The sequence below is a fragment of the Bacillus siamensis KCTC 13613 genome (genome assembly GCF_000262045.1).
Taxonomy (GTDB): domain Bacteria; phylum Bacillota; class Bacilli; order Bacillales; family Bacillaceae; genus Bacillus; species Bacillus siamensis.
On sequence record NZ_AJVF01000040.1, the window covers coordinates 168,886 to 226,432 of the forward strand.

Here is a 57,547-nt window from a genome sequence, read left to right on the forward strand (position 1 = left end):
CGGTGGCTTGAAAAAACGATGGAAACGCCGCTGTTTTTCAAAGAAATAACCGCTTCTTTCAGCAGCTCGACATTCACCGGATCAAGACCGCTGAAAGGCTCATCGAGAATCAGCAGTTCAGGCTTATGCAGGACGGCGGAAATGAACTGGATTTTTTGCTGGTTTCCTTTTGACAGCTCTTCGACTTTCTTATTCTTGTAATCTGTAATGCCGAACCGCTCGAGCCATGTCATGAGCTCTTTTTCCGCCTCTTTTTTGCTCATTCCTTTTAATCTCGCAAGATAGACAAGCTGGTCACTGACCTTCACTTTCGGATACAGCCCCCGCTCTTCCGGGAGATAGCCGATTTTTTCGCTGATAGAATAATTGACCGGCTTCCCTTTCCAGCTGATCTGCCCGTCAGTCAGGCTTAAAAGCCCCAAAATCATCCGAAAGGTCGTCGTTTTTCCCGCGCCGTTTGCGCCGAGGAGCCCGAACATTTCCCTTTCAGGTATTTGCAGGTTCAAATTGTCAACAGCGGTAAAGCTGCCGAATGTTTTCGTTACGTTTTCAATTGTAAGCACGAATCCAACTCCTTTCCCGATCCATTATATACTAATAATGGGTAAAAATTAATGGAGGATTTTAAATTCTTTATGAGAATATCATTCTATAAAGGAGGTGACGTGATGGGACAATATGTATTGACCGCATTCCATGCGTCGGGAGAAAAACTGCTGGATGAACGGATCGAAGCAGGTAACGTGGCGGAAGCAAAGGCTGCCGGAGAGGCTTTGTTAAAGGAAAAAAAGCTTGAGAACACTGCTCATCGCTTAGTAAATGAAGCCGGAAAGCTGATTTTATTCCACAGATAACAGAAGCTTTCCGGCTTCTGTATTTTACCGGTTAAATTGCGGCGTCCGTTTTTCTAAAAAGGCGCGGATGCCCTCTTTATGATCATCCGTTTTTCTCATATTTTCCTGGGCCTTTCGTTCAAGAGACAAAACGTCTTTTAAACGGCTGATATGGAGGCTTTGATAAATAGCCTTCGTTTCAATCATTGCTGCCAGCGGCGCATGTAACAACCGGTCGATATACGGTTTTGCCCCTGCCGCAGGGTCGCCGCTGAACAGCCCGTCGGCAAGCTTGAGCTCCACCGCTTTTTCAGCCGGCAATTTTTCGCCGCTCCAAATCAGTTTTTTCGCTTCAATCTCACCGACGCGTTTCATTAATAAATAATGGCCTCCTCCGTCGGGAACCAGTCCGATGCCGATGAAATTCATCGCGAGGCGGGCATTTTCTTCGGCGAGAACCACGTCGGCACATAGCGCGAAACTCAGTCCGAGCCCCGCCGCGGCTCCGTGGATGGCGGCTATCACAATTTTTTTCATATCATAGAGCGTCAGTGTAATGGATTCGATCATTTTCATGAGCCGTTCATATTCTCCTGAATCATGATCCGATGTCATCATCTGAATATCACCGCCCGCGGAAAATCCCCTGCCTTCCCCCCGCAAAAGGACGATAAGCGCCTCACTGTCAGCTGCCATGACGCATGCATTCTCCAATTCCCGGAGCATTTGTTCATTGAGCGCGTTGTAACTGTCAGGCCGGTTCAGCACAATCTCTGCAATCTTTCCCTTTTCTTCATATCGAATATACTGCATGTTTACACCCTCCTTGTATCCGCTTACATATTTTGTTCAAATGATATATTCTTTCCGCCGAAGCGAAACCCCTTTATTTTTCAAGGTCAACAGATACCGAAAAATGCATATCATTTGAAACTCAACATACATTTTTATATAGTGAAATTGACATACAAAACAAAAAGGGGGGAGTAACGCCGATCATGAAATATGTGATACTGAGTTTTTTATTGAGCTTTTTTATGGTGCTGTTCCCCCCTTCGGATGTCGCCCTTCCTTCCCAATTGGTGACAGAAACAGACAGCCACGTTCAAATTTCGGTTTACCCGCAGGAAACGGACTCGGCAAAGACGCCGGCCCCTGCCAAAACCGCTCCGCACGGCCTGTCAAAAGGGTACGATGCGTTATCCCGAATGGTCACCCTGTTATCTGTCAAACCTCTTGATCAATTCATTGATTCCACACTGGAAAGGACATGCGCCATTCCGATACAATACCAGTCAAATTACCTCCGGCATCAGAGCCTTTCTCATTGCCAATCTGTATTTACGGTGTAAAAACAGTCTATTCCGGAGGGATTTTTTATGAATATTAAGGAAAACGATCTGCCCGGCATCGGGAAAAAATTCGAAATCGAAACGAGAAACCATGAAAAAATGACGATCATCATTCATGACGACGGCAGGCGGGAAATTTACAGATTTGATGACCGCGACCCTGATGAGCTTCTGGCAAGCATTTCTCTTGATGATGCGGAAGCAAGACAGATCGCCGCGATTATCGGCGGGATGGTGTACAAACCGCAGGCGCTTGAATCGATTGAAATGGCGTTCAGCGATCTGATTATCGAATGGTTTAAAGTTGAAAAAGGGGCTAAAGCGGCAGGCCGGACGCTCGGCGAACTGGATGTGCGCCAAAACTACGACGTGACGGTCATCGCCATCATTAAGCATAACCAGAAAAAGTTTTTAAACCCGGGCGCTGATTCGCTCCTTGAAGCAAACGATACACTCGTCCTTTCAGGCGAAAGAAAGCATTTGAAGAAACTGATCCAAGACTTTCTCTCCAGAGACGGAGTGTGATCTGTTTATGGATCATCTCGTATTTGAAGTCGGTACGGCGCTAGTTCTCGTGGCCATTGCAAGTGTCATCGCCAATAAAATTAAATTCTCGATTATTCCCTTCCTGATTATTTTAGGAATGCTTGTCGGGCCGCACGCGCCCCAAGCGGGCATCATTGACCTGACATTTATCGAAAGCCGGGAAGTGATTGAATTTTTCGGACGGATGGGCGTCCTGTTCCTCCTCTTTTACCTCGGGCTTGAATTCTCGGTCGGAAAATTAGTGAAATCCGGACGTTCCATTGCCGCCGGCGGAACGATTTATATTCTGATTAATTTCAGCTTAGGACTGATATACGGCTTCATTACGGGCTTTTCCTTTTTGGAAGTGCTTGTATTGGCCGGTGTCATCACGATATCATCAAGCGCCATTGTCGCAAAAGTGCTTGTCGACTTAAAGCGCACGGCCAATCCGGAAACGGAGCTGATTCTCGGCATCATTATGTTTGAGGATATCTTTCTGGCGGTTTACTTGTCCGTTGTTTCCGGGCTTGTATTGGGAGACGCGACGTCTGTCGGAGGCGCGCTGATGTCGATCGTGATCGCTTTCGGATACATGCTGCTGTTTTTCATTGCCGCTCGAAAATTGCCGCCTCTTCTGAACAAGCTGCTTGATATCCGTTCAAACGAGGTGTTTGTCATTGTCATTTTTGCAGCGCTCTTTTTCATTGCCGGCTTTTCCGAAACGATTCATGTCGCTGAAGCGATCGGTGCGCTTTTACTCGGACTCGTCTTTTCGGAGACGGCCCATTCTGACAGGATTGAGCATCTTGTCGTGCCGTTCCGTGACTTTTTCGGGGCCATGTTTTTCTTCAGCTTCGGGCTGAGCATTGATCCGTTTTCACTCGGAGATGCGGTCTGGCTTGCCCTCGGCGCCGTTTTGCTGACGATTGCCGGAAACTTTATCGCCGGCATGATTGCCGGGCGCCGGGCAGGACTTTCTCATAAAGCATCGTCCAATATCGGGCTGACCATCGTCTCCCGCGGCGAATTCTCCATCATCGTTGCGAATCTCGGCATCGCCGGCGGTCTGTCCGCCTCACTAAAACCCTTCGCCGCCTTGTATGTTTTGATACTGGCCATCTTCGGCCCTTTGCTCACGAAAGAATCGAAGCGGATATATCTCCTGTTGAACAGCGTTTTCAAATGGAAAAAGCCTGAAAAGACGCCGCAGAAATCATAAAAAAACTGACCCCTTACTAAAGGGGTCAGTTTTTTCGCGCGGGAAGAAATTGCTGAAAAGCCGTTTTTTTGTTAATGGAGAAATGCTCTTTTCCCAGAATGGTATTAATGATTTTTTGATTTCTGTAAACAGACAGCTTCAAATTCGTAGCCCCTGTTCCGTGGGCATGGTCAAGATTCGTTAATGTGAAGAAATGATGCCGCCTATTGTCCTTAAAGACGAGGCGGGAATCGGCCGTCACTTTAAACCGTTTCTCATCCTCCCATTCGATATCGGGAGAAATGGCCGAAAACCAATCCGGAATATGCGGCTTGAAGCCGGTCGCCAATATCACTTTTTCTGAATCGGCCGTAAAGGTTTCATCCATCTGCCATTGATGAAAGCTCAGTGCGCAGCGGCCGTTTTTCTTTTCAATTTTTTTAAGTTCCGCCATCGGCTGAATATAGACATCAGGCGAGCCTCCGCTGATCGACCTGTGGTACAGGGCATCGTAAATGTCAGCAAGTGTGTCAGAATCAATGCCGTGGCGCAGTCCTTCCAGCTCAGGCAGTGTATTCAGCCGTTCCTGAAAAGGCAGGCGGTTAAAATACTCCACATAATCGGGTGTAAACATTTCCTGTCCGAGCTTGGCGGTTTCCAACTCTCGAAATCCGGCGGAGCGTGTCACCCATTGCAGCCGGCAGCGGCGGTATTGTTCATCATGCAATAAATCAGAAAAGATCTCCGCTGCGCTCTGTCCGGAGCCGACTACTGTAATTGATTCGGCACCGGCGAGTTCATCTTTCCGGAACAAATATTCCGTGCTGACCATCGTGTCCTGACGCGCCCCGTCATCAATCTCTGCCGGAATAAGAGGCTCAGAACCCGTTCCCATGACGAAATGCTTCGTTTGATACACGCTGATGCTTCCGTCCTCAATGTTCTTGACGCTGACTTCATAATGGCCGCCGGCATTTTTCACGCCGATTACCTCTGAGCCGAAACGGCATGATTTGATTTCTGAAGCCGCCCAGCTCAAATAGTCGTTAAACTCCCGCCTTGGAATATCAAATTCATTAAACGTATAAAACCGGTACAGCCGGTCATGTTCATGGAGAAAGTTCAAAAATGTGTAGCGGCTTTTCGGATTGGCAAGCGTGACGAGATCAGCCAGAAACGCCACCTGTAAATCCGTTCCTTTAATTAACAGGCCCGGATGCCACGCAAATTCTGTCTTTTTATCGAAAAAAAGAGCGTCTGTTTCGGGTATATCCTCTAACAAAGCGGCAAGCCCTAAATTAAACGGCCCGATTCCCGCTCCTATGACATCATACATAATTACACCTCTTACGAATTACAGTCTGATGATCTTTTTCCCGTTTTCACATACAGATAAACATAAAAAAACGGCACGCTGATTCCGTGCCGTTTTTCATATTACAAAGCGGATTTGACGAACATCTCATCTAAGTATTTGATTTTCTCTTCTGTATAATGCTCGAATCGGTCATTATATGATTTCGGGTCTTTTGGATTGGCGAAGTGCGTGATTTTTCCGGTTTCCGGATGAATGAATTTGCTTGCCGCGCCGCAGCCGATACCGATAATCGTCTGCACTTCTTCCATAATCATAATGTTGTAGATGCTCTCCTGACCCGGGAAGGAGTAGCCGACATTTTCAAGATTTCCGAGAATGTTTTTCTGCCGGTACAGGTAGTACGGTTTATAGCCGTGCTCTTTTGTCCAGCGGACGGCGTCATCCATCATGCGGGATACTTCCTGCCTGTCGGCAACTTTATACTTATGCTTGTTTCTCGTCATTTCTGACGCCCGTTTGAAAGAAAGCGTGTGAACGGTCAAAGATTCAGGCATCAGCTTTTCCGTTTCATCAAGACTGTGCCTGAACTCACCCGTCCCTTCTCCCGGCAGGCCGATGATCAGGTCCATGTTGATGTTATTCATGCCGTGTTTGCGGGAAAGGCGGTACTTTTCAATGGTTTCTTCGACTGTATGATGTCTGCCGATGGCCTTAAGCGTTTCGTTTTCATAAGACTGCGGGTTGATGCTGATTCTGTCAATCTTATACTTATTTAAAACGGCAAGCTTTTCCTCCGTAATCGTGTCAGGACGGCCCGCTTCAACGGTAATCTCCCTGATATTTGCGACATCTGGGAAAGAACGGACCATTTCTTCATATAAAAGGTCCATTTCTTCAGCGGTAATGCTTGTCGGCGTACCGCCTCCGAAATAAATGGTCGTCACTTTGATATCATGCTGTTTCAGCCATTCGCCGATTTTTTGCATTTCATAGTGAAGCCCCCATAAAAAGGAGCCGACTCTGCCTGCCTGTCCTTGGATGGCATAGGCCGGAAACGTGCAGTAGGCGCACTTCGTCGGGCAGAACGGAATGCCGATATAAATGCTGACTTCATCTTTGACCCGGTACAGATCGGGAACCGCGGCGAGCTGGCGGTCGACAATCTCCTGCATCAGATTGATTTTTTCATCATGGATCAGATAATCTTTTTTCAGATCGGCATGCGCCTCTTCTTTTGTCAGGCCGCTTTGCAGCTTTTTATGAAGAAGTTTAGTAGGCCTGATTCCGGTCAGGATTCCCCATTTTTGCGTCATGCCCGTATGCGATTGAAGAAGATTTAAATAGACGTATGACAGCGTGTTTTTCACCTGTTTAAATACTTCTTTGTCGCTCCATCCGGCAAGAATCGGTTTCGTGTGATGCTCCCTTACGCCGGTTCCTTTGATTTCTCCCGATACTGACACGCTGTCTGCATCTTGAGAAATGGCAAGTGAGATGACGAGATCAGAGGGTTCCTCCGTTTCGGCGTATGCAAGAACACACTCCTCAAAAAATAAATTCGCGATGTTTTGCAGCGGACGATGCAGCCTGTCATCCGTTATGCCGTCTATTTTGATTTGCAATGTGATCACCTTATTTTTCAGATTCAAAACTTTCTTTAGTGTACAGAAAGAACAGGCTAAAATCAATCCGCGAAAAAGCCGCAGACCGGTGTTTCGCGTCTGCGGCTCTTTATTACGGCCGTTTCATGTGGAACTTATCGAGAAAGCCTTTGCGGTGCTGCATGCGGAAGTATTCCTTGATCATATAGGCGACGCCCTGTTCATCATTTGACCTTGTCACCCAATCCGCTTTTCTTTTTAATTCATTAGAGGAATTCCCCATCGCGACACCGAGGCCTGCCAGCTCGATCATCGGCAGATCATCTTCCTGATGGCCGATAGCCACGACCTCTTCCATTGAAAGCCCGAGTTCAGCTGCGACCATCGAAAGTCCGCTTTCTTTTGAAACCCCTTTAGGCACGATGTTCAGCTTTTCTTCGTTAACGCGGATCACGTCCACGGCCGGGAATGCTTTCACGATCGTATCTGTTATGTCAGCCTGCAATCCGTTTTCAGCATACACCTCAATGACGGGCGCGGAAACCGGTTCATCAAGGAGCAAATCACTTAATGATTCGACAAACTGAACCGGGTAAAAAATCGGGTCAGACGGATGAATCATCGTTTTCCCGACCAGATTGGAGTTCACTTTCTTCTTGTTTCCGATCGAATATTTTTCGTGCAGAAGCCGGATATTGCATTGATAGCTTTCCAGCACCTGGACAATATTAAACGTGTGATCTTCCGATATTTTCTTTTCGAAAAACGGCTCATCTATTTTTTCGGAAATGTATGCGCCGCTGTGGGTAACCAATTTTGCATTCAGTTTTAATATTTTCGCTACTTTTTGAGCGGAGCGAAAATGGCGGTTTGTGACCAGTGTGACGTAAATCCCTTTTTTCTTGACGTATTCGATGGCATCCTTTGTCGTCTGATGCAGTTTGCCGTTGGAGCGAAGAAGCGCTCCGTCTATATTTAACGCCAGCATTTGTTTTGACACAGAGAAGTCCCCCTCCTTGATGACTGTACTTGTCATTAGGATATGACCCTGTCTCTTTGTTTAGAACAACCTTTTCTCAGCAGCAAAAAAGCCTGCCTCAAGCAGACTTTGAACTGTCATTTGTGGGATACGATCGATTTGCTGCCTTCTCCCCAATGTGTATTTCTATATCAGGAACCCCTTATTTGACCGTTGATGCGCTCGTTTCACTTACTCTCTGTTGCTACCCCTTAACATAACAGGCAGTATAGGCGACCGTATCCTTGGACCTTCTGTAAGTGTAGGCGCTTTCAGGGTTATTATCACACGTTTACTGTTAAAAGACAAGGGTTTTTTTAACTAAAAAAATCAGAGGGCCATCTATGCTGAATGTATGATAAAGTTGAAAGAGAACATATATTCGCATATAATAAAAGAAAAAAAGCGGTGACTGTCATGTCTCTATTAAAAGATATTTATAACGAAGAATTTGCAGAAGCACTTCTGAACAGAATCAAATCGGCGCATCCGGCTTTTGAGCGGGACATGTGCCGGGCGCTGATGTTTCAGGAAGATTGGCCCGAACTGGCATTAAAACAGCGGATGCGCCGGATCACAGACTCTTTATATGAAACACTGCCGAAGGATTACATACGGGCGCTTGACGTCTTATATGAGACAGCTCCCCATTTCACAGGGCTCGCCGGGATTATTTTTCCCGATTATGTCCAACAGTACGGAACGGATCACTGGGAAGAATCAATGAAGGCGCTTCAGTTTTTCACTCGTTTTTCCACTTCCGAATTTGCGGTCCGCCCGTATATCAAGCTTGACCGGGAGCGGATGTTCAAAGAGTTCCTTTCCTGGACGGAGCATCCGGACGAACATGTCAGAAGGCTTGCCAGCGAAGGCTCAAGACCGCGCCTGCCGTGGGGAATCTCCATTCCGGCTCTTCTTGACGACCCTTCTCCGATTCTCCCTGTTCTGGACCGCTTGATGCAGGATGACTCGTTATATGTCAGAAAAAGCGTGGCAAATAACCTGAATGACATCTCCAAAACACATCCGGATCTTCTGGCACAGATCGCAGCCGATCGGTTCGGAAGCTGTCCGCACACGGATTGGATTTTGAAGCACGCCTGCAGGACACTGTTAAAAAGAGGAGACAAACAGGCGCTTGCGATTTTCGGGTTTGAAGACGCCTCCCGGATTTCATTGGAACGTTTTACACTGAATTCGGAAACGGCCGCCATCGGAACAAGCATATATTTTTCTTTTCAGATCCGCTCATCCGCCCGGCAAAAAGTCAGGGTTGAATACGCGATTGATTTTGTAAAGAAAAGGGGGCACCGCAGCCGCAAGGTGTTTAAGATGTCGGAGTCCGCCATGGATAACGGAGACGTAAAAGCCTTCAGCAAACATCATTCCCTTAAAGATTTAACCACCCGCAAGCATTATCGGGGAATTCACACTCTGTCTGTCATCATTAACGGAACGGTAAAAGGTTCGCTTGATTTTTCTGTTGAATAAAAAACCCCCTCCATTTCATAGATGGAGGGGGTGGAGCTTATTGCGGGTTTCCGTAAAGCTCTTCAAGAGGTTTCATGATAATTTTGTTTAACTCGCCGATCAGCATGCTCATGCGCTGTTCCGCCTCCATCAGCTGAGAAATCAAATCATGCTGCTGGACAAGAGCAACCGTTTTTTGCGCCTGCTCTACCTCTTCCTGAGTGATTTCTTCACCTGACATCTGTTTCTGCTGCAGCTGCAGCTGTACATTGCGGAAATTATCAAACATGCGTTTTGCGGATTCATCTGCGTTTACTTGATCATAAAGCCCTCTTAAACGGCTGTATTCATCACTGTTACGCAAAGCTTTTTCAAGATCATATGCTGCATCATAAAAATGAACTGCCATAGTAACCGCTCCTTTCTTCCTTTCAGACATACCACTCCACTATAACAGACTGCGGAGCGACTTTCATCCTCGGCCGATGTTTTCCTTAGAAAAGAATGACAAACAAAGCTTGGATTGCTCCGATGATCCCGCCGAGCAGACCGCCTAAATACGTAATCATCTTAAATTCTCTCTTGGAAATCGACAGCACCATTTCCTCGAGCCGCTCAACCGGAAACTGATCAACCTGCTCTTTGACCACTTCCTCAAGACGAAGGCGTTTAAGCACATCTTCCAAATGAGCGGCAATACTGCCGAGCGCTGCATCAAGCAGCTTCGGCGCATACGTTCCCGTAATCTCCCCTTCATAGCGGGAGATGATGTCACCGAGCCGGCCCTCAAAAAAGGGTGCGGTTTGAAGCGCGGCCAAAGCCCGTTTTTTCAGGCTGAACAGCAGATCTTTCGCATTCCACTTTTCGTCGGCCTCATAAAGTGTATAAGATTTGAGCTTGCCCCATTCTTGAGAAAGCAGATCAGTCAGAAGCTTTTTTGTTTCATCGTTGTGCAAAAACTTTAACAGCTCAGGCAGCACACGGTCTGCCAGACTTGAATTACCGAGGAACATCTGCACCATGCTGCCGAGCATCCCCCGTGCATTCAAAAAGTCGTCGATCATATTGCCGAGTCTGTCTTTGCCTTCTTCACTTTCAAAATAATCAATGCTCCGCTTCAGGATATAATCGGCGGCCATCGGAACTTTTTCATCCAGCTGTTTCTGCAGCTCATCAGGAAGCCAGTCCTTTATGGCGCGGTGTTCATATTTCCGGTACAGTTCCGAAAGCTTTTCATCTGTAAAACGGTCAATCCAGGCATCCGTTTTTTCCTGAGGATTCCGGATGCCTGCGGCGGCCAGAGCTTCCTGCACCGTCATATCGGAAGCGGCCATTTTTTGCGTGAATTGTTCGGCGAACACAAGCGCCTGGTTTTTAACGGTATCTGACAAAAGCCGCTTTTTTATGCCTTCCGGAGTTAACAGATGGTTCGTCACCATGAGCCCCATCTGTTTTGCCAATTCGTCCCGTCTTTTCGGGATCAGCCCCGGGGTAAACGGAATCCGTTTTCCGAACAGGTAATACGGACGGTACGGACGAAATAACATCTGAATGGCAAGGTGATTTGTCACCGCACCGATCGCGGCTCCGATCACAATCATAAATATAAACGTTCCTGCTATGCCCATTCCTTTTCTTCTGCCTCCATCTTATGTTCTATTTTTCTAGATGATATATCTATTCGTATTATAGAGGCTGGCGTGAATGCGGGCAAATGAAGAACCTGAATTGTTGTTTCTCAGGAATAAGGCAAGATGCTGTTTCGTACTCTTTACAGTAGATCATCTTTTATGCTGCGCTTGACATGTCTATTGGATGGAAGGGCCGTTTCATCAGCGGCTTTTGAATAAAGGGGGAGTAACAACATGACAACACTCGGTTTTATGTCCGTATCCCGCCGGCACGAAGAAGATTTCGCCGGTGAACTGGCTGAAAGAGCGCCAGAGTACAATGTGCGCTTTGCCCGATTTACACCGTTTGATATTTATCCGGATTCTTTACGCGTGAAAGCGCTCGTGTATCATCCGAAAAGCGGAAAATGGAACGAAACGGAAATTGATATTCCCGAATTTATTTACGACCGCTGTTTTTACGGAAAATCTGCTGAAGCTCAAAAAGCCAAACCGATCGTCGAATGGCTGAAAAAATATCCGAAAACGGAATTTATCGGCCGCGGGCTTCCTGATAAATGGACGGTCACGAATGCGCTCCAAGAGCATCACCTGATCAGTCCCTATATTCCTGAAACGGTCGAAGTCAGCCGTTATGAAGAGGTGCAATCATACTTAGCGAAAGAAAAAGCATGTATACTTAAGCCCGCTTTCGGCGCGGGAGGAAGAGGCATCATCCTCCTTAAAGCAGGGAAAAAATCAATTTCAGCCACTTACTATATCGGGAAAAACAAGCAGACAAAAACGTTTTCCAACCACGTGTCTTTTAAGTCCTGGTGCAAAAAAGTGCTGCAGCACCGTTATTTGCTTCAAGCCTACTTAAATATTCAGGATAAGGAACAGCACCCGTGCGACATCCGCATTTTCATGCGCAAAAATGAGTCAGGGGCTTGGGAAACGGTCGGAAAAGCGATTCGAAGAGGTTATCAGAACGGTCTTTTATCTCATTTGCGGGGAGGGTCCGAGCCGCTTAAATTTGACACCTGGTTTGAGGAAATTCCGAAAAAGCAGCAGGCCGTTTTATTGGATGATGTCTTTTCCATCACCCAGTCCGTCCCTTATTTTCTTGATGAACAATTCGGACCGCTGTTTGAGCTGGGGCTCGATATTTGTTATGCCAAAGACGGGCGCATCTGGCTTTTGGATGTCAATTCAAAACCGGGACGGAACGCCATTTTAAGCGTGGCTCCCGAGGCGAAAGAGGATTTGTACACCAGTCCGCTGAAACGCTTCCGCGATCTTCAGTCACAGGAAAACCGGAAAGGAGCACTTCCGCGTGAATCATAAAGGGATGATGGTCGGCATCGATAAAAAAAGCAAAAATACGCTGTATCTCCCCTCCGCCATGAAACGGGAAGGGATTTTATCCGCTGCCTTCGGGACCAAGGTTGTCAAATGCCGTGTGGCCTTTTCTCAATCTCTTGAAAAAAGCGCGCTCCTTTCTGAAGATTTATTTGAGGAGCTGATGATACCGCATAAAAGCCGGGCTGATTTTCTCATCCACGGCCAGACGGTGCATATCGGACCGCTGATCGGCGTTTTTACAGCAGGGTTCACATCATCGGCGCAGCGCCCGTTCAGAGACCGCACCTCCTTCTTTTCCAAGCTGCTCTCCCTTCACGAGCAGGCGAACGGATATTGTTTCGTTTTCGGGGCACATCAGATCAACTGGGAAGAAGGCACAGTCCAGGCGCTGATTTATAAAGAAAACAGCTGGAAACGGGCAGACGTCCCGCTTCCGAATGTTGTATATGACAGGCTCCCGAGCCGAAAAACGGAAAAGGTTCCTCTTTTACAGCAGACAAAATATAGGCTGATGAATGACTATCAGATTCCCTGGTTTAATCCGCAATTCTTTAATAAATGGGACATTCACAAGCTTCTGAAAAAAAACAGTCTCACCGCTTCTCTCCTGCCAAAATCAATCCTGCAGCCGAATGCAGAAGCGATAGAGACGTTATGCAGCACGTTTGACACCGTATTTATCAAGCCTGCAGACGGCACACTCGGAACGGGAATTTACAAGCTGGAAAAAACAGACGCCGGCTTCTCAGTCAAATACACGAATGAGGAAAAAACGGTGGTGACGGCAGATTATGCAGATGCGGCATCCTTCATGAAATCATTTGAAGAAAACAATGACCCGTCCGCTTTTTTATTGCAGCAAGGCATTGACCTGATCCGGCTTGACGGGCGCCCCGTCGATTTCAGAGTGCATACGAACAAAAATGCCGAGGGAAAATGGACAGTGACGGCGATCGCAGCAAAAATTTCCGGCAGAAACAGCATTACAACGCATCTGGCAAACGGCGGGGAAGTCAGAACGTTAGCTGAATTATACGGCGATCCGAAAGAGAGAGTCGGCATGATCCGGAAGCTTTCGAAAGCCGCCTTAGCGGTCAGCCGTGTGTTAAATGAACATATTGAAGGCTTTATCGGCGAAATCGGTTTTGACCTCGGCGTTGATGAGGCGGGGAAAGTTTGGATGTTTGAGGCCAACTCCCGCCCCGGGCGGAGCATTTTCTCGCATCCGAAGCTGAGATCAGTCGATTACCTCACAAAACGGAGAAATTTTGAATACGCGTCATATTTATCAGAACGGTCCATTACCGCCCCGGAAAAACTTTGGCGGTGAGGCCGCCTTTTTTTCGTTGACCCGGGACAGGCACAGAACTTATGAGCTACAATGAACAGGATCAACATTTCCCGATAAGGAGCGTGAACGTCATGATTTCGCACTTCAGCTGGAAACCGTTATTCAAAAAAGAGAAACTGCCCGGATGGCGGATTTCGTTTTACTGGCAGGGTACGCATTACGAAGGAATTTACCACAAGTCCGGAGACATTGAATGGGGACACACACATCCTGGGAAAGAAGAGCCGGCTCTCGTAAAAGAGCTGCATGAATTAATGCTTTATCACATATATGACTGAAAGCTAAAAGCTCAGCCTCAAAAGGCTGGGCTTTTCTTTTTCCTTCCGCTATTTACCACCCGGTTTTCCGAATGAGATGCCTTATGATTCACCATAATACGTAGTACAAAGCGGCAAACACCATTGGGTGAAGCCGAGCTGGCAATGGTTTTCATTCCGGAAACCATCAGCTGGTGCAATTCCAGCAAACCCAACCATACTACTTTATAAAGGAGATCATACAAATGGCAAACAACAACTCTTCAAACCAACTTTTAGTACCTGGCGCTGCTCAAGCAATCGACCAAATGAAATACGAAATTGCTTCTGAGTTCGGCGTAAACCTTGGCGGAGAAACAACTTCCCGTGCAAACGGTTCTGTCGGAGGAGAAATCACTAAACGTTTAGTATCTTTCGCGCAGCAGCACATGGGCGGACAAGGCGTACAATAACTCAATAAATGGCTTACAGAAGGCGCGGGATACCGCGTCTTCTTTTTATTGCCGTCACCCTTTTTCCTATTCCACATACCCTAGGAAAAAAGGAGGGAAAACATGTCATTCATTGCCTCAGTCAATTGGGAGCTGTTTCAGTTCGTAACGGTTTCTTTGGTCAATGAATATGTTGCCCACCATCTCCCCTTTATTCACAGGTATTCTTTTCCCCGCTGCTTTGAATGATATAATGAGCGGCGAGGAGGTTTTTTACATGAATATCGCTTTACTCGGAGCAACAGGAAGAGTCGGACAGGCTTTTATAAAAGAAGCGCAGAAACACGGACACATTGAGATATTCGCTCTTGTCAGATCTGCCGGAACGGCCCTTCCCATTTCTGAAAAACATATCATAACAGGGAATGCCAGACGGCGGGAGGATATCGGCCGATTGATTTCTAAAGCGGACACAGTCGTGAGCTGTCTCGGCACGGACGGTGACGATACCCTTTCAGCAGCTATGATCCATATAATTAACAGCATGAAACAGCATCATGTTCAGCGTCTGATTACGATCGGAACCGCGGGTATCCTTCAATCACGGCTTATGCCTGACAAATACCGTTTTGAATCGTCAGAATCAAAACGAAAATCAACAAGAGCCGCAAAGGAACACGCCCGCGTATACGAGATGCTTCTGGCAGAGGATATTGACTGGACGATCATCTGCCCCACCTATCTTCCTGGCGGAGAAGCTGCCGGAGTTTACCGGTTCGAACAAGATCAGCTTCCTGAAGGCGGGACTGAAATCACCGTCGGAGACACGGCGCATTTTCTTTACCGTGAACTGATGAACCCGCAGTTTGTCAGAAAACGGGTGGGACTGGCTTACTAAATTGAAAAAGGGCGAATCTTTTGATTCACCCTCCTCCTGATTACACCGCGGACTGCGCCGTTCCTTTCTGCAATTCATACATTTGATGGTACTGCCCCTTTTGCGCCATTAATTCGTCATGGCTTCCTTTTTCAATGATGCGCCCCTTTTCCAAAACGAGAATCTGGTCTGCGTGTCTGATCGTGGAAAGCCGGTGGGCGATAATAAATGTCGTGCGCCCTTCTTGCACCACGTGCAGCGCTTTTTGAATGATTGCTTCTGTTTCGGTGTCAATGTGCGCCGTCGCCTCATCCAAAATTAAAATGGCAGGATCGAACGCGAGCGCCCTTGCAAAAGAAATCAGCTGGCGCTGGCCTGAAGACAGTGTTCCGCCTTTTTCCGTGACGGGCTCCATGATGCCCTTCGGCAAGGATTTCAGAAGGCCTGCGGCGCCGACTTGCCGAAGCGCTTCTTCAGCCTGCTGCAGGGAAATACGCTGATCATCGAGGGTCACATTGGAGCCGATCGTTCCAGAGAAAAGATACGGATCTTGAAGCACGATCCCCATATGCGATCTCAGCTCCTGTCTTGACATGCCGTATATGCTTTTTCCGTCCAGCAGGATATCGCCTTTTTCGGCATCATAAAAACGGAACAGAAGATTCAGGATGGAGCTTTTGCCGGAACCCGTATGGCCGACGAGGGCGACCGTCTCGCCTTTTTCAGCTGTAAAGCTGATGTGTTTCAGCACCTCTTCTCCCTTTCGATACCCAAAAGAAACATCGCGGAATTCCACAGTCCCTTCCGCCTTTCTGTCTGCGGGAGCGCCTGTTTCTTCCGTTTCCTCCTCCTGTAAAAGCTCAAATACCCTGCCCGCGGACACACGAGCCAATTCAAGCTTTGAAAATTGGTTAACAATCCCCGTAACCGGCTGGAACAAACGGTTTAAATAATCAACAAACGCATATAAAACGCCGATCGAAACAATTCCGGCCGCACTCAGACTCGCGCCTCCGAAATACCAGATCAGCCCGACAAACGCCACATTGCGCAACACATTGACAAGACTGTGGGACATGAGGGAATTTAAAGACAGCATTTTGTTCTTATAGCGGAAATGAGCTTCATTCAATTCTTCAAATTCCTTCATCGTTTCCTTCTCGCGGCGAAACGCCTGAATAATCGGCATCCCTTGAATGGACTCATTCATTTTTGCATTGATGTCACTGTTAATGGAACGGATTTTTTGGTTGAAGACGGATGCGTATTTGCGGTACACAACCGACCAGATCATTAAGATCGGAATAATCAAAAGGCAGACGGCGGCCAGTCTGACATCAAGCATAAACAGCGCCGTAAAAATACCGAGCATGTAGACGCCGCTTGTGATAAACGTAGACAGCACCGTTACATATAAATCTCTGACCGCTTCTGTGTCATTCGTAATGCGGGCCACGACTTTTCCGGCAGGCAGATTATCAAAGTAGCGGATCGGCATTTTCTGAATGTGTGAAAATACATCCTGCCTCATACGCTGTATGATTCGGTTCGCTCCCATCTGCAGCAGGTAATGCTGGCCGTAATGAAAGCACACGGAAAACATGAGCAGTCCCGCGTAAATGGCGGTCAACGTCAGCAGCCCTTTTATTTCCGGACGGTAAAATTGAAAAATTTCCTGTTTGGATAACGCAATAGCGGGATATGACCTGCTTTCTTTACCGTTTGATATTGTCAGCCGGCCGTCAGTCACCGAACGGTTTCCGTCAAAACTGACGGGACCCTCAACAAAATAGTAGGCCGCACCGACTTGATAAATATGTGCCTCTCCGGTTTTCTCCGCCCCCGGTTTGAGCCGGTCCTCCCTGACATAATCATGCCCTCTGAACCTGACGGCGTCCGGATCGTCCCCAGAGGCTTTAACCCATGTTTTTTCAACGCCGAGAATATGGTCGTCAATCATTTTTTTTCCGATAAACGGTCCGGTCAGCTCAGTGCCGACCGCAATAATGAGCAGAACGACCGCCCATATCAGCAGCTTTTTGTATTGAAGCGCGTAATTCCATAATCTTCTTCCGGTCTTCATGCGCCCGTCCCCCCTTCTTCAAGAGAGGGCAGCTGCTGCCTCTCATATTGTTCGCGATACCAGCCATTCTTCGCCAACAGCTCCTGATGCGTGCCTCTTTCAGACACCCGCCCTTCATCCATGACGAGAATGAGATCTGCGTGTTCAACTGCCGAGAGCCGGTGAGTAGTGATAATCGTTGTTTTATGCCGCCTTTTTTTACGGATGCTGTCAATGATGGCAGCTTCCGTTTTCGCGTCTACCGCAGAAAGCGAATCATCTAATATGAGAATGTCCGGATCTGTCAAAAGCGCTCTCGCAATTGAGATGCGCTGTTTTTGTCCGCCGGAGAGCGCTACCCCCTTCTCGCCGACAAGCGTCTCAAGCCCTTCTGAAAGCATGCCGATATCTTGTTTAAAATGCGCATCCTTCAGCGCGCTGCCGATTTCCTCTTCGGTTGCGTCCTGCCGACCGTAAAGCAGATTTTCCTTCACCGTCTTTGAAAATAAAATATGATCCTGCGGCACATAGCCGATCCACCCTCGGAGCTTCTCAAGCGGAATCTCCTGAATCGGAACGCCTGTAAACGTGATGGCTCCCGCACCGGGCGGATATTCACGCAGCAGCTGCTTAATGATCGTCGTCTTTCCGCTTCCCGTTTTTCCGACAATGCCGAGTGTCTGCCCTTTTTCAACGGAAAATGATACATCGGAAACAGCCGGTCCCGCTCCGCTCGGGTACGTAAAAGTCACTTGTTCAAAAACAAGACGCCCGGGCTCCTTAATATCGGCGGGCTGCTTGGGCCCTGTCACATCAGGCTCATAGGAAAGGGTCTCATTGACACGGTCTAAGGAGGCATTGCCGCGCTGCATGATATTGATTAATTCTCCGATCGCAAACATCGGCCAGATCATCATTCCGAGATACACGTTAAACGATACCAGCTCTCCCAGCGTCAGCCGGTTTTGAAAAACGAGATAGGCGCCGTAGCCGAGACCGATGAGATAGCTGAGTCCGACAAGAAGTTTCACAGTCGGTTCAAAGAGTGAATCGATAAACGCCACCTTCATGTTTTTCTCGTATACATCCGCCGTCATATCACCGAAACGGCTGACATCATTTTTTTCCTGCACAAAAGCCCGAATGACCCGCACGCCGGATACCGACTCCAGCACCTTGTCATTTAATGATCCGAAAGCATCCTGCGCTTCCGTAAACCGCTCATGGATCTTTTTTCCGTACAGACTGACCGCAGCCGCCATAATCGGCAGCGGGATAATCGCGGCAAATGTCAGCTTCCAGCTGATGAGGAGCCCCATTGTCAAAAATATCGTCAGCATATACATCGTCGAATCGACGAGTGTTAGGACCCCGAAGCCCGTCGTCATACTGACGGCCTGCAAATCATTCGTCCCCCGCGCCATTAAATCGCCCGTTCTGTATTTCTCAAAAAACGGCGGTGACATTTGAAGAAGCCTTCCCATCAGTTTTGATCGGAGAATTTTCTCCATGACATTCGCCCCGCCGAAAAGCTGGTACATCCAAAAATAGGACAGCAAATAAACGGCTGCCGTTAAAGCGAGAAACACACATATGTAAAACAGCATCCCGCTTTTCGTAAACACGCCCGCCTTCATATCGTCTATTGCGTTGCCGAGAAGTTTCGGCGGGAACATTTCAATGACATTCACAATCAATAACAGAACAATCGCTGTCGTATAGCGCAGCCAATAGGCTTTAAAAAACCAAGCGAGCTTTTTTAATACAGTAAACAAATACCGTCATCCCCTTTCATGAATCAGCCGCCATCAAGTTTTTCCGGATTGTTTTTCATTGTTTTCGCTAATACCGCCACATGCATCACACCTGTCTTTCCTTCATTTTTTTGTATAAAAAAAGACATGAAGCGTCAGCTCCATGCCTCTTATTATTATAAATAAGGTACAGACCCGCCTGTTATGCGCGACTGCACCGTTTTTAAGCAAATGTTCAGAAAACGGAAGATGTATGGCAGTTACGCCGATATTCAGCTGAAGATGATTTGACAAGCTTTAATGCTGACATGATCCATACCTCCTTTTTTCCTATATTATTCCTTTATCATATAAACGAATCCTTTTTTTGTCAATACAGGTTTTAGATTTCTTCCGTACGGGTATCGTTTTGTAAACCTTTTTTACTGAAAGGATGAGGCCGATGTTTCACGCGGACCGGTTGATTGCAGCTTTTGACGGAAGTCATGATAGCAAGAAAGCGCTTCAAAAAGCGATAGACCTTGCAAAAACATTTCACGCGAATTTAACGGTCGTGCATTCTCACAATGCAAAAGATACCCAGACGATTGTCGATCCCCCGAGGCCGGGAGCCGGCGCCACGTATATCGGCGGCGGGATTGCAAGCGTTCCCGACCCGCTTCAAGCGGAAAGAATCCCCCCTGACCCGATGATTTATGAAGACCGTACGGAAGAAATCATTGCCGAAGCGAGAATGCTGATGAACGACAGCCAGATTGACGGGGATATCGACATTTTAGAAGGTGATCCCGCTGATGCCATTATCGAACATGCCGACCGCATATCGGCGGATCTGATCGTCATGGGGAGCAGGGACCAGAACAGGCTGAAAAAACTTTTATTCGGAAGCGTCAGTGAAAAGCTGTCATCAAAATCCGACATTCCGGTGCTGATCGTAAAATAATCCTTTCTGTACAGCAGCTTAATCAAAAGCTGCTTTTTTTAAAGCTCCCGGCTGTTTCCTCTTTTTTTCGGCATTACAAAAAAACTCGCCATGATCAAAAAATCAATGCACAGCACGACAGACCAGCCCTTCAACAGCCTGCTGAGCGCTTCGGTGCGGGAAGCGTCCTGAATGAGAAATACCGTTCCGGCTAAAAGAACGCCGCCGATGACAAATGCTAATACATGTCTTCCCCATCCTTTTGCATAATGTTTGGCATAATCCAGTCCGTACCGCTTGACCGGTTTTGCCCCTTCCTTTACGACATAATAGCGGAAACGCTCATCCGCCCATTGAATCATGCTTTTTCCGAAGGCGACAGACACTCCGATATAAACGGCCGCCACTGCATGCGCCATAGTCGCTGTCGCCCCTCTGTATAAATCAGCTGCAGCCGCCGCAAACAATACGGCATCAAGTAAAGGAATGAGAGCGAAAAAAAACATTCCGAGCTTTTGCCGCCTGAATAAATACCGCGCCGCCAATCCGAAGATAACAGCCGCCCAAAAAGCAGCCTCACAAATGACAATCAACCAAGCAATCGCGTTCAATCCGGTTCCCCCTTATCGTTTTCTAAAATGCATTGTAACACCTCTTTTTATTTAATACAATTGTATTATAAAATTGCAAGAAATATTTTTTCCTGTTACACTGGAGACATGCCTAAAATCATCGATCATGAAAAAAGAAGAAAACAAATAGCCGAAGCCACTTGGCGGACGATTTTGGAGCGGGGCATGGAAGGAGCGACAGTGAGAAACATCGCCCGGGAAGCGGGTCTTTCTTTAGGCGCGCTGAGGCACTATTTCACCACTCAGGACGAACTTTTAGGGTATGCGATGACCCTCGTAAAAGAAAAAGCGGCCGCCAGAATTAACGAAGTTGCCATGAAAGATCTGCCGCCGAAAGAAAAAGCGGTGCGTCTGATGCTTGAAATCATCCCGACAGATGAAGAAACGATGGCTGAAATGGAGGTATGGTTCGCTTTCACAGCTTATGCCAGACATAAGGGAGAAGAGTTTCATCCCCAGCATGACGGGATCTTGGCATATATACGAGGTCTGATTGACTGGCTGGATGATAATAAGCATCTGAAACCAAATCTTGATAAAGAGACAGAAGCGGAGAAATTGTATGCCATTGCCGACGGATTGGCGCTGCATGCACTGCTTGAACCTGAGCGTCTTTCAAAAGAGAAAATCTCCCGCGTGCTCGTTCAGCATGTCGAGTCTCTTTTTATCTGACAGAAGCAAAAAGGCCGGATTGTTTCCGGCCTTTTTTCGTTTATGACTGAACGCCGATCTCCTGCTGAATGCTCAATTGAAAAGCCTCTTGAATCGTTTTGGCTACAGGACCCGGCACACCGCTGCCGACCGGTTTTCCGTCAAGGGTTACGATCGGGATTAGTTCAGAGGTTGTCGACGAGATGAAAATTTCATCCGCGTTTCTGAGTTCGTCTTCAGTAAGGGGCTTCTCCCGCACCTCAATCCCGTTTTCTTTCATCAGCCCTAAAAGTTTCATCCGCGTAATGCCGTTTAAAATCAGCTCATTTGCAGGATGCGTCCGGACGGTGCCGTTTATGACGGCGTATACATTGGAAGAGGTTCCTTCCGTGACCGCTCCGTCCCTTATCAGCACCGCTTCATAAGCGCCTGCTTCATAGGCTTTTTGTTTTACCATCACATTATACAGTAAATTCAGACTCTTAATGTCACACCTCAGCCAGCGCTTGTCTTCGGCCGTTATGGCCTGCGCCCCTGCTTTTTGTTCATTTTCCGGTTTTTTCACTGAAAAGGTGTATGCTGTTGTCTGCGGCTCCAATCCTTCGTCATACTGGTGCTTCCGGGGCGCCTTCCCTCTCGTCGTCTGAATATAGACCCCGCCGTCAATGAGTTTGTTTTCCTGTACGAGCTTTTGGAGATCCCATTCTATGTCTTCTGCGGAGAACGGCAGGGTGATGCCGATTTCTGCGGCGCTTCTGAAAAGACGGCCGATATGCTCATGCAGACCGAATAAAACGCCGTTGTATACTCTGATGACTTCATACACACCGTCACCGAATTGATATCCGCGATCCTCAATATCAACTGCGGCTTTTTCACGATCAATCAACTGGCCGTTTACCAATGTCTTCATGTAAACCCTCCTCATCGTTATCTGCCGTGATGCGGATTCTCAGCTGTTATTGTCAACTATTCTATCATATTGAACAAGCAGGCAGCGGAGTTTATTTTTTTCTTAAAATCTTATTATTCGACATATTTTCTATGTCTTTTCCAGTTTTGTTCCTGTATACTTGATTCGACATACATATGCTGTTAACTTTTGGCACTATGCAAGCCTCTGCTGTTATCGGCATTATGAAGAAATTTATGCTACTGGAGAGATTGTTATGCGCAAGACAAAAGAAGGTGCTTCCCCTTCTCTGTTTTCATTAGCTTTTAAACTTACGAGTTTAGCAGTTTTGTGCGGACTGCTTCTGGTAATCGTCATAATGGGTTATTCCGCTTCCGCCGCAAAAAATAAACAGGTCACCGTGACTGCAAACGGGCAGCTTCGAGATGAAACAGAAAGCCTGCGGCTGAAAAACGATTCTCCCGACATCCTGCTTAAACATTTGCAGAAAGAGCGGGACACGGGAAAAAAAACGGTATATTTAACCTTTGACGACGGGCCGTCTCCTTATACTGAACAGCTGTTGAATGTATTGAAGGCAAATGGCGCAAAGGCCACTTTTTTTATGCTTGAACCGCGGATGAAAGCCTATAGACATTCCGTGCAAAGAGCGAATCAGGAAGGAATCGCGCTCGGCCTGCATGGCGTGACGCACGATAATCACCTGTTTTATCAAACACCGACATCGCCGCTGAAAGAAATGCAGCAGGGACGTGATACGCTCCAGGCCATCACGGGAGTGAAAACGGATCTTGTCCGCACGCCTTACGGCAGCAAACCGTCATTGACAGACACCCAGATCAAACATCTCGAAAGAGGCGGCTTCGTGTACTGGGACTGGACGATTGACAGTGAGGACTGGAAATACAAAAATGCCCGGTACGTGCCGGAAGTATTGAATCAGCTCGCATATTTGGAAAGCGTCCATACGAGCAGGCCGCATGTCATTTTAATGCACGATCTGCCTGCGACCGTGCATGCTTTGCCGAGCCTGATCCAAAAACTGAAAGCCCAAGGCTACTCCTTTGATATTCTGACGGACCAGATGATTCCCGTCCATGAATAAGAAAAAGCCGGATCTGTATATGATCCGGCTTTTTTTATATCGCGGCGCTGATCCGCTTTGCAAATTCACCGATCTTCTCATGGATGACAAGATCAAATAAATGGTCGCAATATGTCGGCTCAAGATTAATGATCACCTGCTTCAAACCGGGAATCCGGCTCGCATCCTCTGGGACAAACCTTGCCGGCGCCACCTCAAGCGAAGTGCCGATCACAAGAAGGAGATCAGCTTGATCAAGCTTTTCATAAAGGGTTTCAAAATGCTGGACGAGATCGCCGAAAAGTACGACATCCGTCTTTAATACAGTGCCGCAAACCGCATGATCTCCGGTTTCCGCCGTACATTCCGGAACTTCTTCCTTCAGCAGATGAGAAAGCCCGTAGCGCGCTCCGCAGCGGGGGCATGCGGCGGTCTGAATTGAACCGTGAAGCTCATAGACACTGCTGCTTCCCGCTTTCTTATGCAGCCCGTCAATATTCTGCGTGAAAATGTCTACCTGCTTTCCCCGCTTTTCAAGGTCTGCCAAATACTTATGGCCGGCATTCGGTTCATAGCTTCCGCTCATTTTCATCTGAAACAGCTGTTTGAATTTGGGCCAGAAGTCACGCGGACGGCGTTCAAAGTATTCCCTGCTCATCGCTTCCATTCTGGAGGTGTCTTCGGTCCATATACCGCCCGCGGAACGAAAATCTGGAATGCCGGATTCCGTGCTCATTCCCGCTCCCGTCAGCACCGCGATACGTTCAGCCTGATTGATCAATGTCATAAACGCTTCCACTCTTCCACCGCCTTTTCTTTTTATCATATCATGAAAAAAGAACGGCGCCTGTTATGCCCGTTCTTTTTCTCCGGAATGATCCTTCACATGAACCGGATCATCGTGGCTTTTCTGTTTTACGAATACATTCTGGCCCGGATAGGCGAATTCCACGCCTTCCTCCGCAAAAATATCAATAATCCGGCGGTTGATATCCTGCCGCACGTCCAGGCTTTCCGCCCAAACGATGGTCTTAGTGTAAAAGTTGAAAAAAAGATTGTAATAGCTGTCCGCAAACACGTCAAAGTTAACCATAATCGTATCATCATGCACGCCTTCATGTTCACGAAGCATTTCTCTGAGCCTCGTGATGCACCGCTCTAAACGATCAATCGGCGTCGCATAAGAGACACGAACGGAAAACGTGATCTGCCGCTTCGTCATTCTCGTCCAGTTTGTGATGGCTTCCATCGACAGCGTTGAATTGGGCACAGTGACGAGCGCCCCCTGCGCAGTCCGGAACCTTGTGCTTCGGAATGTGATATCTTCTACGCCCCCCGTCACAGATGACGTCTCGACCCAGTCGCCGATCGTAAACGGCTTCTCCGTAATGATGATTATGCCGCCGAAAAAATTGCTGATCGTATCTTTAGCCGCAAGCGCGAACGCCAATCCGCCTAGTCCGAGTCCGGCCACAAACCCATTTACATCATAATTGAATTCCTGTGCGATCACGCTGACGCTGAGTGCGAGAATGACAAAGCGAAGCACCTTGGATAAAAACGGCGCCAAAATGTCATCCATATCAAGCTCAAAGCGCTGATTGACTTTATGAAATAAAAAGGAAGACGCCGATGTCAGATTGCAAAGCCCCCAGGCGATCAGCGCTATGATCAGAGAGCGGTACATTTTTTTGACAATGTCCATCTGCCCGTCTAAAAACGGCGAATACTCAATCGCTAAAAACAGCCCCAGCGCAACGAAAAACCACCTGGCCGGCTTATCAAACGCTACGGCAATCTGTTTGAATATATCGGTTTTCGGTTTGTTCGCCAATTTGTAAACAAGCTGGAAAAAGTATTTGACAAACAGCTTTCTCAAAATGAGAAAAGCCGCTAAAATCCCAATGCTGATACAGATCTGCAAAATATGGTCAAGAGTAAAAAAGCTCTTAAAATGTGTCACCATGGCATATACTCCTTTGTCTTGTCGAAAATCCATTATACTAAAACATTCGGACATCAGCTTCTTTTAATGTCTTTATGAAAGCCTGAAAAACCCCGGCAGCAGAACACAGCCGGGGTTTTTCACAAATTCGTTCATCTTTCAGCCAGATACAACAGGGGCAGGCACTATTTCTTCTTCGATTGTGTCTGATTCAGGAGAGTCGCTTTTTGGATCTCAGCATCGGTTTCGGCTTTAATTCTTTCCTCCACTTTCAATCTCCCTTTTCCCATGATCTCGCCTCCTTTTTGCCATTATAAATCATCACTGCGGAATGTAAACCGAAAAAAGCACTATCTTTTTTCCAAAAAAATACTGTTTCGCACATTCACCAGTTTGAATCGCTGTGCATATATGAATTTGATATAATAACAGAAATGCCCATGAGGGGAGCTGACAAGCTTGTATACCATCGCTCATCGCGGCGCATCCGGTTATGCGCCCGAAAATACATTTGCGGCATTTGATATCGCTGCCGAAATGAATGCTGATTTCATTGAGCTTGACGTCCAGCTCACAAAAGACGGACACATTGTCGTCATACATGATGACAGAGTCGACCGGACGACGGACGGCTCTGGTTTTGTAAAAGATTTCACGCTGAAGCAGCTGCAGTCCCTGGACGCCGGCAGCTGGTACGGGGCTGAGTTTAAAGGGGAACGGATTCCCCTGCTCGAAGAGGTCTTGAAGCGTTACCATTCTAAAATCGGATTTTTAATTGAACTGAAAGGGCACGCTTCTCAAGTCGGTCTTGAAAAAGCAGTCGGCCGGCTGTTAAGCAGGTTTTCCATGCATCATATCGTTCAATCTTTCAGCCTGAAGTCGATTCAGGCCTTTCATGATATGTATCCGTCGGTTCCGACTGCAATTATTGCCAGGCCCAGTTTCGGAAGGTTTTCCAGAAGCCAGCTGAACGCCTACAAATCAGCCGTACATTATGTCAATATTAAATATACCCGCCTGAATCGGTTCTTGATTTCCACCGCTCACAAACACGGTCTGAAAGTATTTGCCTGGACGGTCAGAAATCAAAAGACGGCCGAAAAGCTGCAAATGATGGAAGTTGACGGCATTGTAACTGATTTTCCGGATTTTATTTCTAAGGATGGCTGATATGAAACAATACATCGCAATTTTTATCGGAGGGGCGCTCGGCGCTTTGCTCCGCTTTGAAATGAGCACACACATTCACAGCCGGTCATTCCCGGCGGCTGCTTTCCTCGAAAACGCGGCGGGAAGCCTTTTACTCGGCCTTATCACGGGTTATTTTCTCATTCGGGCTAAACGTCCTCTCCTGACCGCCTTTTTCGGAACCGGTTTTTGCGGAGGTTTCACGACGATGTCCACCTTCGCAAAAGAAACCGTCTTTTTGCTGCAATCGTCTCCATCAGCGGCTTTTTGTTATGCTGCCGCGACTTTATTCGCCGGTCTTGCCCTTGCATACGCCGGCATTTTCTGGGGACGGCGGATTGCTCTTCGCGTCGCGGGAAGGGAGCATGATACGCCATGACGATTGTCTTGATGCTCATTGCAGCGGGAATCGGAGCGGTATTACGGTTTCTGCTGGGGCAAACCGTTTCAGAAAGGACAAAGGGTTTGCCGATTCCGCTTGGAATGGCTGTTGTCAACCTGCTCGGCTCCTTCGGCCTCGGCATGTTCACCGGATTGGGTCTGGATAATCCTTCAGCCGGCATCATCATTGCGACAGGCTTTTTCGGTGCGTTTACGACCTTTTCCACCTTCAGTATTGAAGCCGTGCAGCTGATGATGAACAACCGCATAAAGGAAAGCCTGCTTTACATCGCAGTTTCAGCAGCCGGAAGCCTTTTGGTGTTCTGGTGCGGCTTCATTATCATTTCCATTTAAAAAAACCTTGAGCTTATTTTTCGCTCAAGGTTGCGTTATGAAGCATGACCGTTTCAGGCACGGGCAGCGGGCGGTTTATTGTCCCCTGACCGCCCGGGCGGCCCTGTTCTTCTTTTAATTCAAGCTGCTTAATAAACCGGCCGTCCATTTCTAAGATAAGGGCAGTGTATCCCCCAATCTGTATCGACTCACCCGCACAAATATCAATATTCCGCTTCAGCACAAGGCCGCCGATCGTGTCGACTTCCTCTTCAATCTCTGCGCCGAGCAGAAGATTCACCTGATCGATCCGAACCTTTCCGTCCAGGACATAATGACGTTCGGACAGCTTTTGAATCAGCGGCTGTTCATCTTCATCAAATTCGTCTCTGATATCCCCGACGATTTCTTCAAGGATGTCTTCGGTCGTCACAAGACCGGACGTCCCGCCGTATTCATCAGACAATATCGCCAGATGAATCCGCTCTCTCTGCATTTTTATCAGCAGGTCGTGTATCGGAATCGTCTCAATGACTTCAATGACCGGGCGGACGTAAGACGTGATGGATACTTCCGCTTTTTCATCTTCTGTCATAAACAGCAGATCTGAAAAAAGATGCTTCGTATTGATCATGCCGATGACGCTGTCTTTGTCCCCGTCTGTTACGGGCCATCGCGTATACTTGTCTTTCAGCATCATATCAAGCATTTCCGGTACGGTCATATCAGTGGAAACAGCGGCGATTTCTTTTCTCGGAATCATGATTTCCCTGGCGATCCGATTATCAAATTCAAAAATTTTATTCACAAATGTATATTCGGACGGATTGATTTCTCCGTTTTTTAAACTTTCTGACATCAGGATCCGCAGCTCTTCTTCAGAATGGGAGCCTTCATGCTCAGATGCCGGCTTTAATCCGGCCAGACCGGTTAAAATCCTCGCGGAGCCGTTTAAGACCCAAATAAACGGGAACATGAACACGTAAAATAACCGAAGCGGCCCGGCAATCCATAGCGTCAGCTTTTCCGCTTTTTGAATCGCAACCGTTTTAGGCGCAAGCTCACCGACGACGACATGTAAAAACGTAATCAGCCCGTACGCCGCAGCAAAAGCAATCACATGCTCAGCAGAATCCGGCAGCCCCATACTCTGTAACACAGGATGAAGCATCCGCTCAAATGCAGGCTCTCCCAGTACGCCGAGCCCAATAGAAGTCAGTGTAATGCCGAGCTGCGAGGCGGATAAATACTCATCAAGATCCATAATGATACGCTTTGCGAGCACTGCCCGTCTGTTCCCTTCTGAGATGAGCTGATCGATTCTGGATCTCCTCACTCTGACGATCGCAAATTCACTCGCCACGAAAAACGCCGTTAACGCAATGAGCACACCGATTAAAATCAAACTGTCAATATCGTCCATTTCACCTTATCCCGAATTGAAGGATAAGGACGTCACCTCCTGATTTCATCGTTTTTTCTTAAGCGAGAGGAACGAAATGGGCGATTGACTACACAGAGGGCCCCATCCTGCCACCTCCTAAGTCAAAGCATGATTGTCATTTGTATATTTTATTGTATCATAACTCCATTCTTTCATCATTTTCAGATTTTTTATCATATAAAAAACAGCCTTCAAAAAAGAAGACTGCCGTTATCTGCTTCGGAAATGATTTTCTAAACAAAGCGCCGTATTAATCCCCCCGAATCCCATGCTTAAGCTCAACGCATGATGTACGGTATGGGCGCTCGGCCCGTCGGTCACCCACTGAAACGAATCGTCAATCGGCTCCGTTAAATTGCGGGTCGGATGAAGCTTGGATTCCCGCATCTGCAATAGTGCGGCAATGATTTCCACCGTTCCGGCCGCACTCAGGCCGTGTCCGGTGATCGATTTTGTTGCATTAATCCGCGCGTGGGCCAGACCGCTTTCAGAAAGCGCCCGGCACTCAGTTTTATCTCCGATCGGCGAACCGGTGCCGTGGGGATTGATGTAATCAATTTCTTTTGCTGAAAGACCGGCCCGCTCCAGTGCCTGGCGGATCACCGTCATTTCGCCCTCTGCTGAAGGATTCGGGTTGCGGTTCGCATCAGAAGCCATCCCCCAGCCCTTTAAGCCGGCCCACGAACGCGCGCCCCTCTGTTCGGCAGATTCAGCGCGTTCCAGCACAATCGCCCCGCATGCTTCTCCGAATATAAAACCGTCCGTATGCCGGTCAAACGGGCGGCAGGCGGCTTCAGGATGTTCAGCGAATTGATCAGTGCCCATTGCTCCCAATGAGCGGAGAGCGTGACACTCCATATACGACAGATCGGCCAGCGCCCCGATCACGATACAGCGGTCAAACAGGCCTCCATTGATTCCTTGGACAGCTTGGATAACCGCCGCCTGGCCGCTTGCCGACGCGCCGCCGACCGTAAAGGCCGGCCCTTTTATCCCGAATTGCTCGGTGCAAAGCCCTGATAGATCAGTATCCATAAAAGAAAGCCCGTACACCGGATTTACAAATTGCGGCGTTTCTCCGTTTTTCTCAAAGGTCTGCAGCAGTTCGCGCTGCGTCGTATTCGAGCCGCCGACGATCAGACCGGTGCGGCTGTGATCAGCACCGTCTAATTGAGCGTCATGCCATGCTTCATATAAAGCGATAAGCGCCGCCTTTCCTGATAATGGAGCCCTTCGGTACAATCGTTTCGACAGTGCATCCTGCGGCGTTAATTCGCTAAGCTCCGCGCCGATAAACGAACTGCCCTTCTGCCGGCCGGGGCGTTTCATCACATCAAAGGCGTGCCGCCCTTCCATAAGCGCATCAAGAAACGCCTCTTTGCCCTGTCCGACCGCGGTTAAGACCCCGATTCCTGTAATGCTGATGTCTGACGTGCCAACACTTCTCCTCGACATTTGCCCGTTCTCCCATCTATATGTATTGGAAGCTATGAAGAAAAATCTTGATACAGCGCTTTGAAAATGTCCCGCGACTGTCTGATCTGTTCTATAGGCACGCTGAAAGATAGGCGGAAATAGCCGCTTCTTCCAAATCCGCTGCCGGGTACGATCAATAGTTTGTATTTCTGTGCGGCATGCATGCAGAATGCCACCTCGTCTTCAATCGGTGATTTAGGAAAAACGAAAAAGCCTCCCTTCGGCATTTCAAATTCAAAACCGGCTTCTGTGAGGATGTCCACCATAAGGTCTCTGCGCTTACGGTAAGGTTCAGCGTCAATCGAAAGATCATCCATTTTCGCCACGGCGCGCTGCATCATGACCGGAGCGTTTACAAAACCGAGCGTCCGGTTGCAGAAAACGAACGCATCCGTCAGAAGATCCCCCTCAGGCATTTGGGCGTCAACTGCGATATACCCAAGCCTTTCCCCCGCAATGCCGAGATCTTTACTGAACGAACTGACTAAAATCACGCGGTGATACGCCTGAAACGGATTCGCCTGCTCTTCGCCGTAGATCAGCTGGCTGTATGGTTCGTCAAATAAAATAAAGATGCTTTGTCCGTTCCGTTCCTCGGCTTCTTTTAGTAAGGCGCCCAATTCATTAAGATTTTTCTGGCTCAGCACCGTTCCCGTCGGATTATGCGGCGTATTGACGATCAGCCCTTTCGTACGGGGAGTGATCGCTTCTCTCACCGCTTCAATATCAATCTCAAATGAGTCAGTCAGCGGACAGATGACGGGTCTGCCGCGGTAATTTTCAACATACGCTTTGTATTCCGCAAAATAAGGCGCCAGAAGGATGACTTCTTCCTCCGGGTTCAATATGCTCTTGAGCGCAACATTCAGCGCTCCGCCGGCTCCGACCGTCATCACTGTATGTCTGGCAGAAATTTCAGTCTGGAACCGCTCTGACAAAAAGCCCGCAACCTTCTCTCTCGCCTCAGGAAGCCCTTGGTTTTGTATATATCCGTGCCGTCCTGTTTCAGCCGCTTCGCAAAGCGCCTTTTTAAATGTTTCCGGAGGCTCCGCAACCGGATTTCCTATAGAAAAGTCAAACACCTTATCGGCGCCGAATTCTTTTTTCAGCCGCGCGCCTTCATCAAATAGTTTGCGTATCCATGATCCTTTCTCCAGATTTTCTGTCACTTCCCGTGATAAACCGCTCATTGTCATCTGTCCCTTCTGTCTTTTTCTGCCGTTTCTATTTACAATGATTATGAAAGATTTACATAGCGCAGTCAACGCTTTTTCAGGATCATGCCGCCCGGTTTCAAGAGAAAGACGGAAAACAATAAACTTGTGCAAACTCCCCTTCATATATTAAACTATTCTCATAACTATAACGTGATGGTTGGGGAGGGATTTAGATGGGGCTGAGACTTATCGCATCAGTGAATTAGCAGAGCTTGCCGGTGTAACGAAACGCACGGTGGATTACTACACAAACCTCGGGCTTTTAAAGCCTGGCAGGTCTTGTTCAAACTATCGTTACTACGATACACTTGCACTCAACCGGTTAAAGTTTATAGTCGCTTGTAAAAAGCAGCGATTGGCCCTGTCTGATATAAAAGACCGACTGGAGAACCAGTTTCCCTCTTCAGCCTTGCCTGACGATATTGGAAATCTGGCATCGGAAATTGATCACATGAATCAAAACATCTCCGGGATCTTGCATCGGTTTGAAAAGCTTGAACCAGAGGAGCGCGCACAGCTGAAAAAAAAGCTGGCTCCTGAAAAGCTTGCAGTGCTTCAATCATTTATGCTGCTGTTAAGTTAAACCATTATCTTACTAACAGGAGGTGTTACCTTCATCTTCCCAAAAGGAGTGAAGGTTCTAATTGGACATTGTGAATTTGATTTTAGTCGCGGTTTTAATCGCGCTGACGGCATTTTTCGTAGCATCTGAGTTTGCGATAATCAGAATCAGAGGCTCACGGGTTGACCAGCTTATAGCAGAAGGAAATAAAGCCGCAATCGGTGTCAAAAAAGTGACCACGCATTTAGATGAGTATTTATCAGCGTGCCAGCTCGGCATAACATTGACTTCAATTGGTCTTGGTGTCTTAGGCGAATCAACGATTGAACGCCTGCTTCATCCGCTTTTCACAAAGATAAATGTACCAAGCTCATTATCGCACATTATTTCATTTATTCTCGCCTACGCGGTCATTACGTTTTTACACGTGGTCGTCGGAGAATTAGCGCCGAAAACAGTCGCCATCCAAAAAGCGGAAGCCGTTTCGATGCTGTTTTCAAAACCGCTCATTTGGTTTTACCGCATCATGTTCCCGTTTATCTGGCTTCTGAACAACTCCGCCCGTCTTTTAACGAAGATGTTCGGCCTGGAGCCGGTGTCAGAAAACGAGCTTGCCCACTCTGAAGAAGAGCTGCGCATCATTTTATCGGAAAGCTATAAAAGCGGTGAAATCAACCAGTCTGAATTTAAATACGTGAACAAAATCTTTGAATTTGACGACAGACTTGCAAAAGAAATCATGATTCCGCGTACGGAAATCGTCAGTCTGCCGCATGATATCAAAATTTCTGAAATGATGGACATCATTCAGATTGAAAAATATACCCGTTACCCTGTCGAAGAGGGTGACAAAGATAATATTATCGGCGTCATTAACATTAAAGAAGTGCTGACCGCCTGCATCAGCGGCGAGGTATCAGTCGACTCGCCGATTACTGAATTTGTCAATCCGATCATCCATGTAATTGAGTCGGCACCGATTCACGACCTGCTTGTGAAAATGCAGAAGGAGCGGGTTCATATGGCGATTCTGTCGGACGAATACGGCGGAACCGCGGGACTTGTCACCGTTGAAGACATCATCGAAGAAATCGTCGGGGAAATCCGTGATGAATTTGATATAGATGAAATCAACGAAATCCGCAAACTCGGCGACGGCCATTACATGCTTGACGGTAAGGTTCTGATTGATCAAGTGAACGAACTGCTCGGCATCCATTTGGAAAATGACGAAGTCGACACTATCGGCGGCTGGTTCCTTACACAGAAATACGACGTCGAACAATACGACTCGATTATCGAAGAAGGCTGTGAATTTATTATTAATGAAATTGACGGCCATCACGTCGCATATATCGAAGTGAAAAAACTGGCGTTTGATGAACTGCTGGAAACCGCTGAACAAAAAGAAGCATAACCAAAAAAAGCTTGCGCGTCTGATACAGACGGCAAGCTTTTTTGTTTACATTTGTTCCAATTTTTTCTCAAGGTCTTTAATTCTGGCATTCAGCTCTTCTGTCATGGCCGCAAGCCTCTCCTTCGGCGCAAGGTCGGCAAAGTCCTCCAAAAAAATCGGCTTGCCGATGATAAGCCGCATTTTTCCCTTTTTAAACAGTTCTTTTCCCGCAGACGGTCCGCTGTATGCGGCCGGAACGAGCGGCGCTTTCCCCATTTGGGCGATAGTCACGGCCCCTCTTTTCAGCGGGACGTCTTCAGAAGTTCTCGTGCCGCTTGGAAAAATCCCGACAATCTTCCCTTCCTTCAGAAGCTTAATCGGCGTTTTAATGCTGCTCGGACCAGGATTTTCACGATCAACCGGAAACGCGTGAATCTTCTTCAAAAAACTTCCGACCCACTTTTTCTGAAACAGCTCTTTTTTCGCCATATAATGAATCTGATGAGGCAATATTCCGACTCCGAGCGTAAGGACGTCCACCCAGCCCGCATGCGTGCACGCGATAACGAATCCTTTATCAGACGGAAGATTCTCTTTATTGTATACTTTGACTCCTCCGCGCAGAGAAAGAATGAATTTGATGGCATTTGCACAAAACTTATACATAACGCACTTCCTTTGTTGTAATGATCAAAAGTGTTCTCTCTCTATTATAACAATATTTTTTATTACCTGGTACTAATAAATATATTTTTCCTCCGCCGATCTCTATCTTTTATGACGGATTTTGGGTACTATAGAGAAATGGTGTTTGATGAGGTGAAAATGAAATTAAGCCGTTTGCATGGAACGTGCAACTTTAAACCTTTCTTATGCGTGTATAACATAGAGGGGAGAAAAGGCAGTGACGATCGATGAAATTTACCAAATGTATATGAATGATGTTTACCGGTTCCTGCTCTCCATGACTAAAGACAAGCATCTCGCTGAAGATTTGCTGCAGGAAACCTTTATGAGGGCATACATACACATTCACTCCTACGACCACAGCAAAGTAAAGCCATGGCTTTTTCAAGTGGCGAGAAATGCGTTTATAGATTATGTCAGAAAACATAAGAAGGAAGTGACCATTTCCGATGACTTAATTGGGAGCCTTTTTCAGACGGCTGTGCAAAGCCCGGCTCATCAGATTGAAATCAAGGAAGTGCTGACAGGGTATATGTCCGAACTTCCCGACAATTATCGGGAGGCCTTAACACTGTATTATTTAAAAGAACTGAATTACAAAGAAGCATCCCATATTATGAATATTTCAGAGGCTAATTTTAAAAGTGTTTTATTTCGTGCCAGACAGCGGCTGAAAGCACTTTATAATAGAGGTGTTAATGATGAATGAAGAATTTAAAAAGCGTTTTTACCAATACAAAAATGGAGAAATGAGCGACCGGGAAATGGCCGCCTTTGAAGAAGAGCTGGAAAAGCTGGAAGTCTATCAGGAGCTGATTGAAAGCGAAATGCAGGACGACCGGGAATGGGACGTCGGCATCAGCCCCGAAAAACAGAAAGCCATTTTATCATACGGAAAACGCAAATCGTATTTGCGGATTTCAGTTCTCGCCGTCATCTCCACTTTGATGATTTTGCCGCTTTGCACTTTAGGAAGCTACCTCTATTACGGTTTGGGAGGAAAAGAAAGCACCGGTAATCAATTAATGGAGACCGCGGCCGTGACGGTGGCGACCACAATGCCGAACGTCCTCGTCGATACCTCCGGGCTGAAAAGCCAGGTGAAGCTGTTTGGAATGAATACGGAATTTCCGCTGCAAAAGCAGATCGGCACAAAAACGAAATCCGTCGGCGGAGAACGGATTGAAATGTTTTTAGATACGGTCAAATCGCCTGCCGTGAACTACTATGATTTAGACGCGGCACAGGCAAAGCATTATTTCGCCCATCCTTCCGGCTTAAAGAAACGTACGGTCGACAAAGCCGGACAGACATTAAAAAAATTGCCTGAAGGCAGCGTGGCTGAGGTCTATCTTTCCTATGACCGGGCCTACCCTTCTTCCCAAGTATATTCAGCCTTTAAAAAATACGATGTGAAGTTTTTATGGAACGCGGTTGAAACGGAGAAAAATCTGAAAGACAGTCCTTATGCCGAGCCGTTAGGATTTCCCGGGAAAGATTCTAAGATGGCTTCCTCTTTTGAAGCGCAGGGACAGACAGACCGAGAACAATTCACCAGCGCTCTTGAATTTATGTCCCGCCATAAAAAATGGGCGCATGCGATATCGAAACGCAAAGACATGAACCTGAGCAGCAGAATCGACTATGTCGAACATCACGGAATGAATGTATACGGCTCTGTCGTGACGGGGCCGACAAAAGAAATCGAACGTCTGCTGAAAAACAAAACAGTAAAAGCAGCAAACATCGGTGAGGTGGAATTATGGAATTGGTAAGAATTTTTAAAGAGCATAATGTTTTCGGCTGGATATCAGTCGGTACCGCGATTTTGTCGCTGCTGCTGTTGAACGTGGCAATCATCAGCAATGTAACTTTCTATTCTTATCAGATGCTGCCGTTTGCGATGGCCGCCGTGCCGTTCGGCATCATTGAGCTGTTTATTAAAAAAGGCCGGACGGGCCCGGGGCTGCTCGGCGTCATCCTCAACCTTTTCGTCATTGTCTGTGTATATACGATCGTTGCCGTTGATACGAATCTGCAATTCGGTTTTTAACCATAAAATAAAAACAGGCCCTTTTTACGGGGCCTGTTTTTTTAAAATGAAAGAACGCCGATTAAATGCAGCAATACGACGATGATAGCCAGCGGCACGAGATATTTCAGAAGGAAATACCACAGCTGAAAGAAACGATAGCCGATGGCGGAACCGCTTTTCATCTCGGCGAACAGCTCCCGCTTCGGTATTTTCAGCGGGATGAAGATTGATATTAATAAAGCGCCGAGCGGAATCAGCACATTGCTCACTGTGAAATCCGCCAGATCAAAAAACGTTTTTCCGAACAAATGAACATCACTGAGAACACCGTATGATAAACACGACGGAATTCCGACTAAGAAAATGAGCAGACCGCTTGTCCACGACAGCTTCTTCCTTTTCGTTTCATCACCTTTCCCTACAGTCGCCACGATAATTTCCACCATCGAAAAGGCCGAAGTCAGTGCGGCAAAGAAAAAGACCGCCAGAAAGCTGATAAAAAACAGCGAGCCGAACGGCAGCCGGTCAAACACAGCCGGCAGTACGGTAAACAGCAGTGTAGGCCCTTCATCCGGTTTAAAGCCGAACGAAAAAACCGCCGGAAAAATGGCCAGTCCCGCAAACAGCGTGACGAGCACATTCATGATAACAATGGAACCCGCCGATCCCGGAAGGTTTTGGGTTTTCGGCAGATACGAACTGTACGTCACCATGACCGATACGCCGAGCGTTAATGTAAAAAACGCCTGTCCTAAAGCATAAAGAATGGATTCCGGCGTCAAATCTTCAAAGTGCGGAACCAATAAAAATTTAATTCCCTCAACGGCATGATCAAGCGTGACAGAACGCAGCACAAGCAGCAGAAACAGCACGAATAAAATCGGCATCAGCACCGCACTGACACGTTCAATCCCTTTCTGCACGCCTTTTGCGACGACCGCTACCGTCATGATCATAAATACCAGCTGCGCGGCGAGAGTCTGGAGCGGATTTTCAATGACCGTCCCGAATACCGTGCCGTACTGCTCCTGAGTGAGCCCGGATAAAGAACCGGTAACGGCTTTCAGCACATAGAGCAAAATCCACCCGCCGACAACACTGTAAAAAGACAAAACTAAAAAACAGGCCGCCACACCCACATAACCCGTAAGGTGCCATACCGACTTCGGCGCGGCTTGTTTGTAGGCATCAATCGCATTTGTCTGGCTCCGCCTTCCGAAAATAAATTCACCGAGCAAAAGCGGATAGCCTAAAAGCACGGTAAAGAGGACGAATACAAGAAAAAAAGCGCCTCCCCCGTTCGTACCCGCTACGTAAGGGAACTTCCAAATGGCTCCCAGGCCGATCGCCGAACCGGCGGCGGCCATAATAAATCCTATTTTTGAGGCCCATTGAACCCTTTTTTGGTCAGACACCACTTTCCACTTCCCTTCCGCCCTATATTATCCCTTATTCGCCGCGATAACTTAAGCCCATTTCAATATGTTTCACTATTCTGAAAAACATAAAAGGAGCGGCAGATACCGCTCCTTTTGCCAATTATCCGTTTAATTTCGAATGCTTTCTCGAATATAAGAAATAAATCACCAGACCTATGATCAGCCAGATAAAGAAACGGATGATAGTGGCGGCGCCAAGGTTAATAATCAAAAACAGGCAGAACAGAATGGACAATATCGGAATAAAGGGAACTCCCGGACATTTAAAAGCTCTCGGCAGATCAGGCTGTTTCTTTCTCAGCACGATAACCGCCACGGAAATCATGACAAACGCGGCGAGCGTGCCGATGTTTACGAGCTTCGCCAGTTCATCAAGCGGGACGAGCGCTCCCAGCAATGCCGACAGAATACCGAACACCCACGTCACCACGTGCGGCGTTTTATGCTTCGGATGGACTTTTGAAAGCGCCCCCGGCACTAAACCGTCACGGGACATGGCAAACATCACCCTCGTTTGGCCGTACAGCATGACGAGCATCACCGTCGTCATTCCCAACACTGCGCCGATATCAATAATCCCGGCCACCCAATTCTGACCCGCCATCTGCAGGACGAGAGAAACGGGATGGTCAACGCCTTCAAAACCGGCAAACGGTACAACGCCCGTCATAATCGCCGATACGGTCACATACAGCACGGTGCAGACGATTAATGAAAAAATAATTCCTTTCGGCAGATCCTTCGCCGGATTTTTCGTTTCCTCTGCGGCGGAAGAGACGGCGTCAAAACCGATAAAGGAGAAGAAAACGAGCGCCGCGGCACTGAAAACACCGCCGAACCCCATCGGCATAAACGGCTGCCAGTTATGCGGTTTGACATATACGGCCGCAACGGCGATAAATAATAAAACAACCAGAATTTTCAGAATTACCATAATATTATTGACCCGCTTCGATTCCTTAATGCCTAAGTAGAGAAGGAATGTAATCGCAAGTACAATAACAAATGCCGGAAGATTAAAGAATGTGACTATGCCTTTAACAGAACCCGGAGCGGCCGTCAATGCGGTCGGAAGATGGATGCCGAATCCCGCCAAAAATGATTGAAAATAACCGGACCAGCCGACCGAAACCGCGCTGACGGCGAGCATATATTCCAAGATTAAATCCCATCCGATGATAAACGCGAGAAGTTCACCCAATGTCGCATAAGTAAATGTGTAGACGGAACCTGAAACCGGGACGCTTGAAGCAAATTCAGCATATGACAAAGCCGCAAATAAACATGCTAAAGCGGCTATGACAAATGAAACGGTCAGCCCAGGTCCCGCCGTAACTGCCCCTGTTCCGGTTAAAACAAAAATACCCGTTCCGATGATGGCTCCTATCCCGAGAAGGGTCAGATCAAAGGCCCCCAACTCTCTTTTCAGCGACTTTTCGCCGCCCGTTGCGGCAAGCAGGTCCTGAATGCTTTTCTTTCTGAATATGCTCCCCTTCATCTGCTTCACTCCTTGTATATCAATCTCTTATGTTAGAATATTCAGATAAAAATAACGATAATGACTAAATTCTTATTTTTCGCATGAAATGTTTCAGCACATCATTCCTTTCTCCTACATCATATTATAACGAAAAATAAAAAAATGAAAATAACTTTTTTGAAAATTCTATATATTAAATTTATTGTATGAACAAAACAGAACATGAATGGGAAAACGTCCCGTTATTACAGCGGGTTAACGCCTATTATCATCTTTGAATTCACGATCGACCTGACGACAGCGTTTTTTTAACATTATATAGAAATAAATAAAAATCCCGCACTTTTAAAAGTGCGGGATAAGACTTAAGGATTATGTTGAAATAAATCTGCCTCCATTTACATGAATGGTCTGCCCTGTCATATAGGAAGATTCGTCTGAAGCCAAAAGTACGTAAGCTCCGGCGTGTTCAGCAGGCTGTCCCGGTCTTCCCATCGGGGTATCCAGACCGTGCTTTTCCACCTTTTCTTCAGTAAACGTCGCAGGGATCAAAGCGGTCCAGATCGGGCCCGGGGCCACTGCATTTACCCTGATCCCCTGATCGGCCAATGACATCGCCATCGAACGTGTAAAGGAAACGATGCCGCCTTTCGTGCACGAATAGTCAATCAATGATGTATCGCCCTGATAAGCGGTAATAGATGTTGTGTTAATAATGGCGCTCCCTCTTTTCAGATGAGGCAGCACAGCCTTTGTCATATGAAACATGGAAAACATGTTTGTGCGGAAGGTCTTCTCCAGCTGTTCAGCCGTAATATCAAGGATCCCGTTTTGCGGATGCTGCTCAGCGGCATTATTCACAAGAATATCAATTTTTCCGTAGTGATCTAAGACTTGCCGGACCGCCTTCTGACAATGGGCCTCATCCCCGACGTCTCCCGGAATTAACAGGCAATCGGCCTGGCATTCTTCCGCACGCTTTTTCGTTCTCTCGGCATCGGCATGTTCGTCAAGGTACAGGATGGCAAGATCCGCTCCCTCCTTCGCGTAAGCAATCGCAGCCGCTGCGCCGATGCCGCTGTCTCCGCCCGTGATGACGGCGACTTTTCCTTTTAGTCTGCCCGATCCTTTTACATCCGGGTCCTCCAAGAGCGGTTTCGGCTCCATTTCTGACTCAGTGCCGGGCTGGCGGTTTTGCACCTGCGGTTTTTGACCTTCTGTCTGTCTGTCCATCGGATTCATGTTCTCACACTCCTGCATTTGGTATTACTGAGACGATACCACGGAGTGCGGATCACTAAACGGACAAATATGCCGGTGCTTAAAGCTGCTGAGCCGTTTCGGGAAAGGCTCCGGTGTATTGCGCAGACGGCCTGAAAATCATGTTGTCAGCTGACTGTTCAAGCACGTGTGCGCACCAGCCCGCCATTCGGCTTGCCGAGAAAGTCGGCGTAAACAAAGCATTATCCACATCAATAGCCTGCATGACAGCCGCCGCGTAAAATTCTACATTTGTATACAGCTTCCGTCCCGGCTTATATTGCTCTAATAAACGGATGGCTTCCTTCTCCACATAAAGCGCCAAATCAAGCGACGGATCATTTCCGGCCACCTCTTCAGCCTTTATGCGCAATGCTTCCGCCCGCGGATCTTTTGTTTTGTATACTCTGTGCCCGAAGCCCATCAGGCGCTCTCCCCTCATAAGCTTCGCTGTCAAATATGCTTCTGCGTTTTCTTTTTGTCCAATGTCTTCAAGCATTTTCGTTACACCGGAAGGCGCGCCTCCGTGCAGCGGCCCTTTCATCGTGCCCAGTGCGGAAGTGACGGCAGACACTAAGTCGGATTCAGTGGAAACGGTGACTCTCGCTGAAAAAGTCGATGCATTCATCCCGTGCTCCATCGCCAGAATCATATACGTTTCAAGCGCTTTCTTTTGAGCTTCGGACGGCTGCCTGCCGGTCAGCATGTACAAATAGTTTTCAACGTGCCCGTATCGCGCCTCAGGCGGCAGTGCTTCCTGCCCTTGTTTACGGCGGTATCTGTACGCAATAATCGTCGGTGTGACGGCAATCAGTTTAATCGCTTCTTCCGGCTTAGGCGGATATGTAAATGAATCTGTCCCCAAACCTGAAACAGCTGTTCTCAGCACCGCCATATCGTCCATATCGTCCGGAAGCGTTTCCAGCAGGTCGATGAGATGTTTCGGCAGCCCGCGCTCGGCTGCAAGTTTTTCTTGAAACGCAAGCAATTGCTGCTCATCAGGAAGCGTTCCGTTTAAGATGAGATACGCCGCTTCTTCAAAACTGGATTGGAGCGCGATATCCTTCGCGTTATATCCGCGATATATCAAATGCCCCTTTTCTCCGTCAATGTGGCTGATCGCCGTTTCTGCACAAGTAATTCCTTTTAATCCATGATAAATCAATTTCATTCCCCCTTATCCTCTTTCTGTTATTATAGTAAATATAATATTTAAAAAATAATGAATATTTTTAAGGGAATTAATTAAAACTTTTAATCAGAGGAGTGCATCTATGGATTTTAAATGGCTTCACACCTTCGTCACCGCAGCAAAATATGAGAATTTCAGAAAAACGGCGGAAACACTTTTTTTATCCCAGCCGACCGTCACCGTTCATATAAAATTATTAGAGAAAGAAATCAGCTGTAAGCTGTTTCAGCGAAGCGGCCGGAAAATACAATTGACTGAGGAAGGAAAAGCATACGTTCCGTTTGCCATGAGGCTTTTGGAAGACTATGAAAACAGCATGGCGGAGCTGCACAGGGTGCGTCAAGGCTACTTCCACACGCTGACGCTCGCTGTTTCGCCGCTTATCGCCGACACCGTTCTTCCGTCTGTCATGAAGCGTTACACAGAGGACAATAAAGAGACCGAGATGACGGTTACCATTTACGAATCGGAAGAAATCGCCACTCAAATCAGAAACGGCTCAGCCGATATCGGACTGAGCTGCTTAAAGGTGCAATCATCTTCCCTCACATGCCGTCCCCTGTACAATGACCCCGTTGTGCTCGTCGTGCCCCCCGGCCGTAAACCAGGATCAGGGAAAGCGGATGAAGTGAAAGACCTGCTCGGACGATACCTGCTTTTGACCCATAACCATCCTGACTATTGGGATGATTTGCTCCGTCAGGTCAGAATACAGTTCCCCTTTGTCAGAACGATGAAGGTGACACAGACGCATATTACGAAACGATTTATTAAAGAGGGGCTGGGCGTCTCATTTCTGCCGCTGTCAGCGGTACGGGCCGAACTCGCCGAAGGCAGCATGATAGAAATCCCGTGCGATTTCGCCCAGATGCCGAGCGCGGGCGCCTACGCCATCGCCCTCCATGAAAATGAAAAAAAGAAAACCTTTTTAGATTTTTTATCACATTTTCATTTTTAGGTGAAACAAATGGAGCGCTGTTCCGTCTAAATAAAAAACCCGTTCTGATGAACGGGTTTTTCTGGCTGCTAGAATCTTTTCGCGCCCAGGTAGCGCGGCTTCCAGTAGCTGTTATTCAGATCACTTGTTGCGACGCCGTCAGAACCGGCATGGATGAACTTGTTGTTTCCGATGTACACGCCCATGTGTGAAGGGCCGGCCTGATAGGTTGTAAAGAAGACGAAGTCGCCTTTAGACGGACTGGACACGCTCTTCATTGAGCTCCAGTAACCCGCAGTGCTTGTTCTTCCGACACTCGTCTGTTTGTTCAGCAGGTACCAGATAAATCCGCTGCAGTCAAAGCCGGAAGTCGTTGTTCCGCCCCATACATACGGCGTGCCGATTAAAGATTGCGCATCAGAAATCAGCTTGTTTACATTCAGGCTCGTCTGTGCAATATTATGGCTGGATGAAGGCTTCTTTGATGACGAAGATCCTGAAGACGCTGAACCGGAAGTTGATCCTTTTACTTTAAGAACTTGTCCGATGCGGATCAGGTCCGTTTTTAAACCGTTTAAACTTTTCAATTGGTTTACCGTCATTTTATATTTATTCGCAATTTTCCAAAGGCTGTCGCCTTTTACGACTTTATATGTAGACGACGATGACTTGCTGCCCGAATTTGAACCTGAAGATGATTTACCATTGATCGAAAGCTTCTGGCCGATGTAAATGATATCCGATTTTAATTTATTCTCAGATTTAATGGAATTAATTGACGTTCCGTACCGATTTGAAAGTCCCCATAATGTATCGCCTTTTTTTACCTTAATTGTTTGCGCAGATGCCGCACCCGCAAACAAAGTCGTCCCTAAAACCACTGCCGTCGTTGCTGTAACAAGTTGCTTTTTCATTTTTTCCTCCCTGAATAATTCTATCTATTTTATAAGTCTCTTTTTTAAAGTTTTTATCTGTTTCCTATTATAAGGTTCAATTTCCACTAGAAATAGACTTGACTTCCCGTGACAAATTTCTTACTAATTCGTTTTTAAAAAAAGTTTTTAAGGGTATTAAATATTTCAATTTGATTTCAAACGTGACGAAAAAAGAGTCTTTTTGTCATGTTTTTTTCCTGTGATCCTCGTGTTTTGGAAAATAAAGATATTTATTTTCCACATTACCCCTTGTTAAAAAAACCCTCATCTTTTTTGAAATAGTGAATGATTTTTACTTTTTCTTGAAAACATAACCTTACTTGAGAATTTACATTTCTAACAATGTTTCACCTGAAATTTACAGGAGGGACAGGCGTTCTTTACAAACATCCCCTACCATTAGACATGCAGACCACGATTAAAGGAGGACGATTTGAGAATGAGTCTATTTAAACAGGTTCGGTCAAAACTTCTGCCGGCGGCAGCCGTATCCGTGCTGACAGCCGGTTTGATTGCGGGTGCGGGATTTCAGCACTCCGAACAGGCTGCGGCAAAAAAACAGCCTGACAAAAATGAGATCAGAAACGTCATCTTCATGGTCGGAGACGGAATGGGAGCGCCATACATGAACGCCTACCGTTCGGTCATTAACAAAGGAAAGCCTTCAGACGGCATGAAGCTGACTGCATTTGACCCCAATCTCACCGGCATGATGATGACTTATCCTAATGATCCTGATTCCACTATCACCGATTCCGCGGCGGCCGGCACGGCAATGGCCACCGGCGTGAAAACGTATAACGCAGCGATCGGAGTCGATAAAAAAGGAAAGCGGGTAAAATCTGTCCTCGAAGAAGCGAAACAAAGAGGCAAATCCACCGGACTTGTCGCAACTTCAGAGATTGCCCACGCCACCCCTGCGGCTTTCGGCGCGCATAACAAATCAAGAAAAAATATGGATGAAATCGCCAGCAGCTACTTTGATGACCGCATCAACGGAAAGCAGAAAGTGGATGTACTCCTCGGCGGCGGCAAATCAAACTTTATCCGTAAAGACCGCAATATAACGAAGGATTTCAAAAAAGCGGGATACAGCTACGTGACATCAAAACAGGAACTTAAAAAGGACCGCAATAAAAACGTTCTCGGCCTGTTTGCCGATGGCGGACTCGCCAAAGCAATCGACCGCTCAAACGACGTGCCTTCATTAGAAGACATGACAACAGCGGCGATCGACAGACTGAATAAGAATAAAAAAGGGTTTTTCTTAATGGTCGAAGGCAGCCAAATTGACTGGGCGGGTCATGACAATGATATCGTCGGCGCAATGAGCGAAATGAAGGATTTTGAAAAAGCGTATAAAGCAGCGATCGCATTTGCCAAAAAGGACAAACATACGCTTGTCATTGCCACTGCTGATCATACGACCGGCGGATTGACGATCGGCGCGAATAACGATAAAAACTGGCATGTTGAACCGATTCTTGCCGCGAAAAAAACACCGGCATTTATGGCTGATCAAATCAAAGCGGGCAAATCCGTATCTTCCGTGCTTGCGCGTTATACCGGCCTGAAATGCTCAAAAGCCGAAATCAACCAGATCGAAACTACGGCAAAGCAGGATAAGGACAAGGGCGCCTATAAAGCGATCATTAAGCTCTTTAATGCGAAAACCAACAGCGGCTGGACAACCGGCGATCATACGGGCGAAGAAGTTCCGGTTTACGCATACGGCCCGGGAAAAGAATCTTTTACAGGCCTATTAAACAACACGGATCAGGCTAAAAAGATCTTTCACATTCTGAAAAACGGCAAATAAAAAAAGGATGCGGGGTTTCCCTGCATCCTTTTTCTTTACAGATATCTCCGGTGCACTCCTTTGCCGTCATACGAGAACATCACTTCCTTATCTTCCAGAACTGATTCGATATGCACGCTCCTGCCCCACAGCTGGTACAAGTACGGCAGCACCTTCTCCAAATATTTCAGATCAAGCTCAATTCCCTCATACCAATGCTTAATATAAAGCTCATTATTCTTCAGATAATCCCCATCATTGACGGTCAGATAAGGAAACCCGCCGTTTACCCGCATGTTCACGAGCTGATCGCGCACGGCCTTCCATTCCTTGTCGATCACTTTATAGTCCCTGCCCTGCTTTTGGAATAAATACAGATCCTCTCGCAGCACGAGATCTTTCGTCAAATAATTGCGGATAAAAGAAATATCTGATTCAATTTCCCTGACCTCAAACATTTTTTCACGGCCGGAACCGGGCTTTACCCCTGTTTTTTTCATTTCTTCTGTCGGGTTGTCGTAGCGCTCTTCGATGTCTTCAAAAATTTTCAGCCCTAAATAATACGGGTTGATTCCCGTTTTTGACGGCTGAACGACGCCTGCGTTCAGTTTCGCAAATTCGATGGCTTCATCTGAAGTTAAATCAAGCTCGCGGATAATCCGCTGATGCCAATAGGATGCCCAGCCTTCGTTCATGATTTTTGTTTCCAGCTGAGGCCAGAAATACAGCATTTCTTCTCTCATCATGGTTAAAATATCTCGCTGCCACGGTTCGAGCTCCCGCGAATGCTCCTCGATAAACAGCAGAATGTCTTTTTCCGGCCGGGGCGGAAACGCTTTTTTCCCTTTTTTCTTTTTCACCGGCTTCGGCTTATCCATTCCCCATAAATCATCGTAAGGCGATGGCGCAGTTTCCTCTTCGTCCTCATCTTCGTCATCAACGCTCCATTGCAGCTTCGGCCTGACGAGCGACGGATCGATATGCTCCTGAATCGCCAGAATGGCATCTAAAAAGGACTCCACCTCTTTTATCCCGTGAATTCTTTCATAATGCTTAATCCGCTCCGCCGCAGCCGCCATACTCTCAACCATGTCCCGGTTCGTATTTTGAAAGCGGCAGTTATGTTTGAAAAAATCACAATGGGCCAGAACATGGGCTACAATTAATTTATTTTGGATCAGCGAATTGCTGTCCAGCAAAAAAGCGTAGCAAGGGTTGGAATTAATGACAAGTTCATAAATTTTGCTCAAACCGAGATCATAATGGAGTTTCATCTTGTGAAATTGTTTACCGAAACTCCAGTGGCTGAATCTCGTCGGCATGCCATACGCGCCGAATGTATAAATAATTTCAGCCGGGCAAATTTCGTATCTCATCGGGTAGAAATCAAGGCCGAATCCCTTCGCAATGTCGGTTATTTCCTCAATTGCCCGCTGTAAACCTTTTGTCTCCTCCGCGTTCAACCGAATCCCCCCTACTTGGACTTATTTATAATGTATGACCCCTCCTCTCAAAAGATGAAATAACAGGCGGGTTTCCGTCTGAAAACTTTCGGCACATCCGTCCCGTTTGCTTTATATGTAAGTGGGTAAACACACACCATACCCCATAAAAAAAGAAAAAGGAGCGATTCTACTTGAACACAGCAGACATGCTTACCACGTATCTCAGCAAACTGCCGAATCTGATCATTGCATTGCTCGTCCTGCTTATCGGCTGGGGCGTTGCGAAAATCATTGAAAAAGCCGTATACAAAGGCCTGCAAAAAACAAAAATCGACGACAGGCTGTTCGCCGAAAAAAAGCCGGCGCGCTATTCCTCGGAAAAAGTCATCAGTAAAGTCATTTATTTTATCGCTTTAATTATCGTTTTTATTCTATTCTTTAACATTCTGCATCTGACAACCGTGGCTTCGCCTTTTGTCAGCATGCTGTCGGCGATAACGGCGGCTGTGCCGAGCATTTTAAAAGCCGGTTTGATTCTGCTCTTGGGATGGGCGGCTGCTTCGCTTTTCAGCTATCTCGTCAAAAAAGCGGGCATGAAACTGGCTGCAAACGGCTGGATCAGAAAATGGACCATGGTTTCTGAAGAGGCGGAGATGAGCAAGTCCGTTACGGCCGCTTCACGAATCGTTTTTTATTTCGTCTTGCTCCTGTTCCTGCCGGGCGTCTTGTCCGCTCTTCAAATCAGCGGAGTATCAGGGCCGTTTACACATATGATCCAAAGCGTGTTATCCTTTATACCGAAATTATTCGCCGCGGCGCTTATTGTCTTAATCGGCTGGCTTGTTGCCCGTCTCGTCCGTGATATCGTCACAAACTTTCTGGCGAGTATCGGCACGGAAAGACTTGCCGCACGTATGGGGCTTTCTATTTACCTGAAGGATACAAGCCTGTCGGCAATCATCGGAACGATTGTCTACGTGCTGATTTTTATTCCGGTGGTCATTTCTGCGCTTGACCGGCTTGATATTGCGGGCATTTCTGAACCGGCCTCAGCCATGCTGAACACGGTCTTCACAATGCTTCCTAATATCATCATCGGTATTGTGCTGATCATCGCCGGCATCTGGATCGGAAAATGGGTAAGCAGTATTGTATCAGGGCTGCTGCACCGGGCCGGCTTTGACTCTCTTCTCGGAAAAATGGGCTTTGAACAGGCGGACCGTCCGAAGCTTACGCTTTCTCAAACTGTCGGCATGATTGCGCAGATCATCATCGTCCTGCTCTTTACGGCAGAAGCGCTGCAGCTGGTTCATCTTGAATTTCTCGTCGTCATTGCGACCGGGATTATCGCTTACCTGCCTAATGTTCTGGCCGCTGTATTTATTCTCGGAATCGGGCTTTTGGCCGGACAGCTTGTCAGCAGACTGCTTGTCGGCATGCTGAGCGGAAAAGAATTCAGATTCCTGGCGCCTCTTGCGAAATATACGATTATCACGCTCTCAATCTTTATGGCGCTGGATCAGCTCGGTGTCGCCGACACGATCGTAAATGCCGCATTTATTCTGATTCTTGGCGGTTTCGCGCTTGCCTTCGGACTTTCATTCGGTCTTGGCGGAAAAGAATTTGCTTCCCGTTATCTGTCGAAGTTGGACCGCAAAATTGAAAAACATCAATCGGCTGATGACCGTAAACCGCCGATGTCTTAAACGAAAAAAACGTGTGCTCGGAAGGAGCGCACGTTTTTTTTTGAGATTGATGGGCAAATTCCTTTTTTTTCATTTTGAAATCCTATATGATAAACTGTAACAGAAGCAAAATCTCTTTTTTCGAGGTCATTCTATGAAATTAACGAACTATACCGATTATTCTTTACGCGTTTTGATTTTTTTGGCTTCCAGACATTCCGAAGAACTTTCCAACATAAAAGAAATCGCCGACACATATTCCATCTCTAAAAACCACCTCATGAAAGTCATTTACCGTCTCGGACAGCTCGGGTATGTGGAAACGATCCGGGGCCGCGGAGGCGGAATCCGATTAGGAATGAAACCGGAAGACATTAACATTGGAGAAGTCGTTCGAAATACAGAAGACGACTTCAACATCGTAGAATGCTTTGACTCCCAAAAAAATCTCTGTATCATATCTCCCGCCTGCAACTTAAAGAATTTGCTGAATGAAGCCCTGCAAGCTTACCTGGCTGTTTTAGACAAATATACGTTAAGGGACCTGGTCAAAAATAAAGAGGAGATTATGAGACTGCTCAGAAGCTGAAGGAATGCCCGCATTCCTTCTTTTTTTATGCCTGCATAAGAAAAAAGAACTATTTCTACTAATATGATAAATGATTGCAGACAAGTGCCGATATAAAGATTATCATTACTGTTATCCTCACCTTGCGGCTGCAACGAATGGGGATAGTAAAATCATCGCAGGAAAAGGGAGATTCACTATGAAAAAAAAGGTAGCGGTCGGTTTGACTGCATCTGCGATCGTCGGGTCTGCGTTAGCTGTAACACCGGCAGAAGCACAAACGATTAAGGTTAAAAGCGGAGATTCATTATGGAAGCTTGCCCAAAACTACAATACAAGCGTGGATGCCATTACATCAGCCAATCATCTAAAATCCACCGTTATTTCCATCGGGCAGACGCTCACCATCCCTAACGGCAAATCAGATTCCGGCAGCAAAAAGCCATCTTCAAAGAACAGCGGCAAGACGACAAGTGTGTATACGGTGAAAAGCGGAGACTCGCTGTGGCTGATCGCGTCTGATTTTAAAATGTCCGTACAGGAACTGAAAAAACTGAACGGTCTGACAAGCGACTTAATCCGCGCAGGACAGAAGCTGCAAGTGAAGGGGAAAGTTTCCTCAAGCACCGACAAGACAAAAACCGTGCCGGGCAGCAGCTCAAACAGCAGTAAAAATCAGTCATCTTCATCTTCCGGGACATATAAAGTCAAACTCGGCGATTCGCTCTGGAAGATCGCAAACAGCGTTCATATGTCCATTGCGGAACTTAAAGTATTAAACAACTTAAAAACGGATACGATTTACGTAAACCAGGTTCTGAAAATAAAAGGAACATCTCCTTCGGGAAACAAGCCGTCAAAAGACAATTCAAACAAAAATCAAAACCAGACGCAAACATCATCTTATACAGTAAAAAGCGGAGACTCGCTCTGGAAGATCGCAAACGCATACAATATGACGGTTCAGCAAATCAGAAGCATCAATAAACTGACGTCAGACATGCTGCGGGTCGGACAAGTGCTGAAGCTGACAAAAACGTCATCTTCCGGCTCTTCGTCTTCACCGTCATCTCCGAACCAGTCCGGAGATACAGGGAAAACCACTACATATACCGTCAAAAGCGGGGATTCTTTATGGGTGATCGCCCAAAAATTCAATGTAACCGCCCAGCAGATCCGCGAGAAAAACAATCTGAAAACAGATGTGCTTCAAATCGGACAGAAGCTGACGATTACAGGACAGCAGTCAAACACGACACCGAATCAGTCCGGCAGCACAGGCGGCACAGGTTCAACAAGCGCGAAGATTAATGTAATGATCGATGCCGCAAAAGCTCAGCTGGGTGTACCGTATGTATGGGGCGGGACAACGCCGAGAGGCTTTGACTGCAGCGGTTTTATTTATTACGTTCTTAATAAGGTCACTTCCGTATCCAGACTTTCAGCCGCAGGCTACTGGAATACGATGACATCAGTCAGCCAGCCGGCGGTCGGTGACTTTGTCTTTTTCTCAACTTATAAAGCCGGACCTTCTCACGTCGGCATTTATCTCGGAAACGGACAGTTTATTAATGCCAACGATTCGGGTGTCGTCATCTCCAGCATGAACAATTCCTATTGGAAACAGCGCTACCTCGGAGCGAAACGATTCTTCTGATACAGACAAGCTGCACAGCCGAAAAGGCTGTGCAGCTTTTTTTACAGCCTGAAAATATTAATGCTGATCACATGTTTTGTCACGGGGTGAAAATACACTTCAGCACGGGAGGAAAACGTCTCTTTTTTTGTTTGCACCGTTACGCGAAACACGTCTTTCGTCTGTTCCCGGTTTACTTTCGTACGGCCCATGTACGAATAATCGGTAAGCTCGGCCCCCTTGTATTCACGTTCCAGCTGGTTCCATGCGAGCTGCTCCCATTTTCCGACTGATGGATCGAGGTGTTCTGTATGCCCTTTTTCAGCGATTGAGGCAATGAGAATGCCGCAAAACAAGAGGGCGAGCGCAAATGGAAGGAATTTCATCTTTATGTTCTCCTGAGTCGTTTTTGTCAATCTTAGCGTGTCCAAAGAAGAGACGGATATGCGTTTTTATTTTATGTCTCCCTCATATTGCTATGCCCAATTTATACGGACACCAACTTTTCCCCCGTTGCATCCGGGCTTCGGCGGCATAAACTAACGGAGAACTTCTCATTGAAAGGGGAAGCGTAAGATGGATCATGCCGATTATGATAAAGCCTTATATTACACACACAGGTCTCAATGGGACAATTTATTAATTTTGATGGTGCGTACGAAAGATGATTTGTTATCAAAGCGTATTGAGCACTTTTTGCATGCATATCATTTTGAACTTGATTATGCGGTGCTTGAAAAAGAGCTGTATTCCCTTCTCAGGTATATTGATCATGCGGCAGAGCTCGCGTATGAAGATCAATTAGCCATGCTGACATAAAACAATCCCGGCGTCAGGCGCCGGGATTTCCCGTGTTTGTAAACATATTCAGCTCTTCCATCATGTCTTTCAGGCTGACCGCCATATCCTCAGATACGGTCCGGCGCTCCATGTCGATGTGGATCGGGTCTAAGACCAGCTGTTTCGGGATGACATTTGCATAGACGCCCCTCATTACAGTCCGCATATTTGCCAGCGCGTTCATGCCGCCTTTTCCTCCGCCCGCCGCTGCAATGATGGCCACCGGTTTGTATCTCCAGCAGTCACTGCTTAAAAAATCAATGGCGTTTTTTAAAGCGCCGCTCATGCCGCTGTGATACTCGGGAGATAATAAGACGACGGCAGACGACTTTTTCACCTGCCGCCTTAACTTTTGCACTGAGGGCAGATCGTTCTGTTCTTCTTCACCGTTATAAAGCGGCAGTTCACTTTTGCTTAAATCAATAAAATCGGTTTGAAACCGGTCTCTGATATACGAAGCGGCAATTCTTGTCCGCCCGTTTTTTCTCGGCGTGCCGCTGATCACTAATATGCTCATTTAGTTTACCGCCTTTCCGGAAACATTGTATTTTACGGCATACAATGCCGCTTGTGTCCGGTCTGAAAGATTCAGCTTTGACAGCAGATTGGACACATGGGTCTTCACTGTTTTTTCAGAAATAAACAGAGCTGCGGCAATTTCCTTATTGCTTTTCCCTTTGGCTATTTCTTGAAGAACATCTTTTTCACGGGGAGTCAGCTGATAATATTTTTCCTTATCCTGATCCTCCTGAACCATATGTGTCAGCACGTGAGGCACAATATCCGCTGAGAGCCGGTACCGTCCGGAATACACTTCCCGAAGTGTTTTCACTAAATCATCGGGCTGGGCGTCTTTCAGCTGATAGGCTTTGGCTCCGGCTTTAAGGGCGGGAATGACATGCTGCGGGTCGGAATAGCTCGTCAAAACGACGATACTGATGTCCGGAAACCGTTCAGCCGCGATTTTTGCCGCTTCAATGCCGTCCATATCAGGCATTGATAAATCCATTAACACGATGTCAGGTTTTGTTAGTTTAGCTTGCTGAAGCGCTTCAGCACCGGTAGACGCCTCACCGACAACTTCAATATCTTCCTGAGTGGCGAAGAAAAAGCGCAATCCTTTGCGGACAACGTGATGATCATCAGCGATCACAATTTTCATCAATCAGACCTCCTATCCCGTAAAATGGAAGCCGAACGGAGACAATCGTACCGGCGCCAAGCTCAGATTGCAATGCAAACCGGCCTCCGATTGCTTCGGCGCGCGCTTTCATACCCGCTATGCCGAGCGACGGCAGCCCCGCATGCGCATCAGCGCTGAAGCCCGCTCCATGATCGATAATGCGAAGCTCAGCATGATCCGGCTTTTTAACGGCAGAAATGATAACCCGGTCCGTTCCCGCATGCTTTTTGCAGTTATTCAAGGCTTCTTGAGCGATCCGCCAAAGCGCGTGTTCCTGTTCATCCGTAAGCTTCAGTTCATCTTCCATGTCACAGACGGCTTCCAGACCGATGAGAGCGGCATAGCTTTTGATCGACGCATACAGCCCTTTCGTTAAACTTTCCGGTCTCAGCTGCCAAATAAGCGTCCTCATTTCTGTCAACGCATCCTGCGACAGCTCTTGGATGATGAACGTAATCATCTGCCGGAGCCGTTCATCATCTGTCAAGCTTTTAGCGGCTTTTGCCGTTAAGCTGACGGAAAACAGCATCTGATTGACAGAATCATGCAGCTCTTGCGCCAGTCTGCTCCGTTCCACCAGCAGAGCATTCTGCTGCGCAAATTCGGCCAGTTTCATCCGCTGGATCGCCGTTCCGATTTGAAAGGCAACCCCTTCAAGAAGATGCAGTTCTTCTTCGCTGAAAAACGTCTTTTCGCCTGCAGCGACGTTTAATAAACCGAATTTCCGGCCGCCGTCTTCAAGCGGAACGGTCGCATGATGCGTAATGCCTTCGGTGTCGCTGCAGCCCGTCGTCTGTTCCGCAAATTCAATCCGTTTACAATTCATGATGTTTACAGCCTTGGTCAATCCGCCATTGCTGAATTTGGTCAGACAATAGCAGTCCCCGCTGCACATTAATGCGTTTTCCCGCTGACCGAGAGCCGGCGGTAAATAAGCGGATGCGGCAAGCGTATAGGACCCGTCCGGATCAATCAGAAAAATCCACCCTGTCTGCAGCCCGGTCAGGCTGAGCAGCTCGCGCAGGACTTTATCAAGCGCTTCCTTCATATCGTGGCTTTGGTTTAAGGTTTCCGCAATCGCTTTTAAGGTTTTTAAGGTTTCTACCGTCGTTTTCGTCAAACTCCCTCACTCCGGCCATTCAGAATTATCCATATTATATCAATTCTAATCTGTATTTGCCTTTGCTTCAGCATGATTTTCTCTCATACTTTCGGATGAGGCGTAAAAAAACCGCCGGATATCGCTTCCGGCGGTTTTTTGTTTATTTCGTTTTTTCCACTATGGCATCCACCGTTTTCATGACGGCTTCAGATAATGCGGCAAGACGCTGTTCACTGTCTTGTAAAGAAGTTCCCTTCACTGCGAAATAGAACTTGACTTTCGGCTCCGTTCCGGATGGGCGGAGGCAGAACCAAGAGCCGTCTTCAAGGAAATATTTCAGGACATTTGACTTCGGCAGATCAATATCTTCTTCACGATGATCGGCAAATACAGTCCGTTTTCCCGTTGAATAGTCTTCAGCCTGCGTGATTTGTTTTCCGGCCATCTGCTTCGGCGGATCGTTTCGGAATGAAGTCAGGATAGCGGAAATCTGCTCTGCTCCCTGTTTTCCTTTTAACGTCAATGACTTCAAGCCTTCACGGTAATATCCATATTCTTTAAAAATGGACAGCAGCGCGTCATAAAGCGACATGCCCTGCTTTTTATAAAAGGCGCATACTTCGACGGCTAACAGCGCAGCCTGGATTGCATCTTTGTCACGCGCAAAATCGCCGATTAAGTAGCCGTAGCTTTCTTCATATCCGAACTGGAACGTGTATTGTCCGGTTTTTTCATATTCTTTGATCTTTTCACCGATAAATTTGAAGCCCGTCAGCGTATCAACCGTGTCTAAACCGAATGATGAAGCGACGGCGCGGCCCAATTCACTCGTAACAATCGTTTTCATGACGACGCCGTTCTCAGGAAGGACGCCTTGTTTTTTCTTTTCAGAAAGCAGGTAGTGCAATAAAAGCGCGCCTGTCTGGTTCCCCGTCAGCACCGTATACTTGCCTTCACTGTTTTTTGCGGCAATGCCGAGACGGTCGGCATCCGGGTCCGTAGCGACGAGAATATCGGCGTTTTGTTCTTCTCCCAGCTTAATGGCATATTCGAATGCCGCGTGCTCTTCAGGGTTTGGCGATTTGACCGTTGAAAAATCCGGATCCGGAAGCTCCTGTTCCTTTACGACAGTGACGTTTTTGTAACCGAGCGCGTCGAGGCCGCGGCGTACCGGTTTATTCGCCGTGCCGTGCAGCGGAGTGAACACCACGCTCACGTCGACTTCTTCCGAAAGCTCGGGATGGACGGAGATGGAAGTCAGTTTTTCAGTATAGGGTGTATCAATTTCTTCGCCGATGATCTTAATTAAACCTTTTTCCTTCAGCGCCTGTTCATCTTCAACTTGAATTGTTAATTCATTTTCAATCGCATTCACTTCTGCAATGACGATGTCCGCTTCTTTCGGCGGCAGCTGTGCCCCGTCATCGCCGTACACTTTATATCCGTTATATTCAGGCGGGTTATGGCTGGCCGTCACGACGATACCCGCATAAGCGTTCAGTTCTCTCACCGCAAAAGACAGCTCAGGCGTCGGGCGGAGCTCATCAAATACGTATGTTTGAATGCCTTGGGAAGCAAGGGTTTTGGCTGCTTCCATCGCAAACTCAGGAGATTTATGACGGGAGTCGTACGCGATCGCAACGCCTCTTTTTTTCGCTTCTTCTCCTTGTTTTGCGATATACGCAGCAAGCCCGGCGGATGCTTTGCGGACCGTGTAAATGTTCATTCTGTTTGTGCCCGGCCCGATTTCTCCTCTCATGCCTCCTGTTCCGAACTCAAGATTTTTGTAGAAAAAGTCTTCCAGCAGCTGCTCGTTTCCTTCTGCGTCCGCCAATAATTTTTTCAATTCTGAATCTAATTGTTCGGCCTGATTCCAGCGTTCGTAACTCTTACTCCAACTCATGTTCGTCCTCCTATAATTTCAGCTTATGACCATATTTTAATATGAAGCGGCTGTCCGTGTCACTTGATAACTTAACACAGTGCTCTATGTAAAAAGAAGGGCTCATGCCTTTTTGGCACAGCCCTCCGGTTATTATTGTTCGAGCGGAACAACTGCATCGTGCAGCAGCGTGTTTAACCACTCGGTATGTTTCGCTTTCGTTTCGTCATCCCATTGGAACCGGTCGCTCATGTAATCAATCACAGCCGTTTTATACGTCTGCACCCATTTGATGTCGAAGAACAGTCTGCCCGTTCTGCGGACGAAGAAATCAGCAGGTGTCGCAGCCATCTCTTCTTCAATGCTGTAAGCCGCTTCCGCCAGAATGTGAACCGGAATCTGGCGTTTTGCCGCTTCATCTTTCAGGCCTTCAATCCGGCTGAATACATTTTCGACGTTAGAGCCGTATCTGATGGCTAACTGTTTAGCTGTTTCCTGTGATAAACCGATTTTCAAACCGTCTTTTGTCTTTGCTTCCACAAATGACTCGAAGTTTTTAGAGCCGCCGACATGTCCTCCGGAAATCGGCATCGTCTTCGTCTTACAGCCGCCGAAGTCCTGGCCGCCCTCTTCTTTTAAGCGGTCGCGGACAAGATCGACAATGTGCTCAGCCATTTTACGGTAGCCCGTCAGTTTTCCTCCGGCGATTGTGATCAAGCCAGATTGAGATGTCCAGATTTCATCTTTACGGGAGATCTCAGACGGGTCTTTTCCTTCTTCGTGAATGAGCGGTCTGAGGCCGGCCCAGCTTGATTCAATATCGTCCGCCGTAATATTCAGTTCCGGGAACATATAATTGATGGAGCTGACGACATAATCACGATCCTGCACCGTCATGCGCGGATGCTCAAGCTTTTGTTTATAAACCGTGTCTGTCGTGCCCACGTATGTTTTTCCTTCACGCGGAATGGCGAACACCATACGTCCGTCCGGCGTGTCAAAGTACACAGCCTGTTTAAGCGGGAATACGGATTGGTCGAATACGAGATGGACCCCTTTTGTATGCTGGAGATGTTTTCCGCTTTTGCTGTGGTCTTTTTCTCTCAGCTCGTCGACCCACGGACCTGTCGCATTGACGATTTTTTTGGCGTACACTTTGTATTCCTTGCCTGACAGCAGATCTTCAATTAAAACGCCGACGACTTTTCCTTTTTCATAAAGCAGTTCTTTCACTTTAGAATAGTTGACAGGCTCCGCACCGAATTTAACGGCTTCTTTCATGACTTCAATCGTCAGTCTCGCGTCGTCCGTCCGGTACTCTACATAGTAGCCTCCGCCTTTTAAGCCGTCTTTTTTGACGAGCGGTTCTTTTTGCAGCGTTTCTTTTGCAGACAGCATGCTTCTGCGCTCTGATTTTTTTACCCCTGCTAAATAGTCATATACACGCAGACCGATGGAAGTAGAGAATGAACCGAATGTGCCTCCTTTATGGAACGGAAGCAGCATCCATTCCGGCGTCGTGACGTGCGGGCCGTTTTCGTATACAATGGCACGTTCTTTACCGACTTCAGCCACCATTTTGACTTCGAATTGTTTCAGATAACGCAAACCGCCGTGGACAAGCTTTGTGGATCGGCTTGATGTGCCGGCCGCGAAATCCTGCATTTCGCTCAAAGCGACTTTCATTCCCCTTGAAGCAGCGTCAAGCGCCGTACCGGCACCCGTAATGCCTCCGCCTATAATAAACAGATCGTATGTTTTTTTAGTCATGTCTTCCAGCATATGATCCCGTTCCAAACTTGAAAATTGGTGATTCATCATTACGTTTCCTCCTTGTTGTCACGGTATAGAAAAAGAGACCACAACAGCCAAAGCGCATGTTATCACTTTGGTGCTGTGGTCTCTCCTCATCTCAGGACCGTTCCTATTAACTTGTGTTCAGTATATCATAATTTTATATTATTTAAAAGCCATAGCTGCATTTACTGCTTTTTTCCATCCGCCGTACAATTCATCGCGTTTTTCATCTTCCATTTCCGGTTTGAATTGCTTATCCAGATTCCACTGATCGGCGATTTCAGTGCTGTCTTTCCAGTAGCCGACAGCGATTCCGGCCAAATACGCGGCACCGAGCGCCGTCGTTTCATTAATTTCCGGACGTTCGACCGGCACATCAAGCAAGTCGCTTTGGAACTGCATAAGGAAATTATTTTTAACCGCTCCGCCGTCTACACGCAAAGTTTTTAAAGAGATGCCTGAATCAGCTTCCATGGC

Annotated in this window: 59 protein-coding genes (2 of these 59 running past the window's edge); 28 read left to right on the top strand and 31 right to left on the bottom strand. The window is 47.2% G+C overall.

Annotated features, from left to right (window positions below; all coding sequences use genetic code 11):
* On the bottom strand, positions 1-563 hold the 5' portion of the coding sequence (locus Y79_RS0114575) for an ABC transporter ATP-binding protein (protein ID WP_016938352.1). The gene continues 334 nt to the left of window position 1, outside the view; 563 of the gene's 897 nt are visible here — the first part of the coding sequence; it begins with the start codon at positions 561-563; its stop codon lies beyond the left edge, outside the window.
* 105 nt (positions 564-668) lie between these two features.
* On the opposite strand from Y79_RS0114575, the gene Y79_RS0114580 reads away from it, so the two are divergent.
* Positions 669-854 carry a YhzD family protein gene (locus Y79_RS0114580; protein WP_016938353.1) on the top strand — a complete coding sequence of 62 codons (186 nt, stop codon included), beginning with the start codon at positions 669-671 and terminating at the stop codon, positions 852-854.
* 24 nt (positions 855-878) lie between these two features.
* On the opposite strand, the gene Y79_RS0114585 is transcribed toward Y79_RS0114580, so the two are convergent.
* Positions 879-1,646 carry an enoyl-CoA hydratase gene (locus Y79_RS0114585; RefSeq protein ID WP_016938354.1) on the bottom strand — a complete coding sequence of 256 codons (768 nt, stop codon included), beginning with the start codon at positions 1,644-1,646 and terminating at the stop codon, positions 879-881.
* A 185-nt stretch (positions 1,647-1,831) separates the two neighbouring features.
* Between Y79_RS0114585 and Y79_RS0114590 the strand changes: the two genes are divergently transcribed.
* From Y79_RS0114590 to Y79_RS0114600, 3 genes are read left to right on the top strand one after another with little or no spacing between them, the layout of a single operon-like run.
* Positions 1,832-2,185, top strand: coding sequence for a hypothetical protein (locus Y79_RS0114590; protein WP_016938355.1), 354 nt, complete (start codon positions 1,832-1,834; stop codon positions 2,183-2,185).
* A 27-nt stretch (positions 2,186-2,212) separates the two neighbouring features.
* Positions 2,213-2,710 (top strand): cation:proton antiporter regulatory subunit, encoded by a 498-nt coding sequence (locus Y79_RS0114595; protein ID WP_014469990.1) that lies wholly within the window; start codon positions 2,213-2,215, stop codon positions 2,708-2,710.
* A gap of 7 nt (positions 2,711-2,717) precedes the next feature.
* Positions 2,718-3,932, top strand: coding sequence for a cation:proton antiporter (locus Y79_RS0114600; protein ID WP_016938356.1), 1,215 nt, complete (start codon positions 2,718-2,720; stop codon positions 3,930-3,932).
* Between the two features lie 25 nt (positions 3,933-3,957).
* Here Y79_RS0114600 and Y79_RS0114605 read toward each other — a convergent pair whose 3' ends face one another.
* The 3 genes from Y79_RS0114605 to Y79_RS0114615 all read right to left on the bottom strand — a co-directional run bounded on the left by Y79_RS0114605 (position 3,958) and on the right by Y79_RS0114615 (position 7,830).
* Positions 3,958-5,247: a lysine N(6)-hydroxylase/L-ornithine N(5)-oxygenase family protein gene (locus Y79_RS0114605; protein WP_016938357.1), complete on the bottom strand. Its 1,290-nt coding sequence runs from the start codon at positions 5,245-5,247 to the stop codon at positions 3,958-3,960.
* A gap of 101 nt (positions 5,248-5,348) precedes the next feature.
* Positions 5,349-6,851 carry a coproporphyrinogen III oxidase gene (locus Y79_RS0114610; protein ID WP_016938358.1) on the bottom strand — a complete coding sequence of 501 codons (1,503 nt, stop codon included), beginning with the start codon at positions 6,849-6,851 and terminating at the stop codon, positions 5,349-5,351.
* A 112-nt stretch (positions 6,852-6,963) separates the two neighbouring features.
* Positions 6,964-7,830: a Cof-type HAD-IIB family hydrolase gene (locus Y79_RS0114615; protein WP_016938359.1), complete on the bottom strand. Its 867-nt coding sequence runs from the start codon at positions 7,828-7,830 to the stop codon at positions 6,964-6,966.
* Between the two features lie 369 nt (positions 7,831-8,199).
* On the opposite strand from Y79_RS0114615, the gene Y79_RS0114620 reads away from it, so the two are divergent.
* Positions 8,200-9,339 (top strand): DNA alkylation repair protein, encoded by a 1,140-nt coding sequence (locus tag Y79_RS0114620; RefSeq protein ID WP_016938360.1) that lies wholly within the window; start codon positions 8,200-8,202, stop codon positions 9,337-9,339.
* A 37-nt stretch (positions 9,340-9,376) separates the two neighbouring features.
* Here Y79_RS0114620 and Y79_RS0114625 read toward each other — a convergent pair whose 3' ends face one another.
* Positions 9,377-9,727 carry a YlbF/YmcA family competence regulator gene (locus Y79_RS0114625; RefSeq protein ID WP_016938361.1) on the bottom strand — a complete coding sequence of 117 codons (351 nt, stop codon included), beginning with the start codon at positions 9,725-9,727 and terminating at the stop codon, positions 9,377-9,379.
* Positions 9,728-9,812: 85 nt separating this feature from the next.
* Entirely contained in the window at positions 9,813-10,946 is a 1,134-nt protein-coding gene (locus tag Y79_RS0114630; protein ID WP_016938362.1) for a DUF445 domain-containing protein, read from the bottom strand.
* A gap of 237 nt (positions 10,947-11,183) precedes the next feature.
* On the opposite strand from Y79_RS0114630, the gene Y79_RS0114635 reads away from it, so the two are divergent.
* From Y79_RS0114635 to Y79_RS0114660, 6 genes are all read left to right on the top strand, one after another.
* Entirely contained in the window at positions 11,184-12,275 is a 1,092-nt protein-coding gene (locus tag Y79_RS0114635) for a YheC/YheD family endospore coat-associated protein (RefSeq protein ID WP_016938363.1), read from the top strand.
* Positions 12,265-13,623 (top strand): YheC/YheD family endospore coat-associated protein, encoded by a 1,359-nt coding sequence (locus Y79_RS0114640; protein ID WP_016938364.1) that lies wholly within the window; start codon positions 12,265-12,267, stop codon positions 13,621-13,623. Before Y79_RS0114635 ends, Y79_RS0114640 begins: the two co-directional genes overlap by 11 nt.
* An 83-nt stretch (positions 13,624-13,706) precedes the next feature.
* Entirely contained in the window at positions 13,707-13,922 is a 216-nt protein-coding gene (locus tag Y79_RS0114645) for a YheE family protein (RefSeq protein WP_012117190.1), read from the top strand.
* Positions 13,923-14,146: 224 nt separating this feature from the next.
* The gene (locus Y79_RS0114650) at positions 14,147-14,353 is read left to right on the top strand and encodes an alpha/beta-type small acid-soluble spore protein (RefSeq protein WP_016938365.1); all 207 of its coding nucleotides are present in this window, start codon (positions 14,147-14,149) and stop codon (positions 14,351-14,353) included.
* A gap of 102 nt (positions 14,354-14,455) precedes the next feature.
* A complete protein-coding gene (locus tag Y79_RS1000000121750; RefSeq protein ID WP_016938366.1) occupies positions 14,456-14,581 on the top strand; it encodes a hypothetical protein in 126 nt (41 codons plus the stop codon).
* Positions 14,582-14,609: 28 nt separating this feature from the next.
* Complete coding sequence (locus Y79_RS0114660) at positions 14,610-15,230, top strand: NAD(P)-dependent oxidoreductase (protein ID WP_016938367.1); 621 nt, start codon at positions 14,610-14,612, stop codon at positions 15,228-15,230.
* Between the two features lie 40 nt (positions 15,231-15,270).
* Here the strand turns inward: Y79_RS0114660 and bmrD are convergent, their stop codons facing one another.
* Positions 15,271-17,292, bottom strand: coding sequence for a multidrug resistance ABC transporter ATP-binding protein/permease BmrD (gene bmrD / locus Y79_RS0114665; protein WP_016938368.1), 2,022 nt, complete (start codon positions 17,290-17,292; stop codon positions 15,271-15,273).
* On the bottom strand, positions 17,289-19,046 hold the full coding sequence (gene bmrC / locus Y79_RS0114670; RefSeq protein WP_016938369.1) for a multidrug ABC transporter ATP-binding protein BmrC: 1,758 nt from the start codon (positions 19,044-19,046) through the stop codon (positions 17,289-17,291). The genes bmrD and bmrC overlap by 4 nt, the downstream gene beginning before the upstream one ends.
* A 421-nt stretch (positions 19,047-19,467) precedes the next feature.
* On the opposite strand from bmrC, the gene Y79_RS0114685 reads away from it, so the two are divergent.
* Positions 19,468-19,968: a universal stress protein gene (locus tag Y79_RS0114685; protein ID WP_016938372.1), complete on the top strand. Its 501-nt coding sequence runs from the start codon at positions 19,468-19,470 to the stop codon at positions 19,966-19,968.
* A 38-nt stretch (positions 19,969-20,006) separates the two neighbouring features.
* On the opposite strand, the gene Y79_RS0114690 is transcribed toward Y79_RS0114685, so the two are convergent.
* On the bottom strand, positions 20,007-20,558 hold the full coding sequence (locus Y79_RS0114690) for a hypothetical protein (protein ID WP_016938373.1): 552 nt from the start codon (positions 20,556-20,558) through the stop codon (positions 20,007-20,009).
* 108 nt (positions 20,559-20,666) lie between these two features.
* On the opposite strand from Y79_RS0114690, the gene Y79_RS0114695 reads away from it, so the two are divergent.
* On the top strand, positions 20,667-21,251 hold the full coding sequence (locus Y79_RS0114695; RefSeq protein ID WP_016938374.1) for a TetR/AcrR family transcriptional regulator: 585 nt from the start codon (positions 20,667-20,669) through the stop codon (positions 21,249-21,251).
* A gap of 40 nt (positions 21,252-21,291) precedes the next feature.
* Here the strand turns inward: Y79_RS0114695 and dat are convergent, their stop codons facing one another.
* On the bottom strand, positions 21,292-22,143 hold the full coding sequence (gene dat / locus Y79_RS0114700; protein ID WP_016938375.1) for a D-amino-acid transaminase: 852 nt from the start codon (positions 22,141-22,143) through the stop codon (positions 21,292-21,294).
* 256 nt (positions 22,144-22,399) lie between these two features.
* Here dat and Y79_RS0114705 point away from each other — a divergent pair, with 256 nt between their 5' ends.
* Complete coding sequence (locus Y79_RS0114705) at positions 22,400-23,248, top strand: polysaccharide deacetylase family protein (RefSeq protein WP_016938376.1); 849 nt, start codon at positions 22,400-22,402, stop codon at positions 23,246-23,248.
* Positions 23,249-23,282: 34 nt separating this feature from the next.
* On the opposite strand, the gene Y79_RS0114710 is transcribed toward Y79_RS0114705, so the two are convergent.
* The 3 genes from Y79_RS0114710 to Y79_RS1000000121305 form a co-directional block, all read right to left on the bottom strand.
* Positions 23,283-24,014 carry an NAD-dependent protein deacylase gene (locus Y79_RS0114710; protein WP_395941028.1) on the bottom strand — a complete coding sequence of 244 codons (732 nt, stop codon included), beginning with the start codon at positions 24,012-24,014 and terminating at the stop codon, positions 23,283-23,285.
* A gap of 63 nt (positions 24,015-24,077) precedes the next feature.
* Entirely contained in the window at positions 24,078-25,193 is a 1,116-nt protein-coding gene (locus tag Y79_RS0114715) for a mechanosensitive ion channel family protein (protein WP_016938378.1), read from the bottom strand.
* Between the two features lie 164 nt (positions 25,194-25,357).
* A complete protein-coding gene (locus Y79_RS1000000121305) occupies positions 25,358-25,462 on the bottom strand; it encodes a YhdX family protein (protein ID WP_016938379.1) in 105 nt (34 codons plus the stop codon).
* A gap of 169 nt (positions 25,463-25,631) precedes the next feature.
* Here Y79_RS1000000121305 and Y79_RS0114725 point away from each other — a divergent pair, with 169 nt between their 5' ends.
* From Y79_RS0114725 to crcB, 3 genes are read left to right on the top strand one after another with little or no spacing between them, the layout of a single operon-like run.
* Positions 25,632-26,342 carry a glycerophosphodiester phosphodiesterase gene (locus tag Y79_RS0114725; RefSeq protein WP_016938380.1) on the top strand — a complete coding sequence of 237 codons (711 nt, stop codon included), beginning with the start codon at positions 25,632-25,634 and terminating at the stop codon, positions 26,340-26,342.
* A 1-nt stretch (position 26,343) separates the two neighbouring features.
* Complete coding sequence (locus Y79_RS0114730; RefSeq protein ID WP_016938381.1) at positions 26,344-26,739, top strand: fluoride efflux transporter FluC; 396 nt, start codon at positions 26,344-26,346, stop codon at positions 26,737-26,739.
* The gene (crcB, locus tag Y79_RS0114735; protein WP_016938382.1) at positions 26,736-27,095 is read left to right on the top strand and encodes a fluoride efflux transporter CrcB; all 360 of its coding nucleotides are present in this window, start codon (positions 26,736-26,738) and stop codon (positions 27,093-27,095) included. Before Y79_RS0114730 ends, crcB begins: the two co-directional genes overlap by 4 nt.
* Positions 27,096-27,108: 13 nt before the next feature.
* Here the strand turns inward: crcB and Y79_RS0114740 are convergent, their stop codons facing one another.
* From Y79_RS0114740 to Y79_RS0114750, 3 genes are all read right to left on the bottom strand, one after another.
* Entirely contained in the window at positions 27,109-28,497 is a 1,389-nt protein-coding gene (locus Y79_RS0114740; protein ID WP_016938383.1) for a hemolysin family protein, read from the bottom strand.
* A 231-nt stretch (positions 28,498-28,728) separates the two neighbouring features.
* Entirely contained in the window at positions 28,729-29,973 is a 1,245-nt protein-coding gene (locus tag Y79_RS0114745) for a beta-ketoacyl synthase N-terminal-like domain-containing protein (protein ID WP_016938384.1), read from the bottom strand.
* Positions 29,974-30,005: 32 nt separating this feature from the next.
* Positions 30,006-31,190, bottom strand: coding sequence for a pyridoxal phosphate-dependent aminotransferase (locus tag Y79_RS0114750; RefSeq protein ID WP_029575333.1), 1,185 nt, complete (start codon positions 31,188-31,190; stop codon positions 30,006-30,008).
* 178 nt (positions 31,191-31,368) lie between these two features.
* On the opposite strand from Y79_RS0114750, the gene Y79_RS0114755 reads away from it, so the two are divergent.
* Complete coding sequence (locus Y79_RS0114755; RefSeq protein WP_016938386.1) at positions 31,369-31,794, top strand: MerR family transcriptional regulator; 426 nt, start codon at positions 31,369-31,371, stop codon at positions 31,792-31,794.
* 61 nt (positions 31,795-31,855) lie between these two features.
* On the top strand, positions 31,856-33,190 hold the full coding sequence (locus Y79_RS0114760) for a hemolysin family protein (RefSeq protein WP_016938387.1): 1,335 nt from the start codon (positions 31,856-31,858) through the stop codon (positions 33,188-33,190).
* Between the two features lie 45 nt (positions 33,191-33,235).
* Here the strand turns inward: Y79_RS0114760 and Y79_RS0114765 are convergent, their stop codons facing one another.
* Positions 33,236-33,835, bottom strand: a complete 600-nt coding sequence (locus Y79_RS0114765; protein ID WP_016938388.1) for a lysophospholipid acyltransferase family protein — start codon at positions 33,833-33,835, stop codon at positions 33,236-33,238.
* 238 nt (positions 33,836-34,073) lie between these two features.
* Here Y79_RS0114765 and sigM point away from each other — a divergent pair, with 238 nt between their 5' ends.
* From sigM to Y79_RS0114780, 3 genes are read left to right on the top strand one after another with little or no spacing between them, the layout of a single operon-like run.
* Complete coding sequence (sigM, locus tag Y79_RS0114770) at positions 34,074-34,565, top strand: RNA polymerase sigma factor SigM (RefSeq protein WP_003155312.1); 492 nt, start codon at positions 34,074-34,076, stop codon at positions 34,563-34,565.
* Positions 34,558-35,631: an anti-sigma factor gene (locus Y79_RS0114775; RefSeq protein ID WP_016938389.1), complete on the top strand. Its 1,074-nt coding sequence runs from the start codon at positions 34,558-34,560 to the stop codon at positions 35,629-35,631. The genes sigM and Y79_RS0114775 overlap by 8 nt, the downstream gene beginning before the upstream one ends.
* Entirely contained in the window at positions 35,619-35,909 is a 291-nt protein-coding gene (locus Y79_RS0114780) for an anti-sigma-M factor (protein ID WP_003155315.1), read from the top strand. The genes Y79_RS0114775 and Y79_RS0114780 overlap by 13 nt, the downstream gene beginning before the upstream one ends.
* A gap of 41 nt (positions 35,910-35,950) precedes the next feature.
* On the opposite strand, the gene Y79_RS0114785 is transcribed toward Y79_RS0114780, so the two are convergent.
* The 4 genes from Y79_RS0114785 to Y79_RS0114800 form a co-directional block, all read right to left on the bottom strand.
* Positions 35,951-37,306 (bottom strand): sodium-dependent transporter, encoded by a 1,356-nt coding sequence (locus Y79_RS0114785; RefSeq protein ID WP_029575334.1) that lies wholly within the window; start codon positions 37,304-37,306, stop codon positions 35,951-35,953.
* Positions 37,307-37,430: 124 nt separating this feature from the next.
* Complete coding sequence (locus tag Y79_RS0114790; RefSeq protein WP_016938391.1) at positions 37,431-38,828, bottom strand: branched-chain amino acid transporter BcaP; 1,398 nt, start codon at positions 38,826-38,828, stop codon at positions 37,431-37,433.
* A 354-nt stretch (positions 38,829-39,182) separates the two neighbouring features.
* Entirely contained in the window at positions 39,183-40,052 is an 870-nt protein-coding gene (locus Y79_RS0114795) for an SDR family oxidoreductase (RefSeq protein ID WP_016938392.1), read from the bottom strand.
* 79 nt (positions 40,053-40,131) lie between these two features.
* Positions 40,132-41,235 carry a citrate synthase/methylcitrate synthase gene (locus tag Y79_RS0114800; protein ID WP_029575335.1) on the bottom strand — a complete coding sequence of 368 codons (1,104 nt, stop codon included), beginning with the start codon at positions 41,233-41,235 and terminating at the stop codon, positions 40,132-40,134.
* A gap of 109 nt (positions 41,236-41,344) precedes the next feature.
* On the opposite strand from Y79_RS0114800, the gene Y79_RS0114805 reads away from it, so the two are divergent.
* Positions 41,345-42,220: a LysR family transcriptional regulator gene (locus tag Y79_RS0114805; RefSeq protein WP_016938394.1), complete on the top strand. Its 876-nt coding sequence runs from the start codon at positions 41,345-41,347 to the stop codon at positions 42,218-42,220.
* Between the two features lie 68 nt (positions 42,221-42,288).
* Here Y79_RS0114805 and Y79_RS0114810 read toward each other — a convergent pair whose 3' ends face one another.
* Positions 42,289-43,113, bottom strand: a complete 825-nt coding sequence (locus Y79_RS0114810; protein WP_016938395.1) for a C40 family peptidase — start codon at positions 43,111-43,113, stop codon at positions 42,289-42,291.
* Positions 43,114-43,573: 460 nt separating this feature from the next.
* On the opposite strand from Y79_RS0114810, the gene Y79_RS0114815 reads away from it, so the two are divergent.
* Positions 43,574-44,953, top strand: a complete 1,380-nt coding sequence (locus Y79_RS0114815; RefSeq protein ID WP_016938396.1) for an alkaline phosphatase — start codon at positions 43,574-43,576, stop codon at positions 44,951-44,953.
* Positions 44,954-44,988: 35 nt separating this feature from the next.
* Here the strand turns inward: Y79_RS0114815 and Y79_RS0114820 are convergent, their stop codons facing one another.
* Positions 44,989-46,395, bottom strand: a complete 1,407-nt coding sequence (locus Y79_RS0114820; protein WP_016938397.1) for a SpoVR family protein — start codon at positions 46,393-46,395, stop codon at positions 44,989-44,991.
* Between the two features lie 173 nt (positions 46,396-46,568).
* Between Y79_RS0114820 and Y79_RS0114825 the strand changes: the two genes are divergently transcribed.
* The 3 genes from Y79_RS0114825 to lytF all read left to right on the top strand — a co-directional run bounded on the left by Y79_RS0114825 (position 46,569) and on the right by lytF (position 50,287).
* Positions 46,569-48,083: a mechanosensitive ion channel gene (locus tag Y79_RS0114825; RefSeq protein ID WP_016938398.1), complete on the top strand. Its 1,515-nt coding sequence runs from the start codon at positions 46,569-46,571 to the stop codon at positions 48,081-48,083.
* Positions 48,084-48,216: 133 nt separating this feature from the next.
* Positions 48,217-48,651, top strand: coding sequence for a nitric oxide-sensing transcriptional repressor NsrR (gene nsrR / locus Y79_RS0114830; protein ID WP_016938399.1), 435 nt, complete (start codon positions 48,217-48,219; stop codon positions 48,649-48,651).
* A 178-nt stretch (positions 48,652-48,829) separates the two neighbouring features.
* The gene (lytF, locus tag Y79_RS0114835; protein ID WP_016938400.1) at positions 48,830-50,287 is read left to right on the top strand and encodes a peptidoglycan endopeptidase LytF; all 1,458 of its coding nucleotides are present in this window, start codon (positions 48,830-48,832) and stop codon (positions 50,285-50,287) included.
* 41 nt (positions 50,288-50,328) lie between these two features.
* Here the strand turns inward: lytF and Y79_RS0114840 are convergent, their stop codons facing one another.
* Positions 50,329-50,652, bottom strand: coding sequence for a DUF3889 domain-containing protein (locus tag Y79_RS0114840; protein WP_016938401.1), 324 nt, complete (start codon positions 50,650-50,652; stop codon positions 50,329-50,331).
* Positions 50,653-50,842: 190 nt separating this feature from the next.
* Between Y79_RS0114840 and Y79_RS0114845 the strand changes: the two genes are divergently transcribed.
* Positions 50,843-51,085 (top strand): YhdB family protein, encoded by a 243-nt coding sequence (locus Y79_RS0114845; RefSeq protein WP_016938402.1) that lies wholly within the window; start codon positions 50,843-50,845, stop codon positions 51,083-51,085.
* A gap of 13 nt (positions 51,086-51,098) precedes the next feature.
* Here Y79_RS0114845 and Y79_RS0114850 read toward each other — a convergent pair whose 3' ends face one another.
* The 6 genes from Y79_RS0114850 to glpK all read right to left on the bottom strand — a co-directional run.
* Positions 51,099-51,623: an NADPH-dependent FMN reductase gene (locus Y79_RS0114850; RefSeq protein WP_016938403.1), complete on the bottom strand. Its 525-nt coding sequence runs from the start codon at positions 51,621-51,623 to the stop codon at positions 51,099-51,101.
* On the bottom strand, positions 51,624-52,268 hold the full coding sequence (locus tag Y79_RS0114855) for a response regulator (protein ID WP_016938404.1): 645 nt from the start codon (positions 52,266-52,268) through the stop codon (positions 51,624-51,626).
* Entirely contained in the window at positions 52,249-53,409 is a 1,161-nt protein-coding gene (locus Y79_RS0114860) for a GAF domain-containing sensor histidine kinase (RefSeq protein WP_016938405.1), read from the bottom strand. Before Y79_RS0114860 ends, Y79_RS0114855 begins: the two co-directional genes overlap by 20 nt.
* Before the next feature lie 142 nt (positions 53,410-53,551).
* Complete coding sequence (locus Y79_RS0114865) at positions 53,552-55,294, bottom strand: phospho-sugar mutase (RefSeq protein ID WP_016938406.1); 1,743 nt, start codon at positions 55,292-55,294, stop codon at positions 53,552-53,554.
* Positions 55,295-55,426: 132 nt separating this feature from the next.
* A complete protein-coding gene (glpD, locus tag Y79_RS0114870) occupies positions 55,427-57,094 on the bottom strand; it encodes a glycerol-3-phosphate dehydrogenase (protein WP_016938407.1) in 1,668 nt (555 codons plus the stop codon).
* A 138-nt stretch (positions 57,095-57,232) separates the two neighbouring features.
* Positions 57,233-57,547, bottom strand: the 3' end of a protein-coding gene (glpK, locus tag Y79_RS0114875) for a glycerol kinase GlpK (protein ID WP_016938408.1). 1,176 nt of this gene lie beyond the right edge of the window; only the last 315 of its 1,491 coding nucleotides appear in the window; its start codon lies off the right edge, out of view; it ends in the stop codon at positions 57,233-57,235.

Coding starts and splice junctions, on each gene's coding strand:
- Y79_RS0114620 (WP_016938360.1), top strand. CDS start 8,200: ATGTATGATAAAGTTGAAAGAGAACATATATTCGCATATAATAAAAGA.
- Y79_RS0114750 (WP_029575333.1), bottom strand. CDS start 31,190: ATGACAATGAGCGGTTTATCACGGGAAGTGACAGAAAATCTGGAGAAA.
- Y79_RS0114810 (WP_016938395.1), bottom strand. CDS start 43,113: ATGAAAAAGCAACTTGTTACAGCAACGACGGCAGTGGTTTTAGGGACG.
- Y79_RS0114740 (WP_016938383.1), bottom strand. CDS start 28,497: ATGGACGATATTGACAGTTTGATTTTAATCGGTGTGCTCATTGCGTTA.
- glpD (WP_016938407.1), bottom strand. CDS start 57,094: ATGATGAATCACCAATTTTCAAGTTTGGAACGGGATCATATGCTGGAA.
- Y79_RS0114685 (WP_016938372.1), top strand. CDS start 19,468: ATGTTTCACGCGGACCGGTTGATTGCAGCTTTTGACGGAAGTCATGAT.
- lytF (WP_016938400.1), top strand. CDS start 48,830: ATGAAAAAAAAGGTAGCGGTCGGTTTGACTGCATCTGCGATCGTCGGG.
- Y79_RS0114790 (WP_016938391.1), bottom strand. CDS start 38,828: ATGAAGGGGAGCATATTCAGAAAGAAAAGCATTCAGGACCTGCTTGCC.
- Y79_RS0114730 (WP_016938381.1), top strand. CDS start 26,344: ATGAAACAATACATCGCAATTTTTATCGGAGGGGCGCTCGGCGCTTTG.
- Y79_RS0114850 (WP_016938403.1), bottom strand. CDS start 51,623: ATGAGCATATTAGTGATCAGCGGCACGCCGAGAAAAAACGGGCGGACA.
- Y79_RS0114795 (WP_016938392.1), bottom strand. CDS start 40,052: ATGAATCCGATGGACAGACAGACAGAAGGTCAAAAACCGCAGGTGCAA.
- Y79_RS0114590 (WP_016938355.1), top strand. CDS start 1,832: ATGAAATATGTGATACTGAGTTTTTTATTGAGCTTTTTTATGGTGCTG.
- Y79_RS0114815 (WP_016938396.1), top strand. CDS start 43,574: ATGAGTCTATTTAAACAGGTTCGGTCAAAACTTCTGCCGGCGGCAGCC.
- Y79_RS0114580 (WP_016938353.1), top strand. CDS start 669: ATGGGACAATATGTATTGACCGCATTCCATGCGTCGGGAGAAAAACTG.
- Y79_RS0114630 (WP_016938362.1), bottom strand. CDS start 10,946: ATGGGCATAGCAGGAACGTTTATATTTATGATTGTGATCGGAGCCGCG.
- Y79_RS0114840 (WP_016938401.1), bottom strand. CDS start 50,652: ATGAAATTCCTTCCATTTGCGCTCGCCCTCTTGTTTTGCGGCATTCTC.
- Y79_RS1000000121750 (WP_016938366.1), top strand. CDS start 14,456: ATGTCATTCATTGCCTCAGTCAATTGGGAGCTGTTTCAGTTCGTAACG.
- crcB (WP_016938382.1), top strand. CDS start 26,736: ATGACGATTGTCTTGATGCTCATTGCAGCGGGAATCGGAGCGGTATTA.
- Y79_RS0114605 (WP_016938357.1), bottom strand. CDS start 5,247: ATGTATGATGTCATAGGAGCGGGAATCGGGCCGTTTAATTTAGGGCTT.
- Y79_RS0114595 (WP_014469990.1), top strand. CDS start 2,213: ATGAATATTAAGGAAAACGATCTGCCCGGCATCGGGAAAAAATTCGAA.
- Y79_RS0114855 (WP_016938404.1), bottom strand. CDS start 52,268: ATGAAAATTGTGATCGCTGATGATCATCACGTTGTCCGCAAAGGATTG.
- nsrR (WP_016938399.1), top strand. CDS start 48,217: ATGAAATTAACGAACTATACCGATTATTCTTTACGCGTTTTGATTTTT.
- dat (WP_016938375.1), bottom strand. CDS start 22,143: ATGAAGACATTGGTAAACGGCCAGTTGATTGATCGTGAAAAAGCCGCA.
- Y79_RS0114600 (WP_016938356.1), top strand. CDS start 2,718: ATGGATCATCTCGTATTTGAAGTCGGTACGGCGCTAGTTCTCGTGGCC.
- Y79_RS0114745 (WP_016938384.1), bottom strand. CDS start 29,973: ATGTCGAGGAGAAGTGTTGGCACGTCAGACATCAGCATTACAGGAATC.
- Y79_RS0114660 (WP_016938367.1), top strand. CDS start 14,610: ATGAATATCGCTTTACTCGGAGCAACAGGAAGAGTCGGACAGGCTTTT.
- Y79_RS1000000121305 (WP_016938379.1), bottom strand. CDS start 25,462: ATGGGAAAAGGGAGATTGAAAGTGGAGGAAAGAATTAAAGCCGAAACC.
- Y79_RS0114715 (WP_016938378.1), bottom strand. CDS start 25,193: ATGGTGACACATTTTAAGAGCTTTTTTACTCTTGACCATATTTTGCAG.
- Y79_RS0114705 (WP_016938376.1), top strand. CDS start 22,400: ATGCGCAAGACAAAAGAAGGTGCTTCCCCTTCTCTGTTTTCATTAGCT.
- Y79_RS0114865 (WP_016938406.1), bottom strand. CDS start 55,294: ATGAGTTGGAGTAAGAGTTACGAACGCTGGAATCAGGCCGAACAATTA.
- Y79_RS0114650 (WP_016938365.1), top strand. CDS start 14,147: ATGGCAAACAACAACTCTTCAAACCAACTTTTAGTACCTGGCGCTGCT.
- Y79_RS0114775 (WP_016938389.1), top strand. CDS start 34,558: ATGAATGAAGAATTTAAAAAGCGTTTTTACCAATACAAAAATGGAGAA.
- Y79_RS0114695 (WP_016938374.1), top strand. CDS start 20,667: ATGCCTAAAATCATCGATCATGAAAAAAGAAGAAAACAAATAGCCGAA.
- Y79_RS0114805 (WP_016938394.1), top strand. CDS start 41,345: ATGGATTTTAAATGGCTTCACACCTTCGTCACCGCAGCAAAATATGAG.
- Y79_RS0114585 (WP_016938354.1), bottom strand. CDS start 1,646: ATGCAGTATATTCGATATGAAGAAAAGGGAAAGATTGCAGAGATTGTG.
- Y79_RS0114765 (WP_016938388.1), bottom strand. CDS start 33,835: ATGTATAAGTTTTGTGCAAATGCCATCAAATTCATTCTTTCTCTGCGC.
- Y79_RS0114710 (WP_395941028.1), bottom strand. CDS start 24,014: ATGACATTGATCAATCAGGCTGAACGTATCGCGGTGCTGACGGGAGCG.
- Y79_RS0114845 (WP_016938402.1), top strand. CDS start 50,843: ATGGATCATGCCGATTATGATAAAGCCTTATATTACACACACAGGTCT.
- Y79_RS0114625 (WP_016938361.1), bottom strand. CDS start 9,727: ATGGCAGTTCATTTTTATGATGCAGCATATGATCTTGAAAAAGCTTTG.
- Y79_RS0114635 (WP_016938363.1), top strand. CDS start 11,184: ATGACAACACTCGGTTTTATGTCCGTATCCCGCCGGCACGAAGAAGAT.
- Y79_RS0114780 (WP_003155315.1), top strand. CDS start 35,619: ATGGAATTGGTAAGAATTTTTAAAGAGCATAATGTTTTCGGCTGGATA.
- bmrD (WP_016938368.1), bottom strand. CDS start 17,292: ATGAAGACCGGAAGAAGATTATGGAATTACGCGCTTCAATACAAAAAG.